Annotated in this window: 46 protein-coding genes and 1 tRNA gene (1 of these 47 running past the window's edge); 32 read left to right on the forward strand and 15 right to left on the reverse strand. The window is 70.1% G+C overall.

Features of this window, described 5'->3' with window-relative positions; genetic code table 11:
• Positions 1–427: 427 nt before the first annotated feature.
• A complete protein-coding gene (locus ABZU32_RS31135; RefSeq protein ID WP_354852098.1) occupies positions 428–859 on the reverse strand; it encodes a DUF5318 family protein in 432 nt (143 codons plus the stop codon).
• Between the two features lie 146 nt (positions 860–1,005).
• On the opposite strand from ABZU32_RS31135, the gene ABZU32_RS31140 reads away from it, so the two are divergent.
• Entirely contained in the window at positions 1,006–1,662 is a 657-nt protein-coding gene (locus ABZU32_RS31140; protein ID WP_354852100.1) for a PadR family transcriptional regulator, read from the forward strand.
• 13 nt (positions 1,663–1,675) lie between these two features.
• Positions 1,676–2,755: an inositol-3-phosphate synthase gene (locus tag ABZU32_RS31145; protein ID WP_354927622.1), complete on the forward strand. Its 1,080-nt coding sequence runs from the start codon at positions 1,676–1,678 to the stop codon at positions 2,753–2,755.
• 88 nt (positions 2,756–2,843) lie between these two features.
• Here the strand turns inward: ABZU32_RS31145 and idi are convergent, their stop codons facing one another.
• Positions 2,844–3,443, reverse strand: coding sequence for an isopentenyl-diphosphate Delta-isomerase (idi, locus tag ABZU32_RS31150; RefSeq protein ID WP_354852104.1), 600 nt, complete (start codon positions 3,441–3,443; stop codon positions 2,844–2,846).
• A gap of 327 nt (positions 3,444–3,770) precedes the next feature.
• Here idi and ABZU32_RS31155 point away from each other — a divergent pair, with 327 nt between their 5' ends.
• On the forward strand, positions 3,771–5,072 hold the full coding sequence (locus ABZU32_RS31155) for an MFS transporter (protein WP_354927624.1): 1,302 nt from the start codon (positions 3,771–3,773) through the stop codon (positions 5,070–5,072).
• Positions 5,073–5,121: 49 nt separating this feature from the next.
• On the opposite strand, the gene ABZU32_RS31160 is transcribed toward ABZU32_RS31155, so the two are convergent.
• Together ABZU32_RS31160 and ABZU32_RS31165 are read right to left on the reverse strand one after the other, a co-directional pair.
• Complete coding sequence (locus ABZU32_RS31160; protein WP_354927626.1) at positions 5,122–6,504, reverse strand: aspartate aminotransferase family protein; 1,383 nt, start codon at positions 6,502–6,504, stop codon at positions 5,122–5,124.
• A gap of 79 nt (positions 6,505–6,583) precedes the next feature.
• A complete protein-coding gene (locus tag ABZU32_RS31165) occupies positions 6,584–7,990 on the reverse strand; it encodes a CCA tRNA nucleotidyltransferase (RefSeq protein ID WP_354852110.1) in 1,407 nt (468 codons plus the stop codon).
• Between the two features lie 183 nt (positions 7,991–8,173).
• On the opposite strand from ABZU32_RS31165, the gene ABZU32_RS31170 reads away from it, so the two are divergent.
• From ABZU32_RS31170 to trxA, 8 genes are all read left to right on the forward strand, one after another.
• Positions 8,174–8,752 (forward strand): YbaK/EbsC family protein, encoded by a 579-nt coding sequence (locus tag ABZU32_RS31170; RefSeq protein WP_354852112.1) that lies wholly within the window; start codon positions 8,174–8,176, stop codon positions 8,750–8,752.
• A gap of 46 nt (positions 8,753–8,798) precedes the next feature.
• Entirely contained in the window at positions 8,799–11,033 is a 2,235-nt protein-coding gene (locus ABZU32_RS31175; RefSeq protein WP_354927628.1) for a DUF6049 family protein, read from the forward strand.
• Entirely contained in the window at positions 11,030–12,643 is a 1,614-nt protein-coding gene (gene murJ, locus ABZU32_RS31180) for a murein biosynthesis integral membrane protein MurJ (RefSeq protein ID WP_354927630.1), read from the forward strand. The genes ABZU32_RS31175 and murJ overlap by 4 nt, the downstream gene beginning before the upstream one ends.
• A gap of 181 nt (positions 12,644–12,824) precedes the next feature.
• Positions 12,825–14,327, forward strand: a complete 1,503-nt coding sequence (locus tag ABZU32_RS31185) for a protein kinase family protein (RefSeq protein ID WP_354927632.1) — start codon at positions 12,825–12,827, stop codon at positions 14,325–14,327.
• 13 nt (positions 14,328–14,340) lie between these two features.
• Entirely contained in the window at positions 14,341–14,988 is a 648-nt protein-coding gene (gene sigM / locus ABZU32_RS31190) for an RNA polymerase sigma factor SigM (RefSeq protein ID WP_354927634.1), read from the forward strand.
• Positions 14,978–16,045: a zf-HC2 domain-containing protein gene (locus ABZU32_RS31195; RefSeq protein ID WP_354927636.1), complete on the forward strand. Its 1,068-nt coding sequence runs from the start codon at positions 14,978–14,980 to the stop codon at positions 16,043–16,045. The genes sigM and ABZU32_RS31195 overlap by 11 nt, the downstream gene beginning before the upstream one ends.
• Before the next feature lie 237 nt (positions 16,046–16,282).
• Positions 16,283–17,230, forward strand: a complete 948-nt coding sequence (gene trxB, locus ABZU32_RS31200) for a thioredoxin-disulfide reductase (protein WP_354927638.1) — start codon at positions 16,283–16,285, stop codon at positions 17,228–17,230.
• A 12-nt stretch (positions 17,231–17,242) separates the two neighbouring features.
• On the forward strand, positions 17,243–17,566 hold the full coding sequence (gene trxA, locus ABZU32_RS31205) for a thioredoxin (protein WP_354852124.1): 324 nt from the start codon (positions 17,243–17,245) through the stop codon (positions 17,564–17,566).
• 331 nt (positions 17,567–17,897) lie between these two features.
• On the opposite strand, the gene ABZU32_RS31210 is transcribed toward trxA, so the two are convergent.
• Positions 17,898–18,515 carry a GNAT family N-acetyltransferase gene (locus tag ABZU32_RS31210; protein ID WP_354927640.1) on the reverse strand — a complete coding sequence of 206 codons (618 nt, stop codon included), beginning with the start codon at positions 18,513–18,515 and terminating at the stop codon, positions 17,898–17,900.
• Between the two features lie 515 nt (positions 18,516–19,030).
• On the opposite strand from ABZU32_RS31210, the gene ABZU32_RS31215 reads away from it, so the two are divergent.
• The 3 genes from ABZU32_RS31215 (at position 19,031) to ABZU32_RS31225 (ending at position 22,705) form a co-directional block, all read left to right on the forward strand.
• On the forward strand, positions 19,031–20,263 hold the full coding sequence (locus ABZU32_RS31215) for a PLP-dependent aminotransferase family protein (RefSeq protein WP_354852241.1): 1,233 nt from the start codon (positions 19,031–19,033) through the stop codon (positions 20,261–20,263).
• 76 nt (positions 20,264–20,339) lie between these two features.
• Positions 20,340–21,293, forward strand: coding sequence for a D-alanine--D-alanine ligase (locus ABZU32_RS31220; protein WP_354927642.1), 954 nt, complete (start codon positions 20,340–20,342; stop codon positions 21,291–21,293).
• Positions 21,294–21,649: 356 nt separating this feature from the next.
• Complete coding sequence (locus tag ABZU32_RS31225) at positions 21,650–22,705, forward strand: aminotransferase class V-fold PLP-dependent enzyme (RefSeq protein WP_354927644.1); 1,056 nt, start codon at positions 21,650–21,652, stop codon at positions 22,703–22,705.
• 1,958 nt (positions 22,706–24,663) lie between these two features.
• Here ABZU32_RS31225 and ABZU32_RS31230 read toward each other — a convergent pair.
• From ABZU32_RS31230 to rpmH, 8 genes are all read right to left on the reverse strand, one after another.
• A complete protein-coding gene (locus ABZU32_RS31230; protein ID WP_354927646.1) occupies positions 24,664–25,629 on the reverse strand; it encodes a ParB/RepB/Spo0J family partition protein in 966 nt (321 codons plus the stop codon).
• Positions 25,630–25,774: 145 nt separating this feature from the next.
• Positions 25,775–26,623: a ParA family protein gene (locus ABZU32_RS31235; RefSeq protein ID WP_354927648.1), complete on the reverse strand. Its 849-nt coding sequence runs from the start codon at positions 26,621–26,623 to the stop codon at positions 25,775–25,777.
• A gap of 224 nt (positions 26,624–26,847) precedes the next feature.
• Complete coding sequence (rsmG, locus tag ABZU32_RS31240; RefSeq protein WP_354927650.1) at positions 26,848–27,537, reverse strand: 16S rRNA (guanine(527)-N(7))-methyltransferase RsmG; 690 nt, start codon at positions 27,535–27,537, stop codon at positions 26,848–26,850.
• 364 nt (positions 27,538–27,901) lie between these two features.
• On the reverse strand, positions 27,902–28,402 hold the full coding sequence (locus ABZU32_RS31245) for a R3H domain-containing nucleic acid-binding protein (protein ID WP_354852138.1): 501 nt from the start codon (positions 28,400–28,402) through the stop codon (positions 27,902–27,904).
• 27 nt (positions 28,403–28,429) lie between these two features.
• Positions 28,430–29,392, reverse strand: a complete 963-nt coding sequence (yidC, locus tag ABZU32_RS31250; protein ID WP_354852140.1) for a membrane protein insertase YidC — start codon at positions 29,390–29,392, stop codon at positions 28,430–28,432.
• 4 nt (positions 29,393–29,396) lie between these two features.
• On the reverse strand, positions 29,397–29,654 hold the full coding sequence (yidD, locus tag ABZU32_RS31255) for a membrane protein insertion efficiency factor YidD (protein ID WP_354852243.1): 258 nt from the start codon (positions 29,652–29,654) through the stop codon (positions 29,397–29,399).
• Between the two features lie 92 nt (positions 29,655–29,746).
• Positions 29,747–30,118: a ribonuclease P protein component gene (gene rnpA, locus ABZU32_RS31260; protein WP_354927653.1), complete on the reverse strand. Its 372-nt coding sequence runs from the start codon at positions 30,116–30,118 to the stop codon at positions 29,747–29,749.
• A gap of 121 nt (positions 30,119–30,239) precedes the next feature.
• Positions 30,240–30,377, reverse strand: coding sequence for a 50S ribosomal protein L34 (rpmH, locus tag ABZU32_RS31265; protein ID WP_010849920.1), 138 nt, complete (start codon positions 30,375–30,377; stop codon positions 30,240–30,242).
• A 615-nt stretch (positions 30,378–30,992) separates the two neighbouring features.
• Here rpmH and dnaA point away from each other — a divergent pair.
• From dnaA to ABZU32_RS31310, 9 genes are all read left to right on the forward strand, one after another.
• Entirely contained in the window at positions 30,993–33,128 is a 2,136-nt protein-coding gene (gene dnaA / locus ABZU32_RS31270; protein WP_354927655.1) for a chromosomal replication initiator protein DnaA, read from the forward strand.
• A gap of 575 nt (positions 33,129–33,703) precedes the next feature.
• Positions 33,704–34,840 carry a DNA polymerase III subunit beta gene (dnaN, locus tag ABZU32_RS31275; RefSeq protein WP_354927657.1) on the forward strand — a complete coding sequence of 379 codons (1,137 nt, stop codon included), beginning with the start codon at positions 33,704–33,706 and terminating at the stop codon, positions 34,838–34,840.
• A gap of 87 nt (positions 34,841–34,927) precedes the next feature.
• Positions 34,928–35,872 carry a phosphogluconate dehydrogenase (NAD(+)-dependent, decarboxylating) gene (gene gnd / locus ABZU32_RS31280; RefSeq protein ID WP_354927659.1) on the forward strand — a complete coding sequence of 315 codons (945 nt, stop codon included), beginning with the start codon at positions 34,928–34,930 and terminating at the stop codon, positions 35,870–35,872.
• Positions 35,873–36,018: 146 nt separating this feature from the next.
• Positions 36,019–37,314 (forward strand): DNA replication/repair protein RecF, encoded by a 1,296-nt coding sequence (recF, locus tag ABZU32_RS31285; RefSeq protein WP_354927661.1) that lies wholly within the window; start codon positions 36,019–36,021, stop codon positions 37,312–37,314.
• The gene (locus ABZU32_RS31290) at positions 37,304–37,822 is read left to right on the forward strand and encodes a DciA family protein (RefSeq protein ID WP_354927663.1); all 519 of its coding nucleotides are present in this window, start codon (positions 37,304–37,306) and stop codon (positions 37,820–37,822) included. Before recF ends, ABZU32_RS31290 begins: the two co-directional genes overlap by 11 nt.
• A 346-nt stretch (positions 37,823–38,168) precedes the next feature.
• On the forward strand, positions 38,169–40,112 hold the full coding sequence (gyrB, locus tag ABZU32_RS31295; RefSeq protein WP_354927665.1) for a DNA topoisomerase (ATP-hydrolyzing) subunit B: 1,944 nt from the start codon (positions 38,169–38,171) through the stop codon (positions 40,110–40,112).
• Between the two features lie 42 nt (positions 40,113–40,154).
• On the forward strand, positions 40,155–42,656 hold the full coding sequence (gene gyrA, locus ABZU32_RS31300; RefSeq protein WP_354927667.1) for a DNA gyrase subunit A: 2,502 nt from the start codon (positions 40,155–40,157) through the stop codon (positions 42,654–42,656).
• A 209-nt stretch (positions 42,657–42,865) separates the two neighbouring features.
• Positions 42,866–43,765, forward strand: a complete 900-nt coding sequence (locus ABZU32_RS31305; protein ID WP_354927669.1) for a DUF3566 domain-containing protein — start codon at positions 42,866–42,868, stop codon at positions 43,763–43,765.
• 185 nt (positions 43,766–43,950) lie between these two features.
• Positions 43,951–44,024 (forward strand) — tRNA-Ile (locus ABZU32_RS31310).
• 75 nt (positions 44,025–44,099) lie between these two features.
• Here ABZU32_RS31310 and ABZU32_RS31315 read toward each other — a convergent pair.
• Entirely contained in the window at positions 44,100–46,037 is a 1,938-nt protein-coding gene (locus ABZU32_RS31315) for a primary-amine oxidase (protein WP_354927671.1), read from the reverse strand.
• A gap of 1,413 nt (positions 46,038–47,450) precedes the next feature.
• Between ABZU32_RS31315 and ABZU32_RS31320 the strand changes: the two genes are divergently transcribed.
• The 7 genes from ABZU32_RS31320 to ABZU32_RS31350 all read left to right on the forward strand — a co-directional run bounded on the left by ABZU32_RS31320 (position 47,451) and on the right by ABZU32_RS31350 (position 53,713).
• Positions 47,451–48,902: a pyridoxal-dependent decarboxylase gene (locus ABZU32_RS31320; RefSeq protein ID WP_354927673.1), complete on the forward strand. Its 1,452-nt coding sequence runs from the start codon at positions 47,451–47,453 to the stop codon at positions 48,900–48,902.
• Positions 48,899–50,440: a hypothetical protein gene (locus tag ABZU32_RS31325; RefSeq protein ID WP_354927675.1), complete on the forward strand. Its 1,542-nt coding sequence runs from the start codon at positions 48,899–48,901 to the stop codon at positions 50,438–50,440. The genes ABZU32_RS31320 and ABZU32_RS31325 overlap by 4 nt, the downstream gene beginning before the upstream one ends.
• A 45-nt stretch (positions 50,441–50,485) precedes the next feature.
• Positions 50,486–50,962, forward strand: coding sequence for a hypothetical protein (locus ABZU32_RS31330; RefSeq protein WP_354927677.1), 477 nt, complete (start codon positions 50,486–50,488; stop codon positions 50,960–50,962).
• 25 nt (positions 50,963–50,987) lie between these two features.
• Complete coding sequence (locus ABZU32_RS31335; protein ID WP_354927679.1) at positions 50,988–51,770, forward strand: hypothetical protein; 783 nt, start codon at positions 50,988–50,990, stop codon at positions 51,768–51,770.
• 102 nt (positions 51,771–51,872) lie between these two features.
• Positions 51,873–52,271, forward strand: coding sequence for a hypothetical protein (locus ABZU32_RS31340; protein WP_354927681.1), 399 nt, complete (start codon positions 51,873–51,875; stop codon positions 52,269–52,271).
• A complete protein-coding gene (locus ABZU32_RS31345) occupies positions 52,268–52,816 on the forward strand; it encodes a hypothetical protein (protein WP_354927683.1) in 549 nt (182 codons plus the stop codon). The genes ABZU32_RS31340 and ABZU32_RS31345 overlap by 4 nt, the downstream gene beginning before the upstream one ends.
• A 144-nt stretch (positions 52,817–52,960) precedes the next feature.
• On the forward strand, positions 52,961–53,713 hold the full coding sequence (locus ABZU32_RS31350) for an MBL fold metallo-hydrolase (protein WP_354927685.1): 753 nt from the start codon (positions 52,961–52,963) through the stop codon (positions 53,711–53,713).
• Between the two features lie 124 nt (positions 53,714–53,837).
• Here the strand turns inward: ABZU32_RS31350 and ABZU32_RS31355 are convergent, their stop codons facing one another.
• Positions 53,838–54,065: a hypothetical protein gene (locus tag ABZU32_RS31355; protein WP_354927687.1), complete on the reverse strand. Its 228-nt coding sequence runs from the start codon at positions 54,063–54,065 to the stop codon at positions 53,838–53,840.
• Positions 54,066–54,463: 398 nt separating this feature from the next.
• On the opposite strand from ABZU32_RS31355, the gene ABZU32_RS31360 reads away from it, so the two are divergent.
• Both ABZU32_RS31360 and ABZU32_RS31365 read left to right on the forward strand, forming a co-directional pair.
• Positions 54,464–55,258, forward strand: a complete 795-nt coding sequence (locus ABZU32_RS31360; RefSeq protein ID WP_354927689.1) for a nucleotidyltransferase domain-containing protein — start codon at positions 54,464–54,466, stop codon at positions 55,256–55,258.
• A 251-nt stretch (positions 55,259–55,509) separates the two neighbouring features.
• Positions 55,510–57,671: the 5' portion of a prolyl oligopeptidase family serine peptidase gene (locus ABZU32_RS31365; RefSeq protein WP_354927691.1), read on the forward strand. It continues 229 nt past the right edge of the window; 2,162 of the gene's 2,391 nt are visible here — the first part of the coding sequence; its start codon is at positions 55,510–55,512; its stop codon lies beyond the right edge, outside the window.

Consider the following 57,671-nt stretch of genomic DNA (forward strand, 5'->3'; position numbering starts at 1 on the left):
GGGACCCCTGCGCGGGTCGCCGGCCCGGGCACGCGGGTCCGCGGCGGCCGGGCGGGGACGGGGCGCCGCGCCGGAGCGTCCCGGCGACGACCGGGTGTCCCACCCGGCGTCGGCACTCTGCTGCGGCGCCGCGCGCCGAGCCGAGCCCTGGTCGTACGCGGGCGCGGAGCCCTGGTCGTACGCGGGCGCCGACCGCGGCGCGGGGTATCCACCGGCGGGCGCGTCCCCTTGCGGAGAGCGACGGCGCCGCCCGGGACGAGCTGATCCACCGGCGCCCTCGGCTTGCTCGGGGCGACCGGTCGGCTCTGGGCCATAGCTGCTGTAACTCACGCGTCCTCGTTGGGTCATCTGGCGATCTGGAGGTCTTCGACGTCTGTCTGCGGCAGGCGGAGAACGTGCCTCCCGGGGGGAACTCGACTGCGCATGGCTACGTCTCCGCGGGGTCCCCGCCTGAGTCGGAGTCGATCTGTCGCATGGTGTCCGAGCTGCCCGGTGGCCCGCCATTGCCCAGGACGAAGGAAACCGTCAGGTGATTCCATGAGCAACCTTGGCAGACCTCGACAACGTAGACCCGGAATTCCTCGTATTCGCGGGCCATCTGAACAAGGTCTGACGTGGCCTTTACGCGCCCTGCGCTGCGACCCAGCGCGTCACCGTACACGTATGTGACATGGGTCACGTTCCGGTGCTCACAGATGGGGCAGACGCGCTCCGTCGGCTCACCGTGGTACCGAGCGGCACGCAAGAGGTAGGGATGCGCATCGCACACATCACGCCTGGCCGTGCGGCCGGAGCGAAGCGACAGGATCGTCGCTCGCTTCGCGAGGCCGTAGTCCACGACCCCTCGCTGTGACCACATGAGCGTCAGACTACGACTTTTTTATCTATTCCGCCCAACCGCTTGACGGATTTCTTGATTGCGCAGTATGCCGACGCGACGTATCCTCAGGATGTATCGGCTCGATACATCGACGGGACACATCGCTGCGAGAGGGGGCGGTTCCAGTGGCGGTCGGCAAAGGCGGAGTGCTGGAACTGGCCGTGCTCGGCTCGCTCCACGAGACGCCCTTGCACGGCTACGAGCTGCGCAAACGGCTCAACGCCCTGCTCGGCATGTTCCGTGCGTTCTCCTACGGTTCGCTCTATCCCTGCCTGCGGCAGCTGCTCGCGAACGGGCTGATCGCCGAGGAGACGCCGGAGGAGACCGCCGCCGGCACCGGGTCGCAGACCGCGCTCGACAGCGGCCTGCCGCTCACCGGGCGCCGGTCGAAGATCGTGTACAAGCTGACGGCCGAAGGCAAGGAGCGGCTCCACGAGCTGCTCACCCAGGCGGGCCCGTCCTCCTGGGAGGACGAGAGCTTCGGCGTCCACTTCGCCTTCTTCCGCCACACCGAGGCCGAGGTCCGGCTGCGCATCCTCGAAGGCCGCAGAAGCCGCCTCGAAGAGCGGCTCGACGGGGTGCGCACCGCTCTCGCCCGCACGCGCGAGCGGCTCGACAGCTACACCCTGGAATTACAGCGCCACGGCTTGGAATCGGTCGAGCGCGAGGTGCGCTGGCTGAACGAGTTGATCGATACCGAACGAGCGCAAGCCGTCCGGGCAAGAGCGGACAGGGCACAGGCGCAGGACGCCGAGCCCGTTCCTGATGAGACGAACGAGTAAAGGAGCGAGTGCCATGGGTTCCGTGCGCGTAGCCATCGTCGGTGTCGGCAACTGTGCCGCAGCGCTGGTCCAGGGCGTGCATTACTACCGGGACGCCGATCCCGGCGTCCGGGTGCCCGGTCTGATGCATGTCCAGTTCGGTGACTACCACGTCGGTGACGTCCAGTTCGTGGCCGCCTTCGACGTCGACGCCAAGAAGGTCGGGCGCGACCTGTCCGAGGCGATCGTCGCCTCGGAGAACAACACCATCAAGATCTGCGACGTGCCGCCGACCGGCGTCACCGTGCAGCGTGGCCCCACATATGACGGTCTTGGGGAGTACTACCTCGAGATGATCGAGGAGTCGGACGAGCAGCCGGTCGACGTGGTCGCCGCGCTCAAGGCCGCCAAGGCGGACGTCCTGGTCTCCTATCTCCCCGTGGGCTCGGAGGATGCCGACCGCTACTACGCGCAGTGCGCCATCGACGCGGGCGTCGCCTTCGTCAACGCGCTGCCGGTCTTCATCGCCTCCGACCCGGTCTGGGCGCAAAAGTTCACCGACGCCGGCCTCCCCATCGTCGGCGACGACATCAAGTCCCAGGTCGGCGCCACCATCACCCACCGCGTCATGGCCAAGCTCTTCGAAGATCGCGGGGTCGAGCTGCTGCGCACCTACCAGCTCAACTTCGGCGGCAACATGGACTTCATGAACATGCTGGAGCGCAAGCGCCTCCAGTCCAAGAAGATCTCCAAGACGCAGTCGGTCACCTCGCAGATCCCGCACGAGATGGCGAAGGCCGACGTCCACATCGGCCCCTCCGACCACGTGCCGTGGCTGGACGACCGCAAGTGGGCCTACGTCCGCCTGGAGGGCCGCTCCTTCGGCGACACCCCGCTGAACCTGGAGTACAAGCTCGAGGTGTGGGACTCCCCGAACTCCGCCGGCGTCATCATCGACGCCGTCCGTGCCGCCAAGATCGCCATGGACCGCGGCATCGGCGGCCCCATTCTGTCGGCGTCGTCCTACTTCATGAAGTCGCCGCCGGAGCAGTACTCCGACGACGACGCGCGCGACGCTGTTGAAAAGTTCATCCGCGGCGAAGTCGAGCGCTGACCACGAAGCCGGAACAGAAGACGCCCATGGTTCCACGTGAAACCATGGGCGTCTTCCGCGTCTCGTACGCCTTGGGTGAGCAGGTGCGTCAGGTCCCCGAGGACGGGACGCGGGCGGCGGGCGGCAGGTCGGCGGGGTCGGCGGTGGGCCAGGTATAAGGGTCGGAGCCGAGGGCCGCCAGCAGCGGCACCTGTTCCCCGCACCACGGTGAGATCGCCAGCAGGCCGCACATGACGTCGTCGGTGAACTCCTTCCACGGCATCCAGCGGGCGTCGCCGACCTCCTCGGGGTTCGGAGACGGCTCGGCGGACACCACGGCCCGGTAGACCGGGCACATCTCGTTCTCCACCGTTCCGTCCCGCATCACCGCGCGGTAGGCGAAACCGGGGAGCATCAGCTCGACGTCGTCGGCCTTCAGGCCGAGCTCGTGGGACAGCCTGCGCCCGACCGCCTCGGCCAGCGGCTCCCCGGGCAGCGGGTGTCCGCAACAGCTGTTGGTCCACACTCCGGGCCAGGTGCGTTTGTGCGAGGCGCGCCGGGTGAGCAGGACCCGTCCCTCGCCGTCGAACACATAGCACGAGAACGCCAGATGCAGCGGGGTGTCGGCCCCGTGCACGACCGTCTTGGCGGCGGTGCCGACCGCCTCACCCCGCGCGTTCACAAGCACGACATGTTCGTCATGGGTCACCTGACCGAGGGTACGTGATCATGTCGGGTAGACGGACTGCGCTGAAGTGCTCTCACGGCGGCCGGGCCGGAAAACGGTCACACCTAGGTGATGATTCGTCATTCCCGGTGGGCCAAGCCTCTACCTGACGCCAAGCGGATCCGCTGGAAAACCGCCTTCCACCTCGCAGGTGGTACCGGAAGCCCGGGCACGGTGGGGCCGCCGGCCGAGGAAGCGACGGCACCGGCTCCTGCGGCCGGATCGACCGGGATGGTTCATCACCTGTTGGGGGCGAATCAGGGTTGTTCCCGATGTGTTCCACGACACATGCCCAGTAGGCTGGCCCGCGTGTCATTCGTCTCCGACCTCCGTGCCGTCCTTCGAGGCCGGGACTTCAGACGTCTCTACGCCACCCGCCTGGTCTCGCAGTTCTCGGACGGCGTCTTCCAGTTCGCCGTGGCCGGCTATGCCTTCTTCACCCCGGAGAAGCAGACGAGCGCCGCCGAGGCCGCCATCGCGTTCGCGGTGCTGCTGCTGCCCTACTCCGTGCTCGGGCCCTTCGCCGGGGTGTTCATCGACCGCTGGTCGCGGCGGCAGATCCTGGTCATCGCCCCGATCGTCCGCGGCGTGCTCCTCCTGGGGGCCGCGCTGCTCGTGGCGCTGGGCACCCCCGACTGGTGCTTCTACGCGGCGGCCCTCGCGGTGCTCGGCGTCAACCGCTTCTTCCTGTCCGCGCTGAGCGCGTCGCTTCCGCACGTGGTCGAGGAGGAGCGCCTGCTGCTGGCCAACGCCGTCACTCCGACGTCGGGCACGGTCGCCACGTTCGTCGGCGCGGGCGCGGGCTATCTGCTCCGGCTGGCCTTCGGCCCCGAGCACAGCGGCACCGCCGGACTGCTGATCGTCTCGGGCGTGGTGTTCGGAATGAGCGCCCTCATCGCCTCCACCATGCACAGGGATCTGCTCGGCCCCTCGTTCGACCCGAACCTGCCGCAGACCCGCCAGGCGGTGCGTCACGTCATGAGCGGCCTGATCGACGGTGCGCGCCACGTGGTGCATCTGCGGGCTCCGGCGGCCGCGCTGGGCAGCATGGCCGCCCACCGGTTCCTGTACGGGCTGACGATCGTCATGACCGTGATGCTCTACCGGTACTACTTCACCTCCGACGTCGAGGCCGGCCTGAACGAGGTCACCGGCGTGCTGGCGAGCTCCGGCGCCGGCTTCTTCATGGCCGCGCTCATCACGCCGTGGGCCACCGAGCGCTTCCGCCCCGAGGCATGGATTCCGATCATGCTGGCCACCGGAGGAGTACTGATGCTGGCGCTCTGCCTGCCGTTCCAGGAGATCGGCTTCGTGGCCATGGGCTTCGTCCTCGGCGTGACGGGGCAGAGCGTGAAGATCTGCACCGACACGATCGTGCAGCGCGACGTCGAGGACGCCTATCTCGGGCGGGTCTTCTCCATCTACGACATGCTCTTCAACGGCATGCTGGTCGCCGCCGCCGCGGCCGCCGCGCTCTTCCTGCCGGCCAACGGCAAGTCGTACACGGTCCTGCTGATCGCCTCCGTCGGGTACGTCGCCAGCGCCGTGGTCTACCGGCTGGTCGTCGGCGTCACCACCCGCCCCGCCCAGCCGCAGCAGGCCGCCCGCTGAACCTCCGTCGCACGCCGGTGCCACCCGGCCCCGTTCGGCCGAGCGTGGATCAGGGGCTCAGCGTGGCCACGGCGGCCGTCATCGCCCCCGTGATCGCGGCGAGGTCGCCCGGGCCGGTGCAGTAGGGCGGCATGGTGTAGAGGAGGCGGCCGAAGGGTCGCAGCCAGACGCCGTGCGCCATCACGACATTCTGCATCTTCTCCACGTCCACCGGCTCGGCCGTCTCGACCACGCCGATCGCCCCCAGGACGCGGACGTCCCGGACGCCGGGAGCGCCCACGGCGGGGGCCAGGCCCTCGGCGAGCGCGGCCTCGATGCGCTTGACCTCCTCCTGCCAGGGCCGTTCGCCCAGCAGGGTGAGGGAGGCGTCGGCGACCGCCGCGGCCAGCGGGTTGGCCATGAAGGTGGGACCGTGCATGAGCACCCCGATGCGCTCGGCCACCTCCTCGGTGCACAGGGCGGCGGCCATGGTCAGGTAGCCGCCGGTCAGGGCCTTGCCCACGCACATGATGTCCGGCCGGACGCCCGCGTGGTCGCAGCCGAACATCTCGCCCGTGCGCCCGAAGGCGGTCGCGATCTCGTCGGCGATGAGCAGGATGCCGTGCTCGTCGGCCAGTTCCCGCAGCCTGCGCAGGTAGGCGGGATGGTAGAACCGCATGCCGCCCGCGCCCTGCACCACCGGCTCGACGATGATCGCCGCCAGCTCACCGGCGTGCCGTGCGACCATCACGTCGAGATGGCGCAGATACGCCTCGTCAGGGATCGCCGGTTCGGCCGAGACGCCGGGGCGTGCCGGTTCGGCCGATCCGCCGGGGATCGCCGGCTCCGACGATCCGCCGGAGATCTCCGGTCCGGCCGGCGGGCGGCCAGGCGCCGAGGGCGAGGAGGCTCTGGGGCGCAGACCATAGTCGGCGGGGGGACGATCGGCGAAGACGTGGGCGGGAAGGACGCCGCCGAACAGGTGGTGCATGCCGTTCACCGGATCGCAGACCGACATCGCCCCGAAGGTGTCGCCGTGGTACCCGCCCTTCACGGTGAGCAGGCGGCTCTTACCGGTGGCCTGCACGGCCATCTTGATCGCGACCTCGACGGCCACCGACCCGGAGTCGGCGAGGAAGACCTTGGGGAGGCCGGTCATCTCGGCCAGGCGCCGCGCCAGGCGGACGGCCGGCTCGTGGGTGAGGCCGCCGAACATCACATGCGCCATATCACCGAGCTGGTCGCGTACCGCCGCGTCCAGCCGAGGGTGCCCGTACCCGTGGATCGCCGACCACCAGGACGACATCCCGTCGATGAGCTCACGGCCGTCGGCGAGCGTCAGCCGGACGCCCTCGGCCCTGGTCACCGGGTGCGCCGCCACCGCCGCGGCCGCGGCGGTGTACGGGTGCCACAGGTGCCTGCGGTCGAGCTCGCGCAGCTTCTCGGCGTCCATCCCGCCACCCTAATCGGGGCCCGCCTCCGCCTCGGCAACCCGTCCACCGAGATCAGCGAGCAGGGCCCTCCCAGGACGGTCAGGCGGAGCCGGGGAGGAGGTCCTGGTCGCGGGCCCAGGTCAGGAGAGCTTCGCGGGCGGCGTCCTTGCCGACGATCCCCTGGTCGAGGCGCATGTCCAGCAGGAACTTGTACGCCTTGCCGACCACGGGGCCCGGGCCGACGCCGAGGACCTGCTGGATCTCGTTGCCGTCCAGCTCGGGCCGCATCTTGGCCAGCTCCTCCTCGTCGGCGAGGCGGGCTATGCGCACTTCCAGGTCGTCGTAGGTGCGCGACAGGGCTTGCGCCTTGCGCTTGTTGCGGGTGGTGCAGTCGGCGCGGGTGAGCTTGTGCAGCCGCTCCAGCAGGTGGCCGGCGTCGCGGACGTACCGGCGCACGGCGGAGTCGGTCCACTCGCCGGTGCCGTAGCCGTGGAAGCGCAGGTGCAGTTCGACCAGCTGGGAGACGTCGGCGACGACGTCCTTGGGGAAGCGCAGCTCGCCGAGGCGCTTCTTGACCATCTGCGCGCCCACGACCTCGTGGTGGTGGAAGGAGACCCGTCCGGCCTCCTCGTACCGCCGCGTCTTGGGCTTGCCGATGTCGTGCAGCAGGGCCGCCCACCGCAGGACGCGGTCGGGCCCGGCGGTCTCCAGGGCGATGGCCTGCTCGAGGACGATGAGGGTGTGCTCGTAGACGTCCTTGTGGCGGTGGTGCTCGTCGATCTCGAGCCGCAGCTTGGGCAGCTCGGGCAGGACGTGGGCGGCCAGGCCGGTGTCGACCAGGAGCCCGAGGCCGGATCGCGGGTCGTCGCCGCAGAGCAGCTTGTCGAGCTCGTCGCGGATGCGCTCGGCGGACACGATCTCGATGCGGTCGGCCATCGAGGTCATGGCGGCGACCACGGCGGGGTCGACGGTGAAGCCGAGCTGGGAGGCGAAGCGGGCGGCCCTGAGCATCCTCAGCGGATCGTCGTCGAAGGACTGCTCGGGCGTGCCCGGGGTGCGCATCACCTTGGCGGACAGGTCGGACAGGCCGCCGTACGGGTCGACGAACTCGTGCCCGGGGAGCCGCACGGCCATGGCGTTGACCGCGAAGTCACGGCGCTCCAGGTCGGCTTCGAGGGTGTCGCCGTAGACGACCTCGGGCTTGCGCGACTTGGGGTCGTAGGACTCGCTGCGGTAGGTCGTGATCTCCAGGACCCAGTTGCCCTTGCGGACGCCGACCGTGCCGAAGTCGATGCCGATGGTCCAGATGGAGTCGGCCCAGTCTTTGACGATTTCCAGCACCCGCTCTGGGCGCGCGTCGGTGGTCAGGTCGAGGTCGTTGCCGATGCGGCCGAGGAAGACGTCGCGAACCGAGCCGCCGACGACGGCGAGCTCGTGCCGGTGCGCGGCGAACAGGTCGCCGAGCTCATCGGCGATCGGGGCGATCCGCCGAAATAGGTCGATCACGGCCCTCTGCTGACTAACGCTCAGATTTGAGACGGACAAGCTGGGTAGGTCCTTCGGTTACGGAAGCAGATCTCCGAGCTAGCCCTGGTGTAACCCACCCGGGGATACACCCCGAGCGATCACCAGGTTACGGTCGGTCGTAGGTCTGTCGGGGGCACCCGGACAAGACAAGGAGCACGAGAGATGAAAGACGCCCTCGCGATCCACCGCCGGCTCCTGTCCCACCAGATCCACCATGAGATCGTACGGCTTCCCCGCGCCTTGACATGCGCCGACGACCTCCCCGCCATTCTCCACGTCGACCCCGCTTCGTGCATTCGGGTGACGGTCTACGAGGTCACCACCCGCAACCAGCGCGAGCCCGTGGCCGTGGTCACCACGGTCGCCTCGCCTCCGCGGCCGGGAGCCGTCGGGGCCCTGCTCGGCGCCCGCCGGGTGCGTCCCGCGCCCGCCTTCCTGGTGAACTCCGCCACCGACTACGCCGCCACAAGCGTGTCACCCCTGCTGCTCCCGGACGACCTCACCGTGCTGATCGACGAGCGCCTGGCCGAGCACGGCGACCCCGACGCCCTGGTCTACACCCCGACCGGCGAACGGCGCACGGCACTGCGTCTGAGGGCCCTCGACCTGCTGTCTCTCACCCGCGGCAAGCACGTCGACCTGGAGTCCCCCCGGCACAGGACGGTGCGCATGCCGGGCACGCGCGAGGTGCGGCCGGTGAGGGGCGCCCCCCGCTGCGAATCGCCGCCCGCTCTGCTTTAGGCCATACCATTCTGGGCGTGCGCCCAACTCCACCCCTGGCCGGCACGTGACCCGCGGAGCCGCCCTGATCGTCGCGCTGACCGCCGCGTTCCTCACGCCGGCGGCCGTCGCCGGTGCCTCGGCCGGTCCGGCCGGGGCGGGAACCGCACAGGTCGCCGCCGCGCCCCAGGCACGCCCCGCCCACGCCGCGACCGCGCCCCGGGGCCTTGCGGCCGACGCGCAGACCACGGCCCGGGTCCGCCAGGCTGACGCCTCGACGTCGGGCCGGCAGGAGACCCAGATCGTGGTCAACTCGATCACGCCCCAGGCGCCCCGCGATTCCACCACCGAACTGAAGATCTCCGGGGCCGTCGCCAACACCGGCGGCACCACCCTCAACTCCCTCACGCTCCAACTGCGCTTCTCCCGCCAGCCGTTCGCCACCCGCGCCGAGATGCAGGCGTTCGCCGACGGCGGCCCCATGCTGGACTCCACCCGCGAGTCCCTGGTGGTCGGCCAGCTGGTGGCCTCGCAGAAGGTCCCCTTCGAGTTCGCCACCACCCCGGCGAAGCTCGGCATATTCCGCTTCGGCGTCTATCCCCTCACCATCCAGATCATCGACGCGGCCGGGCGGCCGCTCGCCGCGCAGCGCACGTTCCTGCCCTACGCCCCAGCCGGCCAGCAGGTCGCCCGCACGAAGATCTCCTGGGCTCTCCCCCTCGCCGACCAGCCCCACCGCGGCGACGACGCCACCTTCGTGGACGACGCCCTGCACGACGCCGTGGCCGACGACGGCCGCCTGGGCAAGATCCTCAAGCTGGCCGAGACCTCCGCCAAGGGCGTGACCTGGTTCGTCGACCCGGCGGTGCTCGACGACGCCCAAGCCATGGCCAAGGGGTACACCCTCAAGTCCGGCGACAAGGCCGAGAGCCGGCCGGGCGACCAGACCACATCGCAATGGCTCCAGCGGCTGCGCACCGCGTTGCAGGACGTCCCCGTGTCCGCCCTTCCCTACGCCGATCCGGACATCACCGCGGTCAACCACCACGGAATGGACACCGTCACCGGCACCGCGCTCAAGCAGGGCGCCGCCGTCGCCACCGAGGCGCTCGGCAAGGACGTCACCACCGCCGTGAACTGGCCCGCGGCCGGGGTGATCGACCGCGACGCGCTGGACGTCCTGGCCGTCGGCGACGTGCGCACGGTGCTGCTGAACGCCTCGGCGCTCCCCCCGAGCACCCCCGTCACCTACACCCCCGACTCCGCCGCCACGGTGGACACCGTCAAGCGGCCGGTGCGCGTGCTGCTGGCCGACCCCGTGCTGAGCGAGCTGGTCGCGACGACCGGCACCTCCGGGCCGGGCGTGGCGGCCCTCACCACCCAGCGCTTCCTCGCCGAGACCGCGATGATCAGCGCCGAGCGCCCCACCGAGTCGCGCGCGGTCGTCGCGGCGCCGCCACGCCGGTGGAACCCCGACCCGGCTTTCGTCACCGCGCTGCTCAAGACGGCGGCCTCGGCGCCCTGGCTCAAGCCCGTCTCCCTGGGCTCGGTGAAGCCCTCGGCCGACACCGCGATCCCCCGCACCGACCTCGTCTACACCGACAAGGACCGCCAGGCCGAGCTGAGCCGGGCCTACATCGGCGGGGTCAGGAAGCTCAGCAGGCGGGCCGAGCTGACCGCCACGGTCAGCGCCGACCACCGCAGGGTCTTCGACACCGCCGTGCTCCGCGCCGCCTCGACGGCCTGGCGCGGCCGCGCCGGCGCGGCCGGGCCGTTGCTCAAGCAGCTCGACGCGGCCGTGACCACCCGCACCGACGCCGTCTCGATCACCGGCCGCGAAGGGCGCACGCTCGCCGGCAAGAACGGCACCGTGCCGATCAGCATCCGCAACGACCTCGGCGACCAGGAGGTCACCGTCGGCGTGCGGATCACCTCCGGCGACCGCAAGCTGCTCACCATCGGCGCCTACGAGTCGCCGGTGACGATCAGTCCCGGCAAGACGCGGCCGATCGACATCCCGATGACCGTCAACGGCAACGGCGGCGACACGACGGTGAAGGTGCAGCTCACCACCGCCGACGGCATCCGCTACGGCGCTCCGGTGGAGGTCTCGGTGCGCACCACGGGGTACGCCGCCATCGCGCTGGTGATCGTGGGCGCGGCCGTGGCCGTGATGCTCGCCGCGGTGCTGCTGCGCGTCCTGCGGCGCCGCTCACGCAAGGCGGCCAGGACGCGGGGCGCCATACGCGGCCGGCCGCAGTCCGTACCCGAACCGGCACAGCAGCGAGAGGGGCCTTCATGAGCCGGATGTTGCGCGCCAGCGCGATCATGGCCGCGGGCACCATGGTGTCCCGCCTGACCGGCTTCGTGCGCACGGCGGTGCTCGCCTCGGCCATCGGCGTCGCCGCCCTGGGCGACGCCTACAACATCGCGTACACGATCCCGTTCATCCTGTTCGACCTGCTCATCGGCGGCGTGCTCAGCAGCGTCATCGTCCCCATGATCGTCAAGGCGCAGAAGCACGACGCCGACGGCGGGCGCGCCTACGAGCAGCGGCTGATGACCGTGGCCACGCTCGCCCTGGTGGTGATCGCGGTGGTGGGCGTGCTGTGCGCGCCGCTGCTGATCGGGCTGCTGACCACCGACCTGCCGGCGCTCGACGCCGAGGTCGCCACCACGCTGGCGCGCTACATCCTGCCGCAGATCGCCTTCTTCGGCATCGGCGCGATCGCCGGCGCCATCCTGAACACCCGCGACCGGTTCGCGGCGCCCATGTGGGCGCCCGTGCTGAACAACGTCGTGGTCATCGGGGTCGGCCTGCTCTACCACTTCGTGAGCCGCGCGGGCGGGAACCTCCACGCGGTGACCGGCTCCGACCTGGCCCTTCTCGGGCTCGGCACCACGGCGGGCATCGTCATCCAGTCGATCGTCCTGGTGATCTCGGTGCACCGCGCCGGGTTCAGGTTCGTGCCCCGGTTCGACCTGCGCAACGCCAGGCTGGGCGAGATGGGCCGGGCCGGCGTGTGGACGCTCGCGTTCGTCCTGCTCAACCAGGTTTCCTACATCGTCACGACCAACCTGGCGACCGGCGCCACGGCGAAGGCCGGGAAAGAGCACGTCGCCGGCATCGCCTCTTACAGCTACGCCTTCCAGCTCTTCCAGCTGCCCTACGGCATCATCGCGGTCTCGGTGATCACCGCGATGCTCCCGCGCATGAGCCGGTACGTGCACGAGGGCGAGTACGGCGCCATCCGCGAGGAGTTCGCCTCGGGCGTGCGCCTGGTGTCGTGCGTGATCGTGCCGTGCGGGCTGCTGCTGATGGTCCTCGGCCCGGCGGTGACGGTGCTGATCTTCGGGCACGGCAGCACCTCGGTCGACGACGCGGTGAACATGGGCAACGTCCTGCAGGTCTTCGGGCTCGCGCTGGTGCCGTTCTCGATCTACCAGCTGCTGCTGCGGGTGTTCTACAGCTTCGGCGACACCCGCACCCCGGCGCTCGTCGCCGCCGGCAACCTCGCGGTCAACGCGACGGTGAGCTACATCCTGTACCTCACGCTGCCGCCGCGGCTGATCGTCATGGGGCTCGCCGCGTCCTTCACCGCGGCGTACGTGGTCGGCGGGACGGTCGCCTGGACGCTCGCGAGCCGGAAGGTCGGCGGCGGGCTGGGCGGGCGCATCGTCGCCTCCGGGCTCTCGCGGATGTACACCGCCGCCATCCCCGCGGCGGTCGTCGCGCTGGCCGCGTTGTGGGCGATCACGGAGTTCGCCGGCGTCACGCCGCTCAGCTCGGCCATCATGCTGGTGGCGGGGGGTGGGCTCGGCGGGGCGCTCTACCTGGTGACGTCGCACCGCATGCGCATCGCCGAGATCAGCTCGATCATTGGACTTGTGGCGGGGCGGGTAGGCCGCTAGTCATAGGTAACCCGGAAGTCCGGTTCGCCCGTGTTCAAAGGGCAACACGGACGAGACCCGCGCCGGACTACGATGGTGCCCGGCGCACGGTGACGATCGTGCGCCGCCGGCTGACGAGGAGCAGGAGGGGCGTGGGGGCATTCGCACGGACATCGCCCGCGACCAGGGAGAGGATCACCTCATGAGCGCCCCGGCCGTGGAGCCCGGCGGCCGACTGGCCGACCGGTTCCGCCTGGAAGACCGCGTCAGCGAGTCGGGTGGCGCCACGTTGTGGAAGGCCATCGACGAGGTGCTCGCGCGGCCCGTCTGCGTCCTCACGCTGGACCCCGACTTCGACCGCGTGTCCGAGGTCGTCACCGCGGCCCGCAGGGCCAGCCGCCTGACCGACCCCCGGCTGACGCAGGTCTTCGACGCCGCCGAGGAGAACGGCCAGGCGTACGTGGTGAGCGAGTGGGTCACCGGCGAGTCCCTGACCGACATGGTCTCCTCCGGGCCCATGGCGCCCGAGCGGGCCGCCGCGCTGGTGGCCGAGGCCGCCGAGGCGGTCGCGCACGCCCACGAGGCGGGCCTGGCCCACCTGTGCCTGACCCCCGACCGTCTCATCTGGACGGCCGGCAGCACGGTCAAGCTGCTCGGACTGGCCGTCGACGCCTCCCTCAGCGACATCGAGAGCGACAGCGCCGCCCGCGAGGACGCCCAGGGGCTCGGCCGCCTGCTGTACACCGCGCTGACGGGAACCTGGCCGGGTGACGGCGACGTCGACCTGCCGCCCGCGCCGATGGACGACGGCAAGGTCTGCACGCCGCGCCAGGTCACGGCCGGCGTCCCCGGCTTCCTCGACGCGATCACCTGCCGCGCCCTGATGCAGGAGCCGCGGCGGGGGCTGCCCGCGCTGGCGACCCCGGCCCAGGTGGCCGAGGCGCTCGCCGAGGTGCCGCGGCCCGCGCCCGTGCCGGTCTCGGCGACGCCTCCCGCGGTGACCCTGCGCTCGGAGGCCCCGCCCGACACCGAGCCGCCCCGCCAGTCGCACACCACCGCGCACCAGCGCCCGCCCATGGCGCCCATGCCGCGCCGTTCCGGCGGGGTCGCGGGGCGCGTCGGGATCACGGTCGTGGTCCTGCTGGTCATCGTGGCCGTCGGCGTCGGCGCGTGGACCTTGGGGCAGAGCCTCGGCAAGCGCCCTACAGCGCCCTCCGCGTCCGCCTCTCCTTCGCAGGCGTCCCAGCCCAAGATCACAACGGTGCGGCCGGCGAGCGCCAACGGGTTCGACCCGCTGGGCAGCGACCGTTCCGAGCATCCCGAGTGGGCCCCCCTGGCCATCGACGGCAAACCGTCCACCGAGTGGCACACCGACAAGTACAACAGCGCCGACCTCGGCGGGCTGAAGAAGGGCGTCGGCCTGCTCGTCGAGCTGGGCAAGCCGACGCCGATCGCCGATGTGGTGGTCTCACTGGGCGACACGCCCGGGTCCAGCATCGAGCTGCGGGTCGGCGACTCGGCCGATCTCGGGGCGCTGAAAACAGCCGCCAAGCAGGAGAACGTCTCCGGCACGGTGACCCTCACACCGGAGAAGGCGGCGACCGGCCGGTACGTTTTGATCTGGTTTACGCGCCTTCCGGCCTTTGAGGGGAAGTTTCGTGGCACCATCTATGACGTAGTGGTGCACTCTCCCGGATCGGCATAACAGGACACGCGTTGTGAACCCTCCTCCCGATAGCCCGCCGGCGGCTACTCAGCACGCCGCACGGTCCGCGTTGTCCGACGCCGACCTGCTGACGAGCCATATCGGCGGCGATCCACACGCCTTCAGCGAGATCGTCCGGCGCCATCGCGACCGCATGTGGGCGGTGGCCCTGCGTACGCTCGGTGACCCCGACGAGGCCGCGGACGCCGTGCAGGACGCCTTCGTCTCCGCCTACCGCAAGGCCGACAGCTTCCGCGGCGAAGCGGCCGTGACCACCTGGCTCCACCGCATCGTCGTGAACGCCTGCCTCGACCGCATGCGCCGCAAGTCCATCCGGCCGGTCGCCGACGACGAGCTCGTCGAGGCGGCCGAGCGGGACACTCCGATGCCCGACCAGACAGGAGAGCGCGACGTCTCCATGGAGGTCACGGCCGCGCTCAAGCTCCTGCCGGCCGACCAGCGCGCGGCGCTGGTGCTGGTGGACATGATGGGATATTCGGTCGAGGACGCGGCCCAGGTGCTGGGCGTGCCGACCGGCACCGTCAAGAGCCGCTGCGCGCGGGGCCGTGCCAAACTTGCCCCGATTCTTTCCCATCTGCGGAACCGATCGGACCTAACTCGCGTCTCATCCGCGAAGGGAGCAGAACTTCGTGACGGGTGATACGCACTACGATATGGAGATCCTCGCCGAGTTGGCAGAGGGTCTTCTCGACGGCGCCACGGCCGCGCGGGTCCGCGAGCATCTCGCGGTATGCGATCCCTGTGGGGAGAGCCTCGCCGACCTGGCGGCGGTCCGCGAAATGCTCGCGGGAGTGCCGGTGCCCGCGATGCCCATGGGCGTCGCGCTCCGCATCGACAAGGCACTAGGCGCCGAAGCCGAGACCAGGCGGTCCGGTGGCGGGCTCAAGCTCGACGAGGCGCCCGACTGGGATCGCATCATGGCCGACTCCCCCTGGGAGGCCATGCCGGATTCCCCGTGGGAGACCGCGCCGGAGCCGCCCTCGACGGTCGGTGAGCCGCCGTTGCGGGCCGTGCCCGTGGTGGCCGCCGTGGAGGAGCCGCCAAGGCCCTCGGCGCCGCAGGTCCCAGAGCCGCAGGAGGTCGTGCGCCTCGGCGTCGTGGCCGATGACGGCACGGTCGTCCCCGCCAGGCGCCGCAGGGCGTCCCGGCGGCGTTCCTGGCAACTGCCCGCGATGGCGAGCGCGGCGGCCGCGGTCGTCATCGGCGTCGCCGGAGTATCGGCGGGCCTGCTGTCGGCCACGGGCACCGACGGAGGAGCCGGGAACGGTTCCATCGCCCTGCCGGTTCCCACGACCGCCGCGCCCAGCGCGGAGCCGTCGAAGGACGTCGCGACCACGGGCCCGGCCCATCCCGGCCGGAAATACGTGATCGCCAGCAGCGACTTCAACTACTCCGACACGGTGCTCAGAGGGCCGCTGAACACCTACGTCGGCGCCTACGGCCCCGGCTCGACCGGCGACGAATCGAGCGATCCCGCGGTGATGCGGTGCATCACCCGCATCTCCGAGCAGGTGGGCGACCAGCTCGGCCTGCGCAAGAATCCCAACCCGATCGGCGTCGACCAGGCCTTCTACGAGGGCAGCGAGGCCACGGTGATGGCTTTCTGGAAGAACCGCCTGCACAACGCCGTCTGGGTGTACGTCGTGGACGACAACTGCCGCAACATGCGGCCGCCGTCGGTGAGCCGCTGGCAGTAGGGCCGCTCGCGAGCGGGCGCCCGCCTGCTCGCGATCCGGAGTCGTGAGAAGTCCTCCGCGGGTTCCGCGGAGGACTTCTTCTTGTGGAAGGCGCGGCTTTCCTGGGACGGGAATCCCGGACGCCTAGGATCTGTTGACGCCACTGCATCCACCAACGGATAACCCCAGAGCCGGGCAGCGTGCGGCGACGCACACCGGCGACGCGCCGGGACCACCATGCGCAGAAAGGCGAGAGGCGTGAGCGACGTCCGTAACGTCATCATCATCGGGTCGGGCCCGGCCGGCTACACGGCCGCGGTCTACGCGGCACGCGCGGATCTCAACCCCCTCGTGTTCGAGGGCTCGGTCACCGCTGGTGGCGCGCTCATGAACACCACCGACGTGGAGAACTTCCCGGGCTTCCCGGACGGCATCCTCGGCCCGGACCTGATGGACAACTTCCGCAAGCAGGCCGAGCGCTTCGGCGCCGAGCTGGTCGCGGACGACGTCGTCGAGGTCGATCTGACCCAGACGCCCAAGGTGGTCAAGACGCCCACCGAGACCTATCTGGCCAAGACCGTCATCGTCGCCACCGGTTCGGGGTACCGCGAGCTGGGCCTGCCCAACGAGAAGCGGCTGTCCGGGCGCGGCGTCTCCTGGTGTGCCACCTGTGACGGCTTCTTCTTCCGCGACCAGGACATCGTGGTCGTGGGCGGCGGCGACACCGCCATGGAGGAGGCCACCTTCCTCAGCCGGTTCGCCCGGACGGTCACGGTGATCCACCGCCGTTCCGAGCTGCGCGCCAGCAAGATCATGCAGGACCGCGCCTTCGCGAACGCGAAGATCCGCTTCCTCTGGGACAGTCAGGTCGTCGACATCATCGGCGAGAACCGGGTCAGCGGCGTCGTCGTCCGCAACGTGAACACCGGCGAGCAGACCGAGCTGGCCGTCGGCGGCCTGTTCGTCGCCATCGGGCACGACCCGCGCAGCGCCCTGTTCAAGGGCCAGCTCAAACTGGACGACGAGGGCTACATCAAGGTCGAGGGGCAGAGCACCAGGACCAACCTGGACGGCGTCTTCGCCTGCGGCGACGTCGTCGACCACACCTACCGCCAGGCCATCACCGCCGCGGGCACCGGCTGTTCGGCGGCGATCGACGCCGAACGCTGGCTCGCGGACAACGCAACCGCCACCGCCACCAGTTAAGGGGAGAACACCGTGGGCGACATCAAGTCCGTAACCGACGCCACCTTCGAGGCCGAGGTGCTCAAGAGCGACAAGCCGGTGCTCGTGGACTTCTGGGCCGAATGGTGTGCCCCGTGCCGCCAGGTCGCGCCGGTCCTTCAGGAGATCGCCGCCGAGCACGCCGACAAGCTGACCATCGTCAAGATCAACATTGACGAGAACCCGGCGACTCCGCGCGACTACGGCGTACTCCAGATCCCGACGCTGAACGTCTACAAGGGTGGAGAGGTCGTGAAGCAGATCATCGGCGCCAAGCCGAAGGCCATGCTGCTCCGCGAGCTCGACGGCGTCATCTAGGCGCTCCTGCGGCTCGTGCCGTCCGCAACCGTGCGAGCCGTACCACCCCGCCGCCTCCTTCCGGGCGGCACCCCACCCAGCAGAGCCCTCCTCGCCCATCGGCGCGGGGGGCTCTGTTCGTACCGGAAGCTCCGTACGGCCTTGGGGTCGTCTATGCCGGTGGCTCTTGTTGTGCGCAGGGCCCGGGGGTGCGGTCGGGCCGGTGGTGCACAGGGAGCTGTGGTGCAGAGGGAACTGTGATGCATGGGGCGGTGGTGCGTTGGAGCCGTGGTGCCTGGGAGGTGGTGCGTGGGAGGCGTGGTGCGTGGGGCAGCGCGGGGCTCAGATCGCCTCAGACGGGGCGTAGCGCCCGTTCAGGAGTCATGGACCCCAGGAGACGCTCCAGTGCCACCTCGACGTCCTCACGCCACGACGCCGCGGTCTTGAGCTCCAGCCGCAGCCGCGGGAAGCGCAGATGCGGCCGGACGGTCTTGAACCCGACCGCGAGCAGGTAATCGGCGGGCATGACACAGCCGGGCTGCTCCCACTTGAGGTCGCCGAAGGCTTCGATCGCCCGGACGCCGCGCCGCGTCAGGTCCTTGGCCACGCCCTGGATCAGCATGCGGCCGAGCCCACCCCCGGAGAACTCGGGGATGATGTGCGCGGTCATCAGCAGGACGGCGTCCGCGCTGACCGGCGAGGTGGGGAAGGCCACCGAGCGAGGGACGTAGAGCGGGGGCGCGTAAAGCACGAAACCGGCCGGCACGCCGTCGACATAGCAGATCTTGCCGCAGCTGCCCCACTCGAGCAGGGTCGCGGAGATCCACGCCTCCTTCTCCAGCCCCGGATCGCCGGCCAGCTGGGCCCGCTCGCCGCTGACCGGGTCGAGCTCCCAGAAGACGCACCGCCGGCAGCGGCGCGGCAGATCATCAAGGTTGTCCAGCGTGACGTTCACCAGCCGACGCGACACCTCGAGGCCCCCAATCGTTGCGAGACGACGCGAGTGTGGGCGGAAATGCGCACGAATTTACGGCGTCTCCAAAGTGGCATGGTAGCCGAGTGAAAGCGGGATACGCCGGTCCTGCGAGCCGGGCCCGCGCGGCCTGTCGCCGCCGCGGGCGCCGAGCAGGGCGGACGCCGTCCCCGGGCGCCGCGAAAGCTCCGCGGACCGTCCCGCGCGTTTCCTCGCGGCCCTCGGCGGAGGACGCCAGGGGTGTGCGGGGCGACGACGAGGCGACCTACTCCGCGGCCTCAATGTCCACCCCAGAAATCGGCGGAGAAATGTCCGTAGTGCCGGTGAAGTGAAGAAATACGGAAGGGTTTCGAGGATGCCTGCCGTAGGCTGGTCACTCCGCAATGAACCTAGCTCGGCTATGCCCTAGGAGGTGGACCGTGACGGAAGAGCAGGATCACGGTCGGAGGACCGCGGCCCACGGGTCGCGCATCGACGCCTACATCGATCGGTACGCCGCACGGGCTACCGGCATGGTGGCCTCCGAGATCCGAGCTCTTTTCGCCGTCGCATCGAGGCCCGAGGTGGTCTCGCTGGCCGGCGGCATGCCGTACGTCACAGCCCTCCCCCTCGACACCGTCGGCGAGATCGTCGCCGACCTGGTGGCCCACCGCGGCACCGTGGCCCTGCAGTACGGCTCCGCCCAGGGCGACCCGCACCTGCGTGAGCAGATCTGCGAGGTCATGCGCCTGGAGGGCATCGAGGCCGGCCCGGACGACGTCGTCGTCACCGTCGGCTCCCAGCAGGCCCTCGACCTGATCACCCGTATCTTCATCGACCCCGGCGACGTGGTCCTCGCCGAGGGCCCCTCCTACGTAGGCGCCCTGGGCACGTTCGCGGCCTACCAGGCGTCGGTGGTCCACGTGACCATGGACGACGAGGGCCTCGACCCCGCCGCGCTCGCCGAGACGATCGACGCACTGTCCCGGCAGGGCCGTCGCATCAAGTTCCTCTACACCGTGCCGACCTTCCAGAACCCGGCCGGTGTCACGCTCAGCGCGTCGCGCCGCCGCCAGGTGCTGGAGATCTGCCGACGAGCCGGTGTGCTGGTCGTCGAGGACAACCCGTACGGCCTGCTGGGCTTCGACGGCGAGCCGATGCGCGCATTGCGCGCGGACGATCCCGAAGGCGTGGTCTATCTCGGGTCGTTCTCCAAGACGCTCGCCCCGGGCTTCCGCGTCGGCTGGGCCCTGGCCCCGCACGCCGTGCGCGACAAGCTGGTGCTCGCCCTGGAGTCGGCCGTGCTGTCGCACTCCACCTTCACCCAGCTCACCGTGGGGCAGTACCTCGCGACCCAGCCATGGCGCGAGCAGATCAAGGCGTTCCGCGAGCTCTACCGCGAGCGGCGTGACGCCCTACTCGGCGCGATGGACGCCCTGATGCCGCCCGGCTGCGTGTGGACGCGGCCCGCCGGCGGGTTCTTCGTCTGGATGACCCTTCCCGAAGGGCTCGACTCCAAGGCCATCCTGCCCCGCGCCGTCGCCGAGCGCGTGGCGTTCGTGCCCGGCACGGGGTTCTACTCCGACGGCTCAGGCGCGCGGCACATGCGCCTGTCGTACTGCTACCCCGAGCCCGACCGCATCCGCGAGGGCGTCCGCAGGCTCACAGGGGTGATCCAGCAGGAACTGCTCATGCGCGACACGTTCGGCACCGGCTCCGCTCCCGTCCACGGTGGGGTCGACACCCCCGGGCCGGACCTAGCCTGAAGATGACGTGCGGCAGGCGCCCGCTCCCCCGGCGGCGCCTGCCCCTGGAAAGTGCGAGCGGTAAGAAAGGTCCTTGATGAGCGATCTCGGCCATGTGCTGGTGCTGGCAGGCGGACTGTCCTACGAGCGCGAGGTCTCGCTGCGCTCGGGCCGCCGCGTGAGCGAGGTGCTTCGTGCGGCCGGGGTCGACGTCGAGACACGCGACACCGACGCGAGCCTGGTGCCCTCCGTCCTGGCCGATCCGCCCGACGTGGTCTTCGTGACGCTCCACGGCGGGAGCGGAGAGGACGGCGCCATCCGGTCGGTGCTCGAACTGCTCGACCTGCCCTACGTCGGCGCCGGGCCGCAGGCCTGCCGCATCGCCTTCGACAAGCCCACGGCCAAGACGATGGTCCGCTCGGTCGGCGTCCGCACCCCCGACGCGGTCGTGCTCCCCAAGGAGACCTTCCACGACCTGGGCGCCTCGGCCGTGCTCGGGCGCATCATCGAACGGCTCGGGTTGCCGCTGTTCGTCAAGCCGTCGCACGGCGGGTCGGCGCTGGGCGGCTCCATCGTCCGCAAGGCCGACGAGCTGCCCGCGGCCATGGTCGGCTGCTTCGCCTACGGCGACACCGCGCTCATCGAGCAGTACATCGAGGGGGTCGAGGTCGCGGTCTCGGTGGTCGACCTCGGCGACGGGCCCACCGCCCTGCCACCGGTGGAGATCGTCGCAGACGAGGGCGTGTACGACTACTCGGCGCGTTACACGGCCGGGCGCACCGAGTTCTTCGCCCCCGCGCGGCTCCGGCCGGAGGTCGCCGAGGCGTGCGCCCAGCTGGCCGTCACCGCGCACACCGCCCTCGGGTTGCGCGACCTGTCCCGCACCGACCTCATCGTCGACGCCACCGGGCAGCCGCACTTCCTCGAGGTCAACGTCGCCCCCGGGATGACCGAGACGTCCCTGCTGCCGATGGCCGTGGAAGCCGCCGGCCAGGACCTCAGCGCCATCTGCCACGGTCTCCTCCAGGCAGCGATCCGACGAGCCCGCTGAGCGGGTCCCGATGGGCTCTACCGGTCCGCAGACGAGCGGAGCGAGAGCGTACAGGCGGCCATGACGACCCCGCCGAGCTTGTCCTGGTGGCGTACCCGCCGCAGGCGAGCGGAGCGGGGGCGTTCAGACAGCCATGACGAACCCGCCGAGCGCGTTTCGATGGCGTACCGGCCCGCAGGTCAGCGGGGCGCGGGCGTACAGGCGGCCATGACGAATCCGCCGAGCGCGTTTCGGTGGCGTGTCTGCCACAGGTGATCGGAGCGGTGGCGCACAGGCGGCCATGACGAGCCCGTCGAGTTCGTTCTGGTGGCGTACCGGTCCGCAGGTCAGCGGGGCGCGGGCGTAGCCTTGCGGGCGTGATCGAACAGCTTCACTCCAAGAGCTTCGCGAGCGACAACCACGCCGGGGCGCACCCGGCCGTCCTCGCGGCCGTGGCCGCCGCCAACGCCGGCGACGCCCCCGCGTACGGCGACGACGACTGGACCGCCTCCCTGGCCGGGCAGGTGCGCTCCGAATTCGGCGAGCAGGCCACCAGCCTCGTCGTGCTGAACGGCACCGGGGCCAACATGCTGTCGCTGAGCATGATGCTGGGACGCCGGTACGAAGCGATCGTCTGCCCCGAGACCGCGCACATCGCCACCCACGAGACGGGGGCGAGCGAGCGGGTGCTCGGGGTGAAGCTCGTCACCGTCCCGACACGCGACGGGAAGCTGACTCCGGGGGACATCACCGCCCGGCTCGGCGGCCGGGGCAACATCAGCGAGGTCCAGCCGAGCGTGGTGTCCATCTCCCAGGTGACCGAGCTCGGCACCTGCTACACCACCGACGAGGTCGCGGCGATCGCCGCGACGGCTCACGACAACGGCATGCTGCTCCACATGGACGGCGCCCGCCTGGCCAACGCCGCCGCCCACCTCGGCTGTTCACTGCGGGCGCTCACCACCGACGCCGGGGTGGACGTCGTCAGCTTCGGCGCCAGCAAGAACGGCGCCCTCGTGGGCGAAGCCGTGATCGTCCTGCGTCCCCACCTCGCGGAGGCAGGGCCGTACCTGCGGCGGCAGACGCTCCAGCTCGCCTCCAAGATGCGCTTCGTCTCCGCCCAGGTCTCCGCGCTGCTGACCGAGGAGCTGTGGCGGCGCAACGCCGAGCACGCCAACGCGATGGCGCGCCGGTTGGCCGATGGTGTCGCCGGCCTCCCCGGCCTGGACATCACGTGGCCGGTCGAGTCCAACGCCGTCTTCGCCGCCCTGCCGACCGAGGCCATCGCCGAACTCCAGGCGCGATACCTGTTCCACGTGTGGGACGCCTCGCTCGGAATCGTGCGCTGGATGACGGCCTTCGACACCTCCGCCGAAGACGTCGACACCTTCGTGGCCGACATCCGGCAGACCCTCGAGTCCATGACCTCCTGATCCCTGTCCTCCTGACCCCCGTCCTCCCGTTCCACTCCCCTGCCGCCGCCCGTGCCGTTTCACGTGAAACATGGCCCAGCGGAGCGTGTGACGAGGCGACCCGCCACCGCAAATTTCCAGCTCCTCCCTCTCTCGCGTATCGGTGACTGATGAGTCCAGCGGGCGGGCGTGCTGGACGCCTGCCCGCTTCCCCTGGGGACTCCGTTATGGCCGGGTGCCGTGAGAGGGCGGGCGAAGTGGGGACCGCACGAAGATCCGCGCCGAGACGTACGTCGCCACCCCACTGGGCCGTTGACACCGAAGGGCCGACGGAGACGAAGCCACCGCAAACCGACTGAGCCGTCACCAGAGCATTTGATGGGTCCACCTCACCAGCCGGTGGCTGAGCCGGACATGGCTGCCCACCCTGTCGTATGTCACCGGCACCGGGTGATGGTGGGCGATCGTGCGGAGGGCCATGGCGTGGTCCATCTCGGCATGCGTGCGGGTTGGTGGACCGGCACGGCTGCCCACCAGGTCGACCCACCGACAATGAGTGACGACTGGGCGTGTGGAGCGCGGGCCGGCCGTCCACCACCGACATGGGGTGGCGACGGGGAGGTTGCACCGAAGTCCGCGCCTCACGTGAGTGCTGCAAGGACGGCTGCGAGGGCAGCCAGGCCCGAACGGAACGAACCCCACGCGGCGATCACTCGATTCGGCTGAGCCGTCGCCCACGGAGTCGCTAGACTCACTCCGCAAGCTGGCAGGTGGACCGACATTGGTACCCACCCGGTGTACGTCACCAACTTGGGGCGGTGGAGGATCGTGCGGAGAACCGTGGGTAGCACATCCCGGCAAGCGGCTTGGTGAGGAGCCAGCAGGCTGCGCCGGCCCTCCCACCTGCATGCCGGGGTGGGCCCATCCGAACTGCCGCTCGCGGCTCGGCCTGTGCGGCTGTACGCCGTTCCGCTTTGCCGTATCGCCGGCGCATGCCCGGTTGCCGCTCCCAAGCTTTGCAAGAGCGTCATTCCGTGTGCGGTGCTGGAGGATCCGGGTGGGCAGCCATGCCGGTCCACCCACCCTGCATGCCGGGGTGGGCCCATCCGAACTGCTGGTCGCGGCTCGGCCTGGGCGGTTGTACGCCGTCTGGCGCCGGGCTCGTCCGCTGCTGCAGGGTCCGGCGGGATCATGGGATATGCCCGGCCGCCTTGTCCCCTACCGGCAGCCGTCTCGCGGGCTGGCGACCGGGGTGGACAGCCACGTCCGTCCGATCAGCTGCATGTTTGGGGCGGGCCTATCCGGCGCCGATGACGGCTGGACTCGATCACCTGTCGCGTCGTCCGTCTCAGGCTCACCCACGGCTTCCCAAGCCGGCCGGATCACCGGTGCAACGGTCGGCCACCGCTCCGTACCCATCCCCTACCGCCGGATGGTGATGAGAGATCGGATGGGCGCCATGCCGGTCCACCTACCCGCTTGCCGAGTGAGTGGGGCCGGTCGCTCCTGCGGGCGCGGAGCGGTTCCTGACTTGATAAACCCTCAGCAGGGACAAGTGGATGGAGCAGGGGACGTCGGCTAGGTAGAGGTCCTGGTCGGCCGCAGGGCGGGCACCATCGGCGCCGAGCCAACCAGAGTCGCACCGCATCGGCGCCGACGGGCGAGTTCGCGGGGCCATATCACCGCGAACGTTCCGCGTCAGAGGTGTCCGACACCCATCGTCCCCACGGCCGACGAGGATGGGAATCCCACCCGGACGATACACGGTTTCACGTGAAACACCGGTCGGACACGGATAGGCACTGAACGAGGAACGCGTGAGCCAGGCGAAGAGATCCCGCCGTTTCACGTGAAACCACGCCCACCGAAATAGACTGCGCCTCCTGGCGGTATCCAGGAGGCCAGGCAGGATCATCGAGCCGGTTCGGGATGCACGGTCATGGTGGGAGCCAAGCGCGGGACGGGTTACCCCAGAAGGGTCAGTCTTCGGCGGCGTGGATGGCGGTGGCGGCTTCCGGGACCATGGCGCCGATGATGCGTTCAAGGTCGTCCATGGTGGCGAACTCGACGACGATGCGCCCCTTGTGTCGGCCGAGGTCGACCTTGACGCGGGTCTCGAAGTGGTCGGAGAGCCGGTGGGCGAGGTTGGTGAGGACGGGCTCGGGGGCGTCCTTGACACGGCGGGCACGGGGAGCGGGAGCGGCGGTCGCCTCCCCCATCGAGACGATCTCCTCCACGGTGCGCACGGAGAGCCCTTCGGCGACGATGCGGCCGGCCAGGTGCTCCTGCGCCGCCGGATCGCTGAGGGTGAGCAGCGCCCGCGCGTGCCCCGCGCTGATCGTCCCGGCGGCCACCCGCTTCTGGACGTTGGCGGGCAGGTTCATCAGGCGCAGGGTGTTGGTGATGTGCGATCGAGAGCGCCCGACCCGCTGTGCGAGCTGCTCGTGGGTGGCGCCAAAGTCGTCCAGCAACTGGCGGTACGCGGCGGCCTCCTCCAGCGCGTTGAGCTGCTCCCGCTGGAGGTTCTCGATGAGCGCCTCGCGGAGCATCTCGTCGTCCTGGGTGCTCCGGACGATCGCCGGGATCTCCGTCATCCCCAGCAGCTTGGAGGCGCGCCATCGTCGCTCGCCCATGATGAGCTCGTAGCGATCGTCATCCGCCGCGCGCACCACGATGGGCTGGAGCAGCCCGACCTCGCCGATGGAGTCGGCCAGCTCGCGCAGAGCATCGTCGTCGAAGATGTCCCTGGGCTGCCGGGCGTTCGGGATGATCGACTTGACCGGGATCTCCAGGAAGTACGCGCCCGCGACTGGCTTCGGCCCGTCATCGGCCGGTCGGGGCTCCGCCGGCGCCGCCGTCGGCCGGCTCGGCGCCTCGACGATCGGCCCGGTGGGGATCAGGGCCCCGAGTCCCTTCCCCAGTCCACCACGCTTCTGCTGAGCCACGAATCCTCCTCGCCCAACGCCACGCCCGCGCGGAGACGGTCACCACCGGCACCGCCTCTGTCGCCGCGTATTCCACTCGATCTCGGCCGAACCACCGGAACCCGGCGCAGGACACTCCACAGGAGGGTACCGCTGCCGGACGGGGTCAGCTTCCCGCTAGCGCCGCAGCGCGGAAGGCGATCTCCCGCGCCGCTTCCATGTACGCCATGGCACCGCTGGAGCCGGCGTCGTAGGTGAGCACGGACTGGCCGTAGCTGGGCGCCTCGGACACCCGGACGCTCCGGGGGATGACCGTGTTGAGCACCGTGTCCCCGAAATGGGACCGCACCTCGTCGGCCACCTGGGATGCCAGCCGCGTACGGCCGTCGTACATCGTGAGCAGGATGGTGGAGACCTTGAGCTTCTGGTTCAGGTGCACCCGGACGAGTTCGACGTTCTGCAGCAGCTGGCTGACGCCTTCCAGCGCGTAGTACTCACACTGGATGGGGATCATGACCTCCTCGGCGGCCACCATGGCGTTCACGGTGAGCAGGCCGAGGGACGGCGGGCAGTCGATGAAGATGTAGTCCAGGTCGACGGCGTCGAACGCCTCCAGCGCGCGCTTGAGCCGCGCCTCCCGGGCGACCAGCGAGACCAGCTCGATCTCGGCGCCGGCCAGGCCGATGGTGGCCGGCGCGCAGTACAGGTTGGGCATGTCGGGCACCGGACTGACGATCTCGGCCAGCGGCAGATCCTCGACCAGCACCTGGTAGACCGACGGAATGTCGCCGCGGTGCTCGACGGACAGCGCGGTGGAGGCGTTGCCCTGGGGGTCGAGGTCGACGACGAGCACGCGCTGGCCGTGCATCGACAGCCCGGCCGCCAGGTTGACGGCGGTCGTGGTCTTACCGACGCCGCCCTTCTGGTTGGCGATGGTGATGATCCGCGGCTTCGGGGGTCGGGGCCAGTCGCCCTCCTGCAAGGAGGACGAGTAGCCGATCGAAGCGGCGGCCACGGGAGCGGATGGTGCTGTTTCACGTGAAACCACTGAGCTGAGCGCCTCTCGGACCAGCGGCGAATCGCCGGGGTTAAGGGGGGGCTGAGACACGGTCGTCGTCCTTTCAACCGGCATGGCGGCATCAGGGGAAGTCGGCCAGCCGAGCCCCGTGGGCCTTCCGCCCGTGGCGGAGACATGACCAGCGGGCCATCCAAGGCCGCCTGCCGTATCCGGCATAACCGTCACCTCTTCCGTCGGCGCCGCGCACCCTGTGCACTTCGTGCTGGCGAGCGTCCGGCGACCACCCGGACAAGAGTCGCGGGCGGATCGACCTTACCGCGCCCGACTGTGACAAGCTCGGCGGAATGCACGCCATAGGCCTGCAATTGCTGTGCCGCGGCGTCGAGTTCCTCGGCGGCCCGCTCCCCCTTCATCGCCAGGAGCTGTCCACCCTCGCGCAGCAGGGGCAGCGACCAGGCGAGCAGGCGGTCGAGCGGCGCGACGGCGCGGGCGGAGGCCACGTCGAAGTCCCGCTTGCCCGCGAGTTCCTCGGCACGCCCGCGCACTACTTCCACATTGTCCAGCTTCAGCCCCTCCACGCACTCCTCCAGGAACGTCGTCCTGCGCAGGAGCGGTTCCAGGAGCGTCACCGTCACGTCGGGACGCACGATCGCCAGCACGATGCCGGGCAGCCCGGCGCCGGAGCCGATGTCGACCAGGCGGGCGTCCTCGGGCACGGCCTCGGCCACCACGGCGCAGTTGAGCAGGTGCCGGTCCCAGATGCGCGGGACCTCTCTGGGGCCGAGCAGCCCTCGCACGACGCCGGGGCCGGCCAGCATCTCCGCGAACGCCCGGGCCCGGGGCCACGCTTCACCGGTGAAGACCGCGCGCGCAGCATCGGGCGCGTCGGGCAGTTCTTCGCTTTCCGCCATCACTCACTCAACTAGAACGGTCACCATATCTTCGCGTAAGGGTAGCCCTCCCCGCCGTCCCCGACGGCTCGACGCGTCCGATCGGCGGGTTCGCGGGCCCGATCGGCGGAGCCGGACAGGACGGGGAAAAGCTCCGGGCGGCCGCGGTACAAGTTCGCGTATGGATTCGGCAGGCGGGGCGGGCGGGGGAGCGGCGCGACCGCCGCCGGCGATACAACTTGAGCGACGCATCGGGTTGCCCGGCTCCTGCGGGCAAGCGGGGTCCGGACAGCCCAAGGGCCGCCGATCCGCAAGATCGGCGGCCCTCTTCCAGGATGCCCCGGTCGTTCCGCTGCGCCCGCTCAGGCGCGGGCGCCCTCCGCCGTCAGGCGGGCAGGACGACGACGTAGCGCTCGGGCTCCTCGCCCTCGGACTCGCTGCGCAGGCCGGCCGCGGCGACGGCGTCGTGCACGATCTTGCGCTCGAAAGGCGTCATCGGCTGCAGGGACTTGGCCTCGCCGGAGCGCTTGACGTCCTCGGCGGCCTTGGCGCCCAGCTTGGTCAGCTCGGCGCGCTTGCCCTGCCGATAGCCGGCGACGTCGAGCATCAGGCGCGAGCGCTCGCCCGTGCGGCGGTGCACCGCGAGACGGGTGAGCTCCTGCAGCGCTTCCAGCACCTCGCCGTTGGCGCCGACCAGGTCGTTGCCCTTGATGTCAACGATCGACACGAGGGCACGGTCGCCTTCGACGTCCATGTCGATGTCGCCGTCGAGGTCGGCGATGTCCAGCAGACCTTCGAGGTAGTCGGCCGCGATCTCGCCCTCCTGCTCGAGGGCGGCGATGTCGGGCGCGGCCTTCGGGGCCTGCTCCTCGTTGACTTCGGTCACGTCCGGACTCTCCTTCAACACAACCGGCTACGGCTTCTTGCTACCTGTGCGCTTGCTGCGCGGCTGCCGCGTGGGCTGCTGGCGAATGACCTTCTGTTCGGGAGCGGGCGGCGGCGCGTCGGCGGGCTCCTTGGCGTCGGCCTTCCCTGGAAGGATCTTACTCAACAGGCCCGGCTTGGGCTCGGGTGTCACCATGTTGCCCTTGGCGTCCACCACCGGCATCGGGTGCCGGCTGTAGAACCAGTGTTGCTGACCGAGCGTCCACAGGTTGGTGGTGACCCAGTAAAGGATAAGGCCGAGAGCGAAGTTGAGGCTGAAGATCGCGAACAGCGGCGAGATGTACATCAGGATCTTCTGCTGCTGCGCCATGGGGTTGTCGGGCATCTGCGCCATGGACCGCGTGACGCTCTGCCGCACCGTGAGGAAGGTCGTGGTGGAGCTGATCGCGACGAAGATGCCCAGAATGATCTTCGTGATGATCGGGTCGGCGCCCAGGGCGTGGATCTCCGCGCCGCTGGTGAAGAAGGTCGCCGGGATGGGCGCGCCGAAGATGTGGGCCGATCGGGCGGAGTCGACCATCTGCTGCGACATGCCGTGGGCGGCCTTGTCCTCCGCGATCGACCGCAGCACGGTGAACACCGAGATGAAGATCGGGAACTGGGCCACCACGGGCAGGCAGCCGCCCAGCGGGTTGGCGCCGCCCTCCTGGTAGACCTTCATGACCTCCTGGTTCATGCGCTGCTTGTCGTTCTTGTACCGCTTGCGCAGCTCTTGCACCTTGGGGGCGAGTTCCTGCATCTTCTTCGACGAGCGCATCTGCTTGAGGAAGAGCGGGAAGATCAGCAGACGCATCAGCACGGTGAGCGTGATGATGGTCAGTGCCCAGTTCAGCCCGTTGTCGGGGGGAATGATGACGCTGTACGCCGCGTGAATCCACGCGATCACCGTCGCTACGGCGGTGTACAGCGGTTCCAGGAATGTCAGCTCCACCGAGCTAGCTCCCTTGCGTTTCGTCGTGGGACCGGACCGGGCGCGGGGGCACCGGGTCGTAACCTCCCGGGTGGAAGGGGTGGCAACGCCCGATTCGCCTGGCGGTCAGCCACAGCCCGCGCAACGCGCCGTGTACGGCGATCGCCTCGAGGCCATAGGCACTGCAGGACGGTTCGAAGCGGCATCGCGGCCCAAGGAGGGGGCTTATGAAGGCTCGATAGAACCGGATCGGGGCGATGAGGACACGGGCGCCCGCCGAGATCGCGGGAGGACGTCCCGCGTCCACGGTCGCGGTCGGCGCGGGGATCGCCTGCACGCCCGCGTCCCGCTCTCTCGCCTCTGGATCTCCGTTGGTCATGCCTGTCCATCCGTCGCGACCGGGCGATCGGACCGTCGCCCCGACGCCCGCCGTCCGATCAACCGGTCCAGCGCGACGTCGAGCTCGGCGGCGAGGTGCTCACTTCGCGCGGACGCCGCCTGTGGATTGGCGCGTACAACAAGCAGGCTACCTCGCGGCAGCGTGTGCAGGCGGTCGCGCATCAGGTGCCTCAGCCGGCGCTTGACCTGGTTGCGGACCACCGCGCCACCGACGGCCTTGCTGACCACGAAGCCGACCAGGGGAGGATCGCGGGGGTCGCCCCGGTCGCTGAAGTGGGCGACCAGGGTGGGGCGCCCGGCGCGCCTGCCCTTCCGGATGGCGCTCGCGAACTCCTCGCCCCGGCGCATTCGGGAAGCGGACGGCAACACGGATGGACCTGCTCTCAGACCGACAAGTGCCCGGGCACGGCTATCGCCCGCCGGTCAGTTCCGACGGGCGAGACGAGCACGCACCGGGCGCTCCGCGCTGTCAGGCGGACAGCTCCGCGCGGCCCTTGCGACGGCGGGCGGCGAGGATGGCGCGACCGGCCCGCGTGCGCATGCGCAGCCGGAAGCCGTGGGTCTTCGCGCGGCGACGGTTGTTCGGCTGGAAAGTACGCTTGCTCACGAGTGGGCTCCAGGCTTGAGTTCACCCGCACACGGTGCGAGCGATTGACACACAGGGCTTGGGCTTGCCGAATGCGTGGGCACGCCAAAGTGCCGTCGCGCGACAAGCCGACCGTCGTACGTTACGGGCCCGGGAGCCCGGAGGTCAAACCGGAACGGCGCGCGCGTGTCTCACGAAGCGGACGGCCGGCCCGGCCGGAGGACCCCGCGCCGGAGGACCCGTCCCAGGTTATCCACTATTCCACAGGGCGGATTTCCACCGCCGCCGCGTCATCCACAGTATGTGCACCATCTCGCCCCCAGCCTGCCACTAGGCTGTGGACAACGTCTTGAACAGGGATGTGCACAACGCTACTGTCGGCCCTCCGGACCTTCCCTCCAACTCACCGATGTGCGCGGAAGCGCACCTGGAAGGTTGTGGACCACGAGTGACCCCTGTGGACACTCTGTGGACTGCATGTGGACCCGTTGTGGACCACCGGAGGCAGCCTGCGGACAACGCTGTGGGGACAGCCGCGAGGCCCGGCGCCGACGGAGCGTGCTCCGGCAGGCGTCCATGTGGAAAACAGATCGCGGCGAGCGTGCGGGGGCCGCGTTAGGGAGGAGGGGCCGGACAATGGATGGCGTCGACCTCGGCCCATTGTGGGCCCGGGCGCTGGAGAGCTTCGCCGAGGGCAGCGTTCCGCCCCAGCAGCGCGCGTGGCTGAACATGACCCGGCCGTTCGGGCTCGTGAACGACACGATCATCCTCGCCGCCCCCAACGACTTCGCCAAGGACGTCCTTGAGACCAAGCTGCGGCCGCTGATCGCGCAGGCGCTCTCACAGGAGTTCGGCCGGCCGATGCGGGTGGCCGTCATGGTCGACCCCGTGGCCGTCGCCGGCGACCCGCAGGGCCCCGGGCCCGAGGGATATCCCCAGGCTCCCTCGCCGGGTTATCCCCATGGTGGACAACCTCAGCAGGGGTACGGACAGCCTGGCAGGCCGGGTTCCATGGGCCAGCAGTCCTTCCCCGACCAGGGTTCGTCCACCGACTATCCACAGGGCCGGCCACAGGCGCAGCCGTACTCCTATCCCTATGGGGGACACTCCGACGAGCCTTACGGAGGCGGCCCGGTGGGGTCGTCCCAGGCTTACCGCCAGGACGGCTACCAGGGTCCGGCCGAGGGCTTCCCCGGCCGGCCGGCCCAGCCCGGGCAGCCGGGCCAGGAAAAGGGGCATCCCTCCCAGCAGCAGGAGGCCCCCGCCTCCCAGCCGTATCCTCGCGGCGACGGGGCGCAGCCCTTCCAGCACGGCGAGCCCGGGCAGTCCTACCCCGGCGCCGACGGCCAGCAGGCGTTCCCGCGCGGCGAGTCGCCCCAGCCCTACACCTCGCACAACGACGGCCAGCAGCCTTACCCGCAGGGCGAGGCCGCACAGCCCTACCCGCGCGGCGACGGCGCGCAGCCGTTCCCCCGGGGCGAGGGCAACCAGCCGTTCCCGCGCGCGGAGGGCGCGCAGCCGTACTCCCGCGGCGAGTCGCCGCAGGCGTATCCCCAGCAGGGCGACGCGTCGCGTCCTTATCCTCCGCATTCTCCACAGGCGGGCGGCTACGGTGGACAACCTCCGTTCGCGGGCGGCTCCGACAGCCGGCCGCCCCGCCCGCGCCAGGAGCCCGAGGCCTATGACCGCCCTGTGCAGAACCGCTGGGACGGCCGGGGCGGCAAGCCGGGGGAGCCGGGCCGGCTGAACCCGAAGTACACCTTCGAGACCTTCGTCATCGGCGCGTCCAACCGCTTCGCGCACGCGGCCGCCGTCGCGGTCGCCGAGGCCCCGGCCAAGGCGTACAACCCGCTGTTCATCTACGGCGACTCCGGCCTCGGCAAGACCCACCTGCTGCACGCCATCGGCCACTACGCGCAGCGGCTGTACGACGGGGCGCGGGTGCGGTACGTGAGCTCGGAGGAGTTCACCAACGACTTCATCAACTCCATCCGCGACCACAAGGCCGACGGATTCCGGGCGCGTTACCGGGCTGTGGACATCCTGCTCGTGGACGACATCCAGTTCCTGGAGGGCAAGGAGCAGACGCAGGAGGAGTTCTTCCACACCTTCAACACCCTGCACAACGCCAACAAGCAGATCGTCATCTCCAGCGACCGGGCGCCCAAGCAGCTGGTGACGCTGGAGGACCGGCTCCGCAACCGCTTCGAGTGGGGCCTGATCACCGACGTCCAGCCTCCGGAGCTGGAGACGCGCATCGCCATCCTCCGCAAGAAGGCGATACAGGAGGGGCTCGCGGCCCCCGGCGACGTGCTCGAGTACATCGCCAGCAAGATCTCCACCAACATCCGCGAGCTGGAAGGCGCGCTCATCCGGGTGACGGCGTTCGCCAGCCTCAACCGGCAGTCCGTCGACCTGCAGCTCGCCGAGGTCGTGCTCAAGGACCTCATCACCGAGGACTCCAGCACCGAGATCACCATCGCGACGATCATGGCGCAGACGGCGGCCTACTTCGGGCTGTCGATCGACGACCTGTGCGGGAGCTCGCGCTCGCGCGTGCTGGTGACCGCCCGGCAGATCGCCATGTACCTCGCACGCGAGCTCACCGACCTGTCGCTGCCCAAGATCGGCCAGCAGTTCGGCGGCCGTGACCACACGACGGTCATGCACGCCGAACGCAAGATCCGGTCGCTGATGGCCGAGCGGCGGTCGATGTACAACCAGGTCACAGAGCTCACAAACCGCATCAAGCAGAATTCACGCAACGCGTGATGATCCACAGCCTGTGGATATCTCTGTGGATCAGCGCAAGGTGTCATTGAATGGCCGGAATGCCCGCTCTCGACGGCGAACAAGCAAGCGTCCGGTCGGGAAACTCGAATTCAGAGCCTGGGGACAACCTGGGGAAGACCTGGGGACTACTCGTGGACGAGCTGGGGACGCCCTGTGGGCGGAGCTCGAAGGCAGGTCCGAGAAGGTCTCTTACCCCGTGGATAACCGGTGGAAACCTCGTGGATGACCGGTGGATGAAGACCCCGGAAACTGGGGACGGCCTGTGTGCAACCTGCGGTCATCCCCAGGCCGGGCGTGACAATGCACCGCCCACCCACAGGCGCGGTGGACAAAAAAGCGGCCCTGAGCTGGGAGGACACCCATCTTCCACAGTATCCACGGCCCCTAAGGTGATTACCTGTATCTCTCTCTACTAAGAACTCAAGACCCATAGAAGGGTTCTCGCGGTCCTCCCGTGCGGGAGGGTGAACACTTGCATCAACGGCACGGAGCGCTCGAGCCGGGATCAAGACCGCGATCAAGACACAGCCGAGAACGACAGGAGGCGGTTCGACGTGATGTTCCGTGTCGACCGAGACGTACTCGCAGAGGCGGTCGCGTGGACCGCCCGAAGCCTTCCCGCCCGGCCCTCGGTGCCGGTGCTGGCGGGCATGAGGCTGGAGGTCACCGAGGAGCAGCAGCTCAAGCTCTCCGGCTTCGATTACGAAGTCTCCGCCGAGGTGACCCTCGAGCTGCAGACCGGCGACCCCGGCCTGGTGCTCGTCTCCGGCCGCCTGCTCGCCGAGATCACCCGCGCGCTTCCCTCACAGCCTGTGGACTTCGTGGTGGAGGGCGCCAAGGCGGTCGTCACCTGTGGAAGCGCCCGCTTCACCCTGCTGACGATGCCCGCCGAGGACTACCCCTCGCTCCCGGCGATGCCGCCGGCGGCCGGGCGGGTCGGCAGCGACATCTTCTCCTCGGCCGTCGCCCAGGTCGCCGTGGCGGCCGGCAAGGACGACACGCTGCCCATGCTCACCGGCGTGCGCATGGAGATCGAGGGCGACACCGTGACCCTCGCGGCGACCGACCGCTACCGCCTGGCCGTCCGCGAGCTGAAGTGGCAGCCCGACCAGCCCGACTTCTCGGCCATCGCGATGATCCCGGGCAGGACGCTCGCCGACACCGCCAAGTCGCTGACCACGGGCGCCGAGGTCGAGATCGCCCTCAGCTCCTCCGGCGGCACCGGCGAGGGCATGATCGGCTTCTCCAGCGCCGGCCGGCGCACCACGACCCGGCTCCTGGACCCGGAGTTCCCGAAGTACCGCTCCCTGCTGCCGACGGAGTTCTCCGCCCACGCCGACCTCGCCACCTCCGCGTTCGTCGAGGCGGTCAAGCGCGTCGCGCTGGTCGCCGAGCGCAACACCCCGGTGCGTCTGGCCTTCCACGGCGGCGAGGTCGTGCTGGAGGCCGGCAGCGGCGACGAGGCCCAGGCGGTCGAGGTGCTCCCGGTCGACTTCGACGGCGACGAGATCAACATCGCCTTCAACCACCAGTTCCTGCTCGAGGGCCTGGGCGCGATCGACTCCGACGTGGCGCGGCTGCAGTTCACGACCTCCACCAAGCCCGCCATCCTCACTGGTGGCAAGCCTGTGGACGACGGTGCCACCCCCGACTACAGGTACCTCATCATGCCCATCAGACTGTCCAGTTAGGATCCCCCTGGTCCACATCGAATGGACGGGGCGGGGCAGGGTACGGCGCGTGGGACACGTCGTCGATGACGGAGATCTTGGCAAGGGGTGGCTGCGATGCAGATCGGCATGATCGGGCTGGGCAAGATGGGCGGCAACATGGCCGAGCGGCTGCGCCGCGCCGGGCATGACGTGGTCGGCTACGACCGCAACCCCGAGTCCAGCGACGTCGCAAGCCTCGACGAGCTCGTCCAGCGGCTGCAGGCGCCCCGCGTGGTGTGGGTCATGGTCCCGGCTGGCGCGCCGACCAGGGCCACGATCGACCAGCTCTGCGAGGCGCTGTCGCCGGGCGACATCGTGGTGGACGGGGGCAACTCCCACTACCTCGACGACAAGAAGCACGCCGACCAGCTCGGCACCCGCGACATCGGTTTCGTCGACGTGGGCGTCAGCGGCGGGGTGTGGGGCCTGCAGAACGGCTACGCCCTGATGGTCGGCGGCGACGCCGACGCCGTCGGCCGCCTCATGCCGATCTTCGAGTCGCTCAAGCCCGAGGGCGAGGACGGCTTCGTCCACGCCGGCACGGTGGGCGCCGGCCACTTCGCCAAGATGGTCCACAACGGCATCGAGTACGGCATCATGCAGGCGTTCGCCGAGGGCTGGGAGCTGCTGGAGGCCACCGACATCGTCACCGACGTGCCGGGCGCCTTCAAGAGCTGGCGCACCGGCACGGTGATCCGCTCCTGGCTGCTCGACCTCCTGGTGCGCGCCCTGGACCAGGATCCCGACCTGTCGGAGCTCAAGGGCTACGCCGAGGACTCCGGGGAGGGCCGCTGGACGGTCCAGGCCGCCGTCGACCACGCCGTGCCGCTCCCGGCCATCACGGCGGCCCTGTACGCGCGCTTCTCCTCGCGCCAGGAGGACTCCCCGGCCATGAAGATGGTCGCGGCCCTGCGCAACCAGTTCGGCGGCCACGCGGTGGCCTCCGTCGAAGGCCAGCACACCAAGGGCGCCGACGCCCCCGGCGCGGACGTCACCCCCCCGATCGACTGAGTCGTTCGGCCTCGCTCCGCTCGGCGGGCTCGGGGCGCCTTTGAGGCGGCGCTGAGGGGGCGTGCGGTGCCGTCGTGGTGGTGGCGCTGTGAACGGTGTCGGAGGTTGTACTGATGTTGTCGTAGGGGCCCAGTAACCTTCGTGGGGTGCATGTCGCCCACCTGTCGCTGACCGACTTCCGGTCCTACTCCTCCGTGGAGCTGGCCCTGGAGCCGGGGGTGACGGCGTTCGTCGGCCCGAACGGCCAGGGCAAGACCAACCTCGTCGAGGCCCTGGGGTACGTCGCGACACTCGGCAGCTTCCGGGTGGCGACCGACGCGCCGCTGGTCCGTCAGGGCGCCACCCGGGCGATCGTCCGTGCCGTGGTGGTCCGCGACGACCGGCGCGCCCTGGTCGAGCTGGAGATCAACCCAGGCCGGGCCAACCGCGCCCGCCTCAACCGCGCCCCGGTCGCGCGGCCGCGCGAGATCCTCGGCCTGCTGCGCACGGTCCTGTTCGCCCCCGAAGACCTCGCGCTGGTGAAGGGCGACCCGGCCGACCGGCGCAGGTTCCTGGACGACCTGCTGGTCTCCCGGGCGCCCCGCTTCGCCGGGGTGCGGGCCGACTACGAGCGGGTGCTGAAGCAGCGGGGCGCCCTGCTCCGCAGCGCCATGCAGGCGCGTCCGGGCCGCAGGCAGAGCTCGCGCCGGCAGGAGGCCGAGGCGGGGTTCGCGGCGGCCGGCGCCGGGGACGCGCTCGGCACGCTGGAGGTCTGGGACGCCCACCTCGCCCGCCACGGCGCCGAGCTGCTCGCCGCCCGCCTCCAGCTCGTGGCGGCGCTGCGCCCGCTGGTGGCCAAGGCCTACGCGCTGCTCGCCCCGTCGTCCGCCCCCGCCGGCATGGAGTACCGCCACACGTTGTCCACAGCGGTGGACGGCCTGCCGCCGTCTCCGCCCGGCGAGGGCCACACGGCCCCAGGGCCGTCCACAGCGCCCGAAGCGGCACTCCCAGGCACCCCAGGCACTCTGGGCGCTCCGGGCCCGGAGGAGGCCCTGCCGGACCGTTCCGCCTTGGAAGAGGCGCTGCGGGCGAGTCTGCTCGCGGTCAGGCAGGCCGAACTCGAACGCGGCGTCACCCTCGTCGGCCCGCACCGCGACGACCTGCTGCTGCGGCTGGGCGACCTGCCCGCGCGCGGCTACGCCAGCCACGGCGAGTCCTGGTCGTTCGCGCTGGCGCTGCGCCTGGCCGCCTACGACCTGCTCAGGGCCGAGGGCGGCGACCCTGTGCTGATCCTCGATGACGTCTTCGCCGAGTTGGACGCGCGCAGGCGGCGCAGCCTGGCCGAGATCGTCGCCTCCGCCGAGCAGGTCCTGATCACCGCGGCGGTGCCCGAGGACGTCCCCGCACAGCTGTCCGGCGCCCGGTTCGACGTCGCGGAAGGGAGCGTCGCCCGTGTCAGGTGAGACCTCCGGAGTCCAGTCGCCCGACATCGTCGCGGCACGCGGCGCGGCGCTCGCGCGCGAGAAGCTCGCCCAGGCCAAGGCCGACGCCGCCAAGCGCGGGCAGCTTCCCCGGCGCGAGCCCCGCCGCCGCTCGGCCGCCCGCCGGGACGCCGGCGATCCGCAGCTCTTCGGCCGTGCCATCCGCGATCTGCTGGCCGACCGGGGGTGGGAGGAGCCGCTCGCGGTCGGCGGGGTGTTCGGGCGCTGGCACGAGATCGTCGGGCCCGATCTCGCCGCGCACACCAAACCGGAGACCTTCTCCGAGGGCGAGGTGCTGGTCGTCGCCGACTCCACCGCCTGGGCCACGCAGGTGCGGCTGCTCGCTTCCACCCTGGTCAGACGGCTGAACGAGGAGCTCGGCGACGGCACCGTCCAGCGGGTGAAGGTCCGCGGGCCGCAGAACGGCCCGAGGCCCTCGGGCGGGCTGCGCGTTACCGGCAGCAGGGGCCCCCGTGACACGTATGGTTGACAAAGGGCTCACAGCGTCGCCCGACCGGCGACGGAGGAGGCCCTTCCCCGGGGAAACCGATCAGAATCACGGTGGCGGCGGTGACCCCCCTCCCCCGTGGGGGGATGCTCAGTAAGGCATCCAACGCCCGACAGGCCACCACAGCGGCCGTCAATGCCACCTGATGCGCTTCTGACCGGTAGAATGAACTCGGATTCCGGACACGTCCGCATGCGAGTCACCCCCGGCCGCGCGCCGATCTCCCACGGGTGGTCGCATCGAGGCACTCACGACGGTGACGGGCACGGCAGGAGCAGCCGCATCACGGCCTCTCCTGTCGCGTGTCCGCGGCAGGAGGATTTGGCACTTGTCCTACGACGCTAGCTCAATCACCGTTCTCGAAGGGCTTGAGGCGGTTCGTAAGCGCCCTGGCATGTACATCGGCTCGACCGGAGAGCGTGGTCTCCACCACCTGGTCCAGGAGGTTGTGGACAACTCCGTCGACGAGGCACTCGCCGGCTACGCCGACCACATCGAGATCACTCTCCTCGCGGACAACGGCGTCCGGGTAGTGGACAACGGCCGCGGCATCCCGGTGGGAATCGTCCCCGGCGAGCAGCGGCCCGCCGTCGAGGTCGTCCTCACCGTCCTGCACGCGGGCGGCAAGTTCGACAGCAAGTCCTACGCCGTCTCCGGCGGCCTGCACGGCGTCGGCGTGTCGGTGGTCAACGCCCTCTCCACCCGCCTGGAGGTGGAGATCAAGACGGAGGGCCACTACTGGCGGCAGTCGTACGTCGAGAGCAAGCCCACCGGTCCCCTGGTCAAGGGCGAGCCCACCGAGGAGACCGGTACCTCGATCACCTTCTGGGCCGACGACACCATCTTCGAGACCACCACGTGGAACTTCGAGACCCTGTCGCGCCGCTTCCAGGAGATGGCCTTCCTGAACAAGGGCCTGACGATCGTCATCCGCGACGAGCGGCCCGACCACGTGAACGGCGAGCCTCATGTGGTGACCTACCACTACGAGGGCGGTCTGTCCGACTTCGTCAAGCACATCAACTCCAAGAAGGAGCCGGTCCACAACTCGGTCATCGACTTCGAGTCCGAGGGCGAGGGCATCTCCGTCGAGATCGCCATGCAGTGGAACGGGTCCTACAGCGAGTCGGTCTACACCTTCGCCAACACCATCAACACCGCCGAGGGCGGCACCCATGAGGAAGGCTTCCGCGCGGCGCTGACGACTATCGTCAACCGCTACGCCCGCGAGCAGAAGTTTCTCAAGGAGGGCAAGGACGACAACCTCACCGGTGACGACATCCGTGAGGGCCTCACGGCGATCATCTCGGTGAAGCTCGCCGACCCGCAGTTCGAGGGCCAGACCAAGACCAAGCTCGGCAACACCGAGGCCAAGTCGTTCGTGCAGAAGGCCTGCAACGACTCCCTGCGCGACTGGTTCGAGCGCAACCCGGGCGAGGCCAAGGAGATCATCAACAAGTCGCTGCAGGCGTCCCGCGCCCGCATCGCGGCCCGCCAGGCCCGCGACCTCACCCGGCGCAAGTCGCTGCTGGAGGCCGGTTCGGGGCTGCCGGGCAAGCTCGCCGACTGCCAGTGGACCGAGCCCGAGAAGTGCGAGCTGTACATCGTCGAGGGCGACTCCGCGGGCGGCTCCGCCAAGGGCGGCCGCGACCCGAAGTTCCAGGCCATCCTGCCCATCCGCGGCAAGATCCTGAACGTCGAGAAGGCCCGCATCGACCGCGTGCTCAAGAACAACGAGGTGCAGGCGCTGATCACCGCGCTCGGCACCGGCGTGCACGCCGAGTTCGACATCGCCAAGCTCCGCTACCACAAGCTCATCCTGATGGCGGACGCCGACGTCGACGGTCAGCACATCACCACCCTGCTGCTGACGCTGCTGTTCCGCTTCATGAGGCCGCTCATCGAGGCCGGGCACGTCTACCTCTCCCAGCCCCCGCTCTACAAGATCAAGTGGGACCGGAAGGGTGAGGACGCCAGCTACGCCTACTCCGACCGCGAGCGCGACTCCATCATCGAGGCCGGCATCGCCAACGGCCGGCGCGACCCGCGCATGCACGACGGCGTTCAGCGCTTCAAGGGTCTGGGCGAGATGAACGCCGCCCAGCTCTGGGACACCACGATGAACCCGGCGACCCGGGTCCTCCTTCAGGTCACCCTCGACGACGCCGCCCAGGCCGATGAGATGTTCACCGTGCTGATGGGCGAGGACGTCGAGGCGCGCAGGTCGTTCATCATCAGGAACGCGAGGGATGTCCGGTTCCTTGACGTGTAACGGCTGCCGTACAGACTCATCTCCGAAAAGGACGTACCACCCGTGACGGAAGTCAACACCCCGCCTGGGCCGCCCGCCGACCGCATCGAACCGGTCGACATCCAGTCCGAGATGCAGCGCAGCTACATGGACTACGCGATGTCGGTCATCGTGTCCAGGGCGCTGCCGGACGTGCGGGACGGCCTCAAGCCGGTGCACCGGCGCGTGCTCTACGCCATGTACGACGGCGGATACCGGCCCGACCGCGGATACTTCAAGTGCTCCCGCGTCGTCGGCGACGTGATGGGCTCCTACCACCCGCACGGCGACGCCTCGATCTACGACACGGTCGTGCGGCTCGCGCAGCCGTGGGCGCTGCGGTACACGCTGGTCGACGGCCAGGGCAACTTCGGCTCTCCCGGCAACGACCCGGCCGCCGCCATGCGGTACACCGAGTGCCGTCTCGCGCCGATCGCCATGGAGATGCTCCGTGACATCGACAAGGAGACCGTCGACTTCCAGCCCAACTACGACGGCCGTTCGCAGGAGCCGATGGTCCTGCCGTCCAGGTTCCCCAATCTCCTGGTCAACGGCTCGGCCGGCATCGCGGTCGGCATGGCGACCAACATCCCGCCGCACAACCTGCGCGAGGTCGCCTCCGGCGTCCAGTGGTGCCTGGAGAACCCCGAGGCCTCCGAGGAGGAGCTGCTCGAGGCGCTCATCGCGCGCGTCAAGGGCCCCGACTTCCCCACCGGCGCGCTCATCGTCGGCCGGCGCGGCATCGACGACGCCTACCGCACCGGGCGCGGCTCGATCACCATGCGGGCCATCGTCGAGGTCGAGGAGGACCCCAAGGGCCGCCAGTGCCTGGTCGTCACCGAGCTGCCCTACCAGGTCAACCCGGACAACCTCGCGCTGACCATCGCCGAGCTGGTCAAGGACGGCAGGGTCAACGGCATCGCCGACGTGCGCGACGAGACCTCCTCGCGCACCGGCCAGCGCCTGGTGATCGTCCTTAAGCGCGACGCGGTCGCCAAGGTCGTGCTGAACAACCTCTACAAGCACACCCAGCTCCAGACGACCTTCGGCGCCAACATGCTGGCCCTGGTCGACGGCGTGCCGAGGACGCTGCGCATCGACCAGTTCGTCAAGCACTACGTCGAGCACCAGATCGAGGTCGTCGTCCGGCGCACGCGCTACCTGCTGCGCAAGGCCGAGGAGCGCGCCCACATCCTGCGCGGCCTGCTCAAGGCGATGGACCGCATGGACGAGGTCATCGCCCTGATCCGCCGCTCCCCCTCGGCGGCGCAGGCGTCCGGCGGCCTGATGGAGCTGCTGGAGATCGACGAGATCCAGGCCCAGGCCATCCTGGACATGCAGCTGCGCAAGCTGGCCGCCCTCGAACGCCAGCAGATCACCGACGAGTACAACGGGCTGATGACGCAGATCGCCGACTACCAGGAGATCCTGGCGTCGCCGAGCCGCCAGCGACAGATCGTCGGCGACGAGCTCGGCGAGATCGTCAACCGGTACGGCGACGAGCGCAAGACCGAGATCATCGCCTACGACGGCGACATGTCCATCGAGGACCTCATCGCCGAAGAGGACATGGTCGTCACGATCACCCGCGGCGGCTACGCCAAGCGCACCAAGACCGACCTCTACCGCGCCCAGAAGCGCGGCGGCAAGGGCGTGCGCGGCGCGCAGCTGCGCCAGGACGACATCGTCGAGCACTTCTTCGTCACCACCACGCACCACTGGCTGCTGTTCTTCACCAACAAGGGCCGCGTCTACCGCATCAAGGCCTACGAGCTGCCCGACGCCGGCCGCGACGCGCGCGGCCAGCACCTGGCGAACCTCCTGGCCATGCAGCCCGACGAGCACGTCATGGAGGTCCTGGACCTGCGCGACTACCAGGTCTCCCCGTACCTGGTGCTCGCCACCCGCAGCGGCCTGGTGAAGAAGACCCGCCTGTCGGAGTACGACTCCCCCAGGTCCGGCGGCCTGATCGCCATCAACCTCCGCGACGACGACGAGGTGATCGCGGCCCGGCTGGTCTCCGAGGAGGACGACCTGCTGCTGGTCTCGCGCGGCGCCAAGTCCATCCGCTTCACCGCCTCCGACGAGGCCCTGCGCCCCATGGGCCGGGCCACGAGCGGCGTCATCGGCATGCGCTTCCTCGACGGCGACGAACTGCTGGCCATGAACGTGGTCAGCGACGGCGCCGACGTGCTTATCGCCACCGTAGGTGGGTATGCGAAGCGGACACCCGCGGATCAATATCCTGTTCAAGGAAGAGGCGGGCAAGGTGTACTGACTGCGAAGATTGTGAGTGCCCGTGGCAAGCTGGTCGGAGCAGTCATGGTGAGCCCCGAGGACGAGGTGTTCGCGATCACCTCTGCCGGTGGGGTGATCCGGACCAGTGCGGGTGAGATCAAGCAGTCCGGCCGCCAGACCATGGGAGTGCGCCTGATGAACCTCTCAGAGGGAGACAGCGTGGTTGCCCTCGCCCGCAACGCCGAAGCGCTGGACTCCGAGGACAACGGGGGAGATGACGAGGAATGAGCCCTCAGGCCAACTCCGGTGGTTCCGGCGGGCCCGGTAAACCGACCGGCACCTCGGCGAACCGCAAACGCGCCACGCCAAAGGCCGCCCGTCCGGCGTCCTCGGTGAACTCCTCGACGCGCAATCAGGTGACGGAGAGCGTGAACACCTCGGAAAGTACGGGCAAGGTCCGTTCCCCGGCCGACCAGAGTGATGACAGGGTTGTCGTCGTGTCCAACGACGACGACGCGGCGGCTCCCGCCGCAGGTGGCGAGGGAGCGGACGCGACGCTGCACATCCGCTCCTCCTCGGTGCCCGACAACTCCTGGTCGCCCGCCGCCGACGGCCAGGGCGCCGGCCCCACCAGGCCCTCGCCCAAGCCGCAGGCGCCTCCGGCGCCCGGGCCGAACGCCGGTCCGAGCGCGCGTCCCGCGCCTGCGGCCACCCCGCGTCCCGCGCCCGCCGCCCCGCGCACCGGCTCGCCGGCCCCTGGCACACCGGGCTCCGGCCCGGGACGCCCCGGCTCGCCCGGTACCGCCCCTGGAGGTCCCGGTTCGTCGGGCGCCGTTCCCGGCGGTCCCGGAGCGCCCGGCTCTGGTCGTGGGGGCCCTGGTACGCCCGGCTCCGGCCCCGGGGCCCGTCCGGGCAACGCGGGCACCCGGCAGGGTTTCGGCGCCGTGTCGGCCCTGTCCACGCCCGACCCCATGACCAGCGCCCGTCCCGAGCCCCGCGACAAGCCGGCGGCCCCCAAGGCGCCCCGCAAGGCCCACCTGGTGCTGCGCAGGGTCGAGCCCTGGTCGGCGATGAAGTTCAGCTTCGTCGTCTCGCTGGTGTGCTTCGTGGTGCTCTTCGTGGCGGTCGCGGTCCTGTACGGGGTGCTGTCGGCGCTCGGCGTCTTCGACTCCATCGTCAACACCGTGACGCAGCTCACGGTGCCCGACGGCAAGACCAGCGCCGGCATCGACATCAAGTCCTGGTTCGAGCCGGTGCGCATCCTCGGCTACACCGCCCTGCTCGGCGCGGTGAACGTCGTCCTCATCACCGCCCTGTCCACGCTGGGGGCCGTCATCTACAACGTCGCCTCCGACCTGGTCGGCGGCGTCGAGGTGACCTTCAGCGAGGCCGAGTGACCCCACCCGTGGCCCGCGGCCGGGCACACGCCGTCGACGCCCCCGATCGCCCGCGGCTCCGCCAGCGCGGGCGATCACCGGCGGAATCCATGGCGCGGACGGGCCTCGGAGCACGGTAAGCTTTTCCCTGTCGGTGAGACCGTTCGCTTCCGCGCCACGGAGGCGATAGTCTTCTCTCCGCCAGCGGGGCTATAGCTCAGACGGTTAGAGCGCTTCCCTGATAAGGAAGAGGTCCCAGGTTCAAGTCCTGGTAGCCCCACCCAGATAGACCGCCCCGAACGGATCTCCGTCCGGGGCTTTTCACTGCGACCATCACCGCAACCGCGCCGGCGTCTCAGTCATCGTGATGGTGCTCGCAGTGCCTTGCCTCGTTGGCCGGCACGTTCAGCGTGGGGTTGCGGTCGAAGAACCCGTACGGCGTCAGCGAGAAACCGGCATGGTCCACCGGCATCACCGGCCAGTCCTCGGGCCGCGGGAAGTGGGTCACGCCGAAGGTGTGCCACAGCACGACGTCCTCGCCGTCCAGGGGCCGGTCACCCGCGACGTACGCGGGCAGGCCGTCGCCGCCCGGGTTCTGGTTGACGAACTCGCCGGCCGGGTACCGCTCGTCGGGCGCGTACCGGGTGATCCACAGATCCCGGGTGGTGAAGGCCGCCCGCGCGGCGATCGACGAGGACGGGTCCGCCAGCAGGGTGGGGTTCTGCTGGGCGCGCAGTACGTAGCCGGTCGGCCGGCCGAGCCGGTTGGTGCGCTCGGTGCTCACCACGTGCCAGGTGCGCCCGACCGAGGCGTCCGCGCTGCGCACCCCCTCGGCCTCGCTCGCGATGCGGGTGCGGGCGTAGCTGAAGGCGTTGCCGTACGGGTTCTCCGGCGAGACCGGCACCCGGACGGCGTCGACCTCGTCGACCGCGTTGCGCGGGCCGTCGACCATCATGTCGAGGCGAGCGCTGAACAGGTGCTGGTGGAACGGGGCGCCCAGGCCCGGGGCCACCTCGGCGGCGTAGGGCCACTCTCGCGGCCCGCGGTAGGCCGAGGTGAACAGAATGCCGGTGAGCTTGGCCTCGCACTCGATCCTGCCGTCCAGGTAGAGGTACCAGTAGAAGCCGTAGTCGTAGTTGCCGATCGTGGTGAAGAACGAGATCACCAGGCGGCGCTGGCGGCGGACCTCGGCCGAGTTCGGGGTGTAGATGTCGGTGTGCTTCCAGAGCGTGCCGTGGTCCTCCTCGTGCAGGCAGATCGCGTTGGGGATGCGCCGCACGTCGCCGGTCTCGTCGGCCAGGTCGACGTCGACGTAGTGGATCTCGCCGAGGCAGTCGCAGCCGAGGGTGAGTGAGTTCGCGAATCGGCCGAAGAGGTATTCGCCGGTGTCGAAGTAGTTCTGCCAGAACCGGACCGGCGCCGGATCCCCGTACGGCACCACCATCTCGGCGATGGAGGCGCGGTAGACGACGGGCCGGACCTCGCCGTCGTGGTCGGGGTCGGCGTAGGCGAGCCGGTGGAGCACCAGGCCCTCGCGGGCGTCGAACCCGAAGTGGAAGGACCAGTTCGCCCAGGTGATCCGGTCGCCCTCGACCTGGAACGAGGGCCCGTCGGGCTGGGTGATCTCGATGGGTCTCAAGGTCTCCAACGGCGCCGGGCGCCCTCGCGGGAGATGGAAGTCGCTCAGCTCCCGCGGCAGCGGGAGGACACCGATGTCGATGACCTCGGTCGCCTTCCTCTCGACGAGGTCGACGTAGGCGCTCAGCCCGTCCACCGGGTGCGCCCAGACGTGGCCGTCGGGGTCGGACACCGCGAAGCAGAGCACTCTGATGATGCGCCTGCCCTGCTCGCCGGGCAGGTCGAAGGAGCCCGCGGAGAGCGGCGCGCATCTCACCTGCTCCGGGGTCAGGCCGCGCTTGGTCAGCGCGTCCACCCAGGCCGGCTCCTGGGCGAGGATCCCGTCCACCGCCATGAACTCCTCGACCAGGATGGGCATCCCGCCGTGGGAGCCGTCGACGTCGGTGATCGCGGCCACCGCGCCGGCGGTGAGATCGACGGTCACGTCCCGGGCGTCGCCGGTCGCGGTGTCGAGCAGCAGCGCCCGCGCCCGGCGGTCGGGTCTCGGCCCGGTTCCGGCGTGGAACGCGAGCACCTCCTGCTTGTGCGGCTCGAGCAGGCCGACGTAGACGAAGCGGACGCTTTCGCCGGCCAGACCGGCCTCGCGTACCAGGACGGCGGTCCGCTCGATCTCGGCCGCGGTAAGGCTGGAAACCGGGGTGGTAGGAGTGGTCATGGGATCCTCTCTCGGGTGGGACCGCGTCGAATTCCGGATATGCCGTGCGAGTAATGGGTGGGCACGTTATGGGACGGGAGCACCGAGGCGTACGGCAGGAAGCACAGCCGGTGAAAGCAGAGAAGAGCGCGGCGCGATGACCGCGGTGCAGGTGGCCCGCGGGATGGTGTGCCGGAGGTCCTCGGCCTCGTCTCGGAAAATCTTCGTCGACTCGGAGCCGGCGCGGATGAACCGCAACGCCGGTGCGGGGGAGTCGTGACGGAATTCTCTCCCAGGAAAGCGCCGATAACGAGAGGCTCCGGCCGGCGATCAGCGGGGAGAGCGCCGTGCCGGCCAGGATTTCCAATGTGAGCAGGTGAATGGCTCCGGCTTGGGTGAGGTTTTGGCGTGCCCGGGGTTTCTTTGAGTCCGATATGTGGATTTCGTGCCGTGCTGATCGTGTTCTTGAACGCTATCGGCGCCGGTATCTTCGGGCTGCTGTGACGTCGCCGTCCGTTATATCAGATCTCCGGGTACTCGAAAATGGCGTCGGCGAGCTCGATCCGGGTGCTTTATCTTCCTGGCGCGCACAGCTCCCTCTTTCGCCATGACCGAAAAGCGGAGACCTTCTCCTGGACAAGGGGCACTCGCCGGGCGCCGATCATGCGTGCGGGCGACCGGCCGGTGTCCGATGTTCTCCGCCGGCTTTATGACCTGCACACATCACCATCAGGATCTATGAGAAAAACTCATAAGATGCGATAAACCAGACCTAGCAGAACATGCCCGCACCTCCATCACCATGCGGGACCGTGGCCTGATTCTGACAGCCCATCTCCATCTGAGGCCTTGCGCCGGCCTGTCGGCGATGATTAGGTCATCTACATGACGAGCGTGCCGCTGAGTGCGACAGGTGAGAGTAAGGCGGGATTCACCGTGTTCCATCCACGGTGGACCTCCACCAGAATCTGATCATCGACGACATCGCCGCCGAACCGGCTGAGCCACTTGGACGTAGCGTTACCAGAAGGTCAAGAGTCCCTCGCACGCCCTGCCACTGTCATCGACCGGCATTCCGCTCAGGTATTGGACCGATACAACGGGTCAGGTCATGTCCGTAAGGGCATGAATCCACCTCGCGTCCCGGCCGCCGGGAAGCTCTTCCTCTCTCGACGTTCCACCGCAGATCGTCCTTTGTTCTCGAGATCTTTCATGTGATCGCACGGGAATTCAGTTCGCCATGCCCGAATTCCCTGCCGAACGCGACCGTGTGAGGGTTTCTCGGCTCCGGACCAATTTGGAGTCCTCTCCGTGACGAGTTCGCTTTCCGATGTCCAGAGTTCCTTTCCGCAGCCGGTGACCGGTGAAAGTTCCCATTCGCCCACGCCCGGTCTCACCGCGGCCTTCGACCCCGGACGTTTCCACGACGGCGCCGTGAACATCGTCAGACGCCTGACGGCGTATCTGGTCGACCAGTCGGTCCGGGGACTCGACCTCCTGCACCCGGAGGCGCTGCTGAAGGCCGCGCGGGAGTTGATGACCCTCGAACGGCAGGGCATCGCCGACTTCGACGCCGATCGGGTGAACCAGATCGTCGACCTGTACACCGAGACCGGGATCCCGGTCTACTCACCCGGCTACATGGGCCGGCAGTTCTCCGGCGTGGTGCCACTGGCCAGCCTCATCGACCTGGTCGGCTCGGTGGTCAACCAGCCCTCCTCCTTCTACGAGGCCGGGCAGCTCCCGAACGTCGCCGAGCGGCTCATGGCCGAGGAACTCAATCGGTACATCGGCGGGGACCCCGACCGGTTCGCCATGGTGACGACCTCGGGAGGCTCCCTGGCCAACCTGACCGCGTTGCTCGCCGCCCGCAACCGCGCCTTCCCGCAGATCTGGACGGCCGGCGCCGGAGGCACGCCGGGTCGCCCCGCCATCGCGGTGAGCGAGGAGGCGCACTACAGCATCACGCGTGCGGCGGGCGTGCTCGGCATCGGAGAACGGCAGATCGTCCGGCTCCCGGTCGATCGGGCCGGGCGCATACGTCCCGATCTGGTCGCCCCGGCGCTGGACGAAGCGCACCGGCGTGGCCTGCGGCCGTTCTGCCTGGTGGCCACGGCCGGGACCACGTCGATGGGCGCGTTCGACCCGCTGGAGGAGCTCGCGGCCCTGGCGCGCCGGTATGGGCTGTGGCTCCATGTGGACGGGGCGCACGGGGCGAGCCTGCTGCTGTCGGACCGGCACCGGCACAAGCTGCGCGGCATCGAGCGGGCCGACTCCCTGACCTGGGACGCCCACAAGATGCTGTTCATGCCGGCGCCCTGCACGCTGCTCTTCTACCGCGACAAGACGGCGGCGCGCGGCGCGTTCCGGCAGCGTGCCAGCTACGTCTTCGACGAGGAACCGGACGTCTACAGCGCCTACGACAGCGCGGACAAGAACTTCGAGTGCACCAAGCGTCCGATGATCATGCCGCTCTGGGCGGTCTGGTCGGTCTACGGGCCGGCGCTGTTCGCGCAGAAGATCGACCGGCTGTGCGCGGTGGCCCGGCAGGCGTACCAGATGGTCGCCGCCGAGCCGGACTTCGCCGTGGCGCACGAACCGGAGTCCAACATCCTGTGCTTCCGGTACCGGCCGGACGGGGTGGACCCGGCGACCGTGCACCGGCTGCAGCTGGAGATCCGTAACCGGATCCGGGACGGCGGGCGTTTCTTCATCTCCAAGGTCGACATCGACGGGGTGGCGGCGCTGCGCGTGGTGGTGATGAACCACCTGATCGACGCCGACCACCTGGCCATGCTCATCGCCGAAATCAGGGACATCGGGCAACGAGTGCTGCGCGCGAGCGCCACGGCCCGGCACGACCAGCGCGACGGGAGTCATTCATGACCATGACCGATCTGGACGTCACCGCCTCGGCGGACCTGGCGGCACGACTGATCCCGGAGGAGGAGCTGCGGCCCCGCTCCGTGGACGACGTCACCCGGCTGCCGTCGTTCGGCGAGAAGCTGGAGGAGTGCGGGCGGCTCACCGGAACTCCGTACTGCGAGTCCCCGCTCGGCCTGCAGGACGCGCTGGTGTTCCGCCGGCTGCAGCAGCTCGTCGGCATCGCCCTGCTCAACCCGCTGTGGCGCGAGCGGCTGCACTACTTCGGCATTCGCAGCGCCCCTACCGACATGTCCGAGTGGGAGCGGATCCCGCTCTCGGACAAGATCGTGCAGCGGGACATGTTCATGGGCGCGCGGGCCGGCATGGTCGTGCCGCTCGACCGCGGCGGGTTCGAGGTGGTGGCCAGCGGCGGCACCGGTGACGGCATGCCCCTGGAGATCGTGTACTCCCTGAGGGAGCTGCGCGACACCTACCGCATCGCCGGGGCGTTCATGGGCGCCTACCAGCTCGGCCGCTACCTGAGCGGCCCCGGGCCGCGCTGGCTGTTCACCACCCTGGCCGACTACCAGATGTGGAGCAGCGGCACCATGGTCGGCGGCGTCCTGTCCCAGGTCCCGGGAGTCAACTACATCGGCGCCGGACCGGTGAGCGCACCGGTGCTGGAGCACATGTTCTCCTACCCCGGTCACAAGGCGCTGATGGGGATCACCGCCGGCATCGCGCTCCTGCCCGAGCTCGGTGCGGGCCTGACGCCGCAGGCCAGGGCGAGCTTCCGGGTCGCCATGTACGGCAGCGGCTCCCTGCCGCAGCGCAAGCGGGACGAGCTGCAGGCGTTCTTCCCCAACGTGTCGATCCTCAGCTACTTCGCCGCGACCCAGGCCGAATGCGTGGGGCTCCAGCTCGACCACACCTCGCCGGCGCTGTCCGCCGTGCCGGGGCTGCACCTGGTGGAGATCGTGGACGAGCATGGCCGTGCCGTCGCCGAAGGGGAGGAGGGCGAGCTGGTCGTCACCCGGCTGCACGCCGACGAGACGCCGCTGCTCCGGCTCAAGCTCGGCGACCGGATGATCCGCCGCCCCGCCCTGGACGGGCCGGGGTTGCGCACCGAGCGGTTCGAGTTCGCCGGGCGCACCGCCGATGTGCTGCACCTGAACGACAGCCAGTACTCGGCGACGCTGGCCTACGCCGCCCTGCGCGGGCGGCTGTACATGGCGTCCGGCGTCGATCTGGACCTGATCGCGCACGAGGTCCAGTTCCACAACCACCGTGAGGACCGGACCCTCACTCTGCTGGCGGCGGTGGACGACGCCGAGGGCACGGCCGCGGCCGTCGAGCACGGCCTCGGCCCGAGCGGGACGCGGCGGCTGTTCACCCAGGCGCTGCCGAGCTCCCTGTCGCTGTTCAACGACCGGGAGGCGAACGCGATGGCCATCGAGCAGACCGGATACGAGTTCCGGCTGGTGTTCGTCCCCCCCTCCTCGCCGCAGATCGAGCGGACCGCCGTCGGCAAGACGCCGCTGGTCAGGGACCGGGGCTGAGCACGTGGCCGCCCGTCAGCCCAGGAAATCCGACAAGGAGGATCGATGAAGGAGAAGGTCAGCATCGTCGTGATGGTCGACGCCGTCGGGGCGTTGTCCGACCGGACGCTGCACAACGGCAACATCTCGCTGGTCGACGACAGCTCGGCGGGGAGCCGGCACCAGGGCACCCCCGACCTCGTCACGGCGGTGGTCCCGGGGCAGGTGGTCCAGTGGACGCCCATCCACGTGGACGTGCAGACCCCGGTCGAGATCCAGGCCATCGAGTTCCTGCCCGGCGCGGCCGTCCCGCTTTCGGAGGACCCGGGCGTGCCGCCGTACCCGGTGGAGCCCCCCGCCGTTCCGGCGTCCGACGCCACGGGTTCCGACGGGCAGGAGAACCACGACCTGCTGGTGTGGGAGGGCATCGTGCCCTACACCATGGCGCCCGGTGTGCCCTACCGGTACCGGCTCTCGCTCAAGCTCCACGAAGGGCCCAACAGCGTGCTGCACATCGACTCGCCCGCGCTGCTGCGCGTGTGAGCCACGTTCTGCGAAAGGCGGTTCCATGGCACAGCAACACGGGATCATCGTGCTGTTCGACGTCGAGAACGCGCTTCGGACGCGATCCCTCGACGGCAACACCTACTGGTTCGACAACATGAAGTTCCTCGGCTCGGCCGGGGAGGGCACCGGGGAACTGGTGACGATCGTGCCCGGCACCTATTTCCTCGACGGGTCGCAGGCGACCGAGCAGGTGCTGAACTGGCTGCCCGCGGCGCTCGGGGCGATCCCTCCGACGGTGCCGCGCAACTACCTGGCCGAGCAGGAGCGCGCCCACGACCGGCGCACGCTGGAGCAGCTGGCCGCGCTCGGCGGCGAGGGCCAGGCGAGCGGCGCCGAGCTGACGCGGCTGCAGCAGAGGGTCGGCAAGCGTCCCCGCAAGCAGGCCGGCGGGCGGGGCCTGACCGCGGCCAAGCTGCTGGACGTCACCGGGAAGACCACCGACAGCGCCGCCGCGTACAACTACCCGGCCCCGGTGATCACCGACATCACCGGCCAGGCCGTCAGCGAGAAGATCATGTACCCGGCCCAGTACGGGTCGCCCGACATGGTCTACGACGGTTGGTACTGGGCCGCGACCGTGGACACGAGCCGGCCGGGGGTCTACCCGTACACGGTGCACGTCCAGCTGCACGAGTTGGTCGAGCAGGACGACGAGCTGGTCTGGCAGTCCGTCGACCTGACCTGCGAGTCCAGCCTCAAGATCACCAACGACCCGAAGCGCAACGCCTTCACCGGCGCCGGACTGGGCGTCCTCCCCCTCCCGGCCGTCCCTCCCGCCGTCTGACCCGGCCCGACCCGGAGCATCCTCGCGAACGAAGGAGCCGCATTGCCCCCGAGGAACCGACAGTCCGAACACCGGCCCGCACGGCCTGTGACGATCACCGCGGTGATCGACCCCGTGGCCGCGCTGGCGTCGGAGAACCTGGACGACAACCTCTACCTCTACGACACCAACAAGGCCGCCGGGTCCTCCGGCTTCGGCACCCCGGAGCTGCACAGCCGGGTACGCAAGGGCGACACGCTGCTGTGGAACGTGATCCCGCTGGAGTGCGAGACCTACGTGACCCTCGCCGACATCGAGATCGACCCGCGGATCGCCGAGCCCACGCGCAAGGTGTACCCCGGCACCGACATCGTCTTCTGGACCGCCGAGGTCAAGCAGGACCTCACCAAACCGGTGCCGTACCGGCTCTCCTTCCTGCTCGGCACCGTCGGCACGCCGTTCACTCCCACCGCCCGGCCGGCCCTGACCGGGGCGGCCGGCGAAGGAAAGGAAGGCCGATGACCCAGGCGTACGCGGCCACGGACTTCGCCGATCGCGGCCAGCTCAACTCCGTCCAGCTGAACGTGGTGACCCTCGTCGACATGGAGAAGGCCGCCGCGACCAAGTCCCTGGACGGCTGCCTCTACATGATGGACAACAGCGTCGGCGGCGTGGGGCAGGGCGGCGACCATCTGGAGACCATCTGCAAGCAGGGGCAGGTGATCAACTGGATCGTCCGCCCGATCGACATGCACCGCCGTCCGGACGGCACCTGGCCCCCGATGCCGAAGATCAACAACCTGGTCTTCCTCGACATCGAGAAGGGCGACGAGGACGACGTCGCCGAGCGCCGGATCATGACCGAACTCAAGGTCTACGGGGCTCCCGACCGGATGCGCGACCAGTACACCGCCGTCTACTACTACTGGGCCGGGGCGGTGATGAGCGACGCCAAGCCGGGGGTCTACCGCTACCGGTTCGTTCTGGAGCTGGAGAAGGAACACGGCACCGACAAGGTGTACCTGAACTCGGCCAATTATCCCGCACTGCGGGTACTGCCGGTCTAAGATCCCGAGGCCGATGAGCGCGGTGTGGTGAGGAGGGCTCGTCATGGCCGCCCGGCGGCGGCCATGACATGCCGAGACGGCCCGCGTCCGTTCGGTTAACGTGGTTCGCAGATGCCCGGCGGTGCGCGGCGAACGGAGTTGCTCATGACGACCACCATCACCGTGATCGGCGGCCCGACGGCCCTGCTGGAGCTCGGCGGGCTGCGCATCCTCACCGATCCGACCTTCGATCCGCCGGGGGATCACTCCGTCGGGCCGCTCACGCTCACCAAGACCACCGGCCCGGCTCTCTCCTTCGCCGACCTCGGCCCGGTGGACATGGTGTTGCTCAGCCACGACCAGCATCCCGACAACCTGGACAAGCTGGGCCGCGAGGCGATGGCCGCCGCGCCGCTGACCCTGAGCACACCCGACGCCGCCGCGAACACCGGCGTCACTCCGCTGGGCCCCTGGGAGCATCACGACGTCGGTCCGGTTCGCGTCACCGCCGTTCCCGCCCTGCACGGCCCGCCGGGAAGCGAGCCCATCGTCGGTCAGGTCACCGGCTTCGTGCTCTCCGGCGCCGGGTCGCCCACCGTCTACGTCAGCGGGGACAACGCTTCGCTGGAGTACGTGGAGCTCATCGCCGGGCGGTTCCCGGCCATCGACGTCGCGCTGCTGTTCGGCGGCGCCGTCCGCGTCCCCATGCTCGACGAGCGGCTCACCTTGAACGCCGCCGAGATGGTGGTCGCCGCGCGCCTGCTGAAAGCCCGGCAGGTCGTGCCGCTCCATGTCGAGGGCTGGAGCCACTTCACCGAGGACCAGGCGGACGTCCACACCGCCTTCTCCGAAGCCGGCCTCGACCACCTGCTCGTCTCCCCCGCTCCAGGGCGACCGGTCACCCTGGTGTCCGCCTGACGATGCGAAGCGGCGGCTGCACGTCCGCCACTGAGCGCGGCGGGCCGCCGGGGAAGGTGAGTGCGCGGCGCGGGTGGCCCGCGCCGCGCACCGCGTGCTGTTTCGTCAGGTACGCCGGCAGGTGTCAGGCGTAGAGGAAGTACCGGTAGTCGCTGGGGCCGACGCTCTGGTAGGAGCAGTAGTAGGAGGTCCACCAGCCCCACTGGATGCCGAGCTGCCCGCCGTTCACGCAGTCCGAGTACAGGAAGTAGACGTACCGGATGCTTTCGGCTTGGGCGGGCGCCGTGCCCAGCGACAGCGACAGGCCGGCGGCCAGAGCGGCCGAGACGAGTAGGGCTCTGATTTTGCGCATGCGATCCTCCTGCGGCCGGATAAGGGGGACCGCTCGCCCTGTACGCGGACGCTCGCGCGTCCGGGAGGCGAGTGGCTCCCGCACTATCGCGTCGCGGATGGCGCCCGGCCAGGTCGCGCCCGCCCGGGCGGATCCGGGCGCGCGTGACCTGGATCGTGGTGCAGAGAAGGGGGAGCGGGCGTGAAAGGTTCACCACGCCCGGGCGCCGGGGTCGGGGAAACGGCTCCGAGCATGATCCACCGAGAACGAGGCGTCCACGCGGGGGCGGAGGCACCCTGGGGATAACTCCGTTGCTCCAGGCAGGCGGCGCGAGAGATGATCCGGAGTCACGGCGCGAGAGACGATCACGTGGCCAGAGGTGATCGGTCGGCCACGTAGCGAAAGAGAGGTGGCGTCCGTTGAGCTGGACCAAGCACTCCACCCCCGAGCACGAGGCCATCGCGGGCGCGCTGACCATCCTGCGCTGCCAGGTGGGCTCCGGCGTGCACGGTACCGCCATCGCCGGCACCGACGACCGCGACGAGATGGGCATCTGCCTGGAACCGCCGGACTACGTCATCGGCCTGCGCCATTTCGACCAGTACGTGTACCGCACCCAGCCCGAAGGCGTCCGCTCCGGCCCGGGTGATCTCGACCTGACCGTGTACTCGTTGCGCAAGTGGATGCGCCTGGCCGTGGGCGGCAACCCCACCGTGCTGCTGCCGCTGTTCGTCCCCGAGTCCGAGATCGTGTCGGTCACCGACCTCGGGCGCGACCTGCGCGCGGACCCGGGTCTGGTGCTGTCCCGGCAGGCAGGCCACCGGTTCCTCGGCTATCTGCGCTCGCAGCGCGATCGCATGGTGGACCACCCGCAGGGCAAGCGCACCAACCGGCCCGAACTCATCGCGCGGTACGGATACGACACGAAATACGCCGGGCACATGGTTCGCCTCGGCGTCCAGGGCGTCGAACTGCTCGAGACGGGCCGCATCACCCTGCCCATGCCGGAGCCCTGGCGGTCGCTCATCGTCGGCATGCGGCAGGGCGCGCACACCAGGGAGGAGGCCCTGAACCTCGCCGCCGACCTGGAGGACAGGCTCGAGCGGCTCATCCCGGTCTGCGACCTGCCCGAGCACCCCGACATGGACCGCGTCAACCGGTGGCTCGTCGCGGCCTACCGCGAGACGTGGGCGTCGGACGTGCCGTTGTCCTGACCGGTCAATGGACGTCCGGGCGGGTGCGCCGAGGCCGGCCTCTCCGTGATCGTCGCGGCGGCGGAGGGGCCGGGCGGGCAGGAGTGGTAGACTTTCTCCCTGTACAAGGCCGCTTTCCCGGTTCCGGGGGCGGCCATCCTGCTTTTCAGGTGTCAATCGGCGCGCACGCGCCGGTCGCACGGCCGCCGTCGCGCGTCCTGCCCTGAGAGCGGAACGCGGTGCGGTGGCCGGCGTCTCGACGAAGGAGAAGCATGGCCGTTTCCCCCGCATCCCCGGCCCCGGCGTCACCCCCACCCGCCGCGTCACCCCCACCCGCCACATCGCCGCCGTCCGCCGCGTCACCGCCGTCCCCGCCGACCTCGCTGCCGCGGCAGCTCGCCCGCACCCGGCGGTTCTCGCTCGGCGTGCCCCGCCATTTCACGGTGTCGCCCGACGGCGGCACGGTCTTCTTCCTGCGCACCAGGGCGGGGGACGACCCGGTCTCCTGCCTGTGGGCGCTGAACGTCGCGACCGGGCGGGAGCGGCTGCTGGTGGACCCGCTGACGCTGCTGCGCGGCGAGGAGGAACGGCTGTCGCCCGAGGAGCGCATCCGCCGCGAACGCGCCCGCGAGCTGTCGTCCGGCATCGTCGCCTACGCCGCCGACGGCGCCTGCGAGGTGCTGGCCTTCGCGCTGTCCGGCGCCCTGTGGACCTGCCGCACGTCGGACGGGGCGGTGCGCCGCCTGCCGGCCGCCGAACCGGTCGTCGACCCGCGCCCGGACCCGGCGGGGCGGCGCGTCGCCTACGTCGGCGGCGGCGCGCTGCGCGTGGTGGACGCCGACGGCGGCCGGGACCGGGTGGTCGCCGCGCCGGACGGCCCCGAGGTCGTCTTCGGCCTTCCCGAGCACGTGGCCGCCGAGTCGATGGGCCGGCACCGCGGGTACTGGTGGGCGCCGGACGGGCGGCGGGTGCTGGTGGCCAGGGTGGACACCGCCCGGGTCCAGCGCTGGCACATCGCCGACCCCGCCGACCCTTCCCGCCCGCCGGTCTCCTTCCCGTACCCCGCCGCCGGCACGGCCAACGCCGAGGTGAGCCTGTGGATCGCCGACGCGGACGGCGCGGAGGGCGCGAGTCCCACGGCGGTGGACTGGGACGCCGAGGCGCTCGAGTACCTGACCGGGGCCGGGTGGGACGCCTGCGGACCTTACGCGGCCGTGCAGAGCCGCGACCAGCGCCGGGTGCTGGTCCTCGGCGTCGACCCCGCCACCGGCGCGACCGAGGTGCTGGCCGAGCAGCGCGACGACGCCTGGGTGGAGCTGGTGCCGGGCCTGCCGGCGCGCACGGCGCGGGGCGTCCTGCTGACCAGCGCGGACCTGGACGACACGCGCAGGCTGCTCGCGGACGGCCACCCGGTCACTCCCCCGGGACTCCAGCTCGACGCGGTGCTGGCGGTGGACGGCGAGACGGTGCTGTTCGCCGCCGCCCAGGACCCGACGTGCGTTGATGTGTGGGTGTACGACCCGGTGTCGGGGCCGCGCCGGGTCAGCCGGGAGCCGGGCGTGCACACCGGCACGCACCGGGCGGGCACGACCGTGCTGGTCTCCCGCACCCTCGACCGCTCGGGCACCCGCGCGGTCGTGCTCAGCGACGCCGCGTCCAGCGCGGACGGTGGACCGTCCGCGCGGGCCACGCAGGCACGCGAGGCGGTCCATGGGCCGGGCGAGCAGGCCACTCAGGTACGCCAGGTGGTCCAGGGGCTGGGCGAGCAGGCCGTGCAGGCGCGTGAGGCGGTCCAGGGGGCGGCGGAGCAGGCCATGCAAGCCATGCAGGCCATGCAGGCGCGTGAGGCGGTCGGGGTGGAGATCGCTTCGGCGGCCGAGCGGCCGGTGCTGGAGCCGCGGGTCGAGATGCTGGTGCTCGGCCCTCGCGAGCTGCGCGCCGCGCTGTTCCTGCCCTCCTGGCACCGCGACGGCCCGCTGCCGGTGCTCATGGACCCCTACGGCGGGCCCGCGATGCGGAAGGTGACCGCCGAGCGGGCCTGGTGGGCCTACGTGTCGCAGTGGTTCGCCGAAAAGGGGTTCGCGGTGCTCGCGGTGGACGGGCGGGGCACGCCCGGGCGGGGCCCGGCGTGGGAGCGGGCCGTCCACCTGGACCTCGCGGGCCCGGTGCTGGAGGACCAGGTCACGGCGCTGCGGGAGGCGGCGCGGCTGCGTCCGGCGCTGGACCTCGGCCGGGTCGCCGTCCGGGGCTGGTCCTTCGGCGGGTACCTCGCGGCCCTGGCGGTGCTGCGGCGCCCGGACGTCTTCCACGCCGCCGTCGCCGGCGCCCCGGTCACCGACCAGCGGTTGTACGACACGCACTGGCGGGAGCGGCACCTCGGCCACCCCGCCGAGCACCCGGAGGCCTACGACCGCTGCTCGCCGATCCTTGAAGC

It is taken from the genome of Sphaerisporangium sp. NPDC005288, from assembly GCF_040607475.1.
Taxonomy (GTDB): Bacteria; Actinomycetota; Actinomycetes; order Streptosporangiales; family Streptosporangiaceae; genus Sphaerisporangium; species Sphaerisporangium rhizosphaerae.

Bases quoted from the DNA above. Each gene is read 5' to 3' on its own strand.
- ABZU32_RS31135 (WP_354852098.1), bottom strand. From the start codon at position 859: ATGTGGTCACAGCGAGGGGTCGTGGACTACGGCCTCGCGAAGCGAGCG.
- ABZU32_RS31145 (WP_354927622.1), top strand. From the start codon at position 1,676: ATGGGTTCCGTGCGCGTAGCCATCGTCGGTGTCGGCAACTGTGCCGCA.
- ABZU32_RS31160 (WP_354927626.1), bottom strand. From the start codon at position 6,504: ATGGACGCCGAGAAGCTGCGCGAGCTCGACCGCAGGCACCTGTGGCAC.
- ABZU32_RS31170 (WP_354852112.1), top strand. From the start codon at position 8,174: ATGAAAGACGCCCTCGCGATCCACCGCCGGCTCCTGTCCCACCAGATC.
- murJ (WP_354927630.1), top strand. From the start codon at position 11,030: ATGAGCCGGATGTTGCGCGCCAGCGCGATCATGGCCGCGGGCACCATG.
- ABZU32_RS31185 (WP_354927632.1), top strand. From the start codon at position 12,825: ATGAGCGCCCCGGCCGTGGAGCCCGGCGGCCGACTGGCCGACCGGTTC.
- ABZU32_RS31215 (WP_354852241.1), top strand. From the start codon at position 19,031: ATGGTGGCCTCCGAGATCCGAGCTCTTTTCGCCGTCGCATCGAGGCCC.
- ABZU32_RS31220 (WP_354927642.1), top strand. From the start codon at position 20,340: ATGAGCGATCTCGGCCATGTGCTGGTGCTGGCAGGCGGACTGTCCTAC.
- rsmG (WP_354927650.1), bottom strand. From the start codon at position 27,537: ATGGCGGAAAGCGAAGAACTGCCCGACGCGCCCGATGCTGCGCGCGCG.
- rnpA (WP_354927653.1), bottom strand. From the start codon at position 30,118: ATGCGCCGGGGCGAGGAGTTCGCGAGCGCCATCCGGAAGGGCAGGCGC.
- dnaA (WP_354927655.1), top strand. From the start codon at position 30,993: ATGGATGGCGTCGACCTCGGCCCATTGTGGGCCCGGGCGCTGGAGAGC.
- ABZU32_RS31315 (WP_354927671.1), bottom strand. From the start codon at position 46,037: ATGACCACTCCTACCACCCCGGTTTCCAGCCTTACCGCGGCCGAGATC.
- ABZU32_RS31325 (WP_354927675.1), top strand. From the start codon at position 48,899: ATGACCATGACCGATCTGGACGTCACCGCCTCGGCGGACCTGGCGGCA.
- ABZU32_RS31330 (WP_354927677.1), top strand. From the start codon at position 50,486: ATGAAGGAGAAGGTCAGCATCGTCGTGATGGTCGACGCCGTCGGGGCG.
- ABZU32_RS31335 (WP_354927679.1), top strand. From the start codon at position 50,988: ATGGCACAGCAACACGGGATCATCGTGCTGTTCGACGTCGAGAACGCG.
- ABZU32_RS31345 (WP_354927683.1), top strand. From the start codon at position 52,268: ATGACCCAGGCGTACGCGGCCACGGACTTCGCCGATCGCGGCCAGCTC.
- ABZU32_RS31350 (WP_354927685.1), top strand. From the start codon at position 52,961: ATGACGACCACCATCACCGTGATCGGCGGCCCGACGGCCCTGCTGGAG.
- ABZU32_RS31355 (WP_354927687.1), bottom strand. From the start codon at position 54,065: ATGCGCAAAATCAGAGCCCTACTCGTCTCGGCCGCTCTGGCCGCCGGC.